This is a genomic window from Bradyrhizobium sp. SRS-191 (assembly GCF_024586915.1).
GTDB lineage: Bacteria > Pseudomonadota > Alphaproteobacteria > Rhizobiales > Xanthobacteraceae > Bradyrhizobium.
Window position 1 is genome coordinate 57,161 of the sequence record NZ_JANBVS010000020.1, and the last position, 57,284, is coordinate 114,444.

The following is a 57,284-nucleotide window of genomic DNA, read 5'->3' on the forward strand; positions in this document are numbered from 1 at the left end:
ACCGGTGGCCCCGGCGCCGCAGACGGCCGCGCTCAACCCCAAGCCTGCCGAGGCAGCCAAGCCGGCCGCGCCCAGGCCCGCTGACGTCAAGCCGGCCGAGGCGAAGCCCGCCGATGTGAAGCCGCAAGAGGCCAAGTCGTCTGACGCCAAGCCATCGGAGCCGAAGGCAACCGAGGCGAAGGCAGCGGATGCCAAGCCGTCGGATGCCAAGCCGTCGGGCGCTCAGGTCTCCGACGTGAAGCCATCGGACGCGAAGCCGGTCCAGTCGGCCGCGGCCGCGCCGCAGACGACCGGCTCCGTGACCCCGCCGGTGGCGAAGCCTGTGCCCCAGATCCTGCCGACGGCAAAGATGCCGCCGGCCCAGGGTCTGGATTGACGATTGCGAGCAGTCGCTGTCGCCCCCACAGCTGTCATCGCCCGGCTTGACCGGGCGATTCAGTAATCACCGGCATCTCGGTTCATCACCACCGTCTCGGCGTACTGGATGCCCGCCTGCGCGGGCATGACAGCGTGCTTGGAGTGGCTGCAATCGCATCAGCACAGCCCAATCCCCGCGCACAAAAAAACGCCCCGGTTGCCCGGGGCGTTCGTATTCCTACAGAGCTGTGCTGGCCGGTTACGCGGCGGCCTTCTCGGCGGTGCCTTCGATCGCCGGCTGCTCGGAGCCTTGCGCCTGGGTCGAAATCGGAATCGACCGCGGCTTCTTGGCCTCGGGGATCTCGCGGACGAGGTCGACGTGGAGCAGGCCGTTCTCGAGGCTGGCGTTCTTCACCACCACGTGGTCGGCGAGCTGGAACGAGCGCTCGAAGGCGCGGGCGGCGATGCCGCGATACAGCACCTCGCTCTTCTTGCCGTTCTCGTTGGCGGCTTTCTCGCCCTTGATCGTCAGCGTGTTTTCCTTCGCGACGAGGGAGAGCTCATCCTTGCCAAAGCCGGAGACGGCGACGGTGATCCGGTAGGCGTTCTCACCGGTGCGCTCGATATTGTAGGGCGGATAGCCGGGGGTCGTCTCGGCGGTCGCCTGGTCGAGCAGCGAAAACAGACGGTCGAAGCCGACGGTGGAACGATAGAAGGGGGTGAGATCGTAGGTACGCATGGTCAAAGTCCTCCATTGAGCGACTGTTGGCAAACCCGCCCGCCATCGGGCCGGGCTGTCGTGCAGCCATAACGGCCTGCACGATCTCGATATGGGTCGGGCGGTTGGACCTTCAAGAGCCCCCAACACCCGCTCTTTTTGCCGCTCCACCTCTTGATTCCCATCAGCATTCACCTATTCGATGGGCGCCTCATGACGCTCGTCTCGATTCCCGCCAATCCCGTCCCCGAGAACGCCACCGCCGGCACCATCAAGACTCCTGATGGCGCCGAGCTGCGCTTCGCGCGCTGGGCGCCGCCGGCCGGGCGCAAGGGCACCGTCTGCGTGTTCACCGGCCGCAGCGAGTCGATCGAGAAGTATTTCGAGACCGTGCGCGATCTACGCGACCGCGGCTTTGCCGTCGCCATCATCGACTGGCGCGGCCAGGGGCACTCGTCGCGTCGCCTGCGCGATTCCCGCAAGGGCTACGTGCGCTCGTTCTCCGACTACGAGCTCGACGTCGAGACCTTCATCACCGAGGTCGTGCTGCCGGACTGTCCGCCGCCTTACTTCGCGCTGGCGCATTCGATGGGCGGCACCGTGCTGCTGCGGCTCTCCCATGCCGGCAAGCGCTGGTTCGACCGCATCGTGCTGTCGGCGCCGATGATCGACCTGCCGGGCAAGCGCACCGCGCTGCCGGCGCGGCTGCTGCTGCGGGCGATGCGGATCGCGGGGCAGGGCGGACGCTACGTGCCCGGCGGCAATGACGAGATCAGCGGCCTGGCGCCGTTCGTCAACAACCCCTTGACCTCCGATCCCGTGCGTTATGCGCGCAACGCCGCGATCCTCGAGGAGGACCCGACACTCGGCATCGCCTCGCCGACGGTGGCCTGGGCCGACGCCGCGTTCTCGGCGATGGCGACCTTCCGCGGCATGACCTACCCCTCACAGATCCGCCAGCCGATCCTGATGCTGGCGGCCTCCAGCGACACGGTGGTGTCGACTGCCGCGATCGAGGAGTTCGCCTATCATTTGCGCGCCGGCTCGCATCTCGTCATCGCCGGCGCCAAGCACGAGATCCTGCAGGAGCAGGACCGCTACCGCTCGCAGTTCTGGGCCGCCTTCGACGCCTTCGTGCCGGGCACGCCGCTGTTCGGGTGAGGCGCCGTTGCTGGACACCCCATCGCCGATCGGGCTAGAGCTAGCGGCGGTTTCCACGCATCGTAACGGCTGATCGTGAGCAAGGCGCCGACCAGATTGCAGGCCCAGGCGCTGCAGGAAGCGATCCACGCGCTGCGTGCGCGACAGTTCGCCCGCGCCGAGCAGATAGCAGCGTCCATCCTGCGCAACGTCAAGACCGATCGCGCCGCATTGCTCGTCCATGCCCATGCGCTGCTCGGCCAGCAGCGCGCCAGCGAGGCGATCGCGCCGTTGGAGAAGGCGGCGCTGCGCGGCCCTGATCCAGAGCTGGAGACGTTGCTGGGGGCCGCGCTGTGTGAGTCCCGGCGCGTCGCCGATGGTCTCGCGCAATTGCGCAGGATCGCGGCGCGGCGTCCGCCCTACCTGCCGGCGTTCCAGGAGCTCGCGGGACGGCTGGCGAAATCCGGCCAGCTCGGTGATGCGATCGGCGTCATCGAGGAAGCGCTGGCGCTGGCGCCCGACAGCGTCGACCTCAAGCTCGATCTCGGGCGGCTCTGCCTGCAGGCCAATCAGCGCGCCCGCGCACGAGACAACTTCGTCGCGGCGCGCGACGCCGCGCCTGGCCGCCCCGACATCCTGATCGAGCTCGCCTGGGTGCTGTTCCTTGACGGCGACTATGCCGAGGCGGCCGGGACCTACAAGCACGCGCTCGGCCTGCGCCCCGAGGACACCCAGACCCGCGCCAATCTTGCGATGTGCCTGATGGAGCTGGGCGACCGCGCCGGCGCTGAGGCCGCCTTGCGCACGGTCATGCGCGGCCGGCCGCATCTGCTCAGCCGCGCGGCCTATACGATGGCCGTGAGCTCGCATGGCCGCTTCTTCTTCCGCCTAAGCGACGCCGCCAGATTCCTCGGTGCCGATGGGGCAGGGACGGTCAAGCCCTGAACTGCTTGCGGTACAGGCCCTGCTCGCGCTTGAGCGCGTCACGCACCGTGTGAATCTCCTGAACCTCCGCATCGGTGAAGGCCGAGGTCTGCATCGTCCACGCCTGCCGCTTGACCGGGATGCATTGCGCGACCGGCGTTCCCTTGGGCAGCACGCCGCGAAACGCCGTGTCGTGCCAATGCGCCGGGAAATGCACGAAGCTGTCGTGGAAGCGGTCACTGTCGACGAGGCCGGTTACGGTCGTGAACGGCAGGTCGAAGCGGTTCAGAGGATGGGTGAACAGCAGCGACCAGCCCTCCGGCGCCTGGATCGTCCAGAGATTGTGAAACTTCAGCAGGAAGCGGTCGGCCTCGAACAGCGGCGATCCCGTGACTTGCGCGACATCATGAAAGCTGACCGGTGAGCGCGGAAAATCGATCGCGCCGCCCGGCGGCAGCTCATGGTCCCAGCTGATGCCGCCATCCTCGACCCGGAGATCGCAGACCAGCGGAATCAAAAAGCCCGCCGTCATCGCATCGATGAAGGGCGGGCAGCGCTTGACCGTCTGCTCCTCCGCCTGGTTGAGCGCGCTGAACGCGGTCGCGGGCATCGCCTTGACCCAGTCGGGAATGCCCATCGGCGCCGGCACCGGCTGCGGGATCAGGCCTTCGAGCTCCCGGGGGCAGCGGAATTTCAGCGTGAGGGCATCAGTCTCGGACATCGCGCCGCGGCTCTCCTGTGGTCGACAGGAGAGGTCTACGCCCTCTGCGCCGAAACTCCAACCGGCCGCTACTTGCCCGTTACTTGGTCGACAGCACCTCGCCGAAGCGCTCCCATTGCTTGCCGGTGAAGCGCATGAACTGCACCTGTTCGACCGGCAGGTGGTCGCCCTCGGACGTGTTGACCTTGATGCCCGGCAGCAGCATCGGCAGCTCCAGATCCTTGATCGACAGCGCCTGCTTGAGGATGTTCTCGCGCGACAGGTCGTTGCCGGCGGCCTTCAGCACGTGCTCCAGCACCATGCCGTTGTTGTAGCCGTTGACGTAGTTGGAATCGCGGATGTCGCCATCGGGCACGTATTTCGCCATGTAGTCGCGCCAGCCCTTGACGCCGGCATCGTCGGCCCATGCCGGATCGAGCGGGTCCTTCACATAGGCCGTCGAGATGATGCCGGTGCCCGCATCGAGCCCGGCCGGCTCCATCACCGAGGATATCCACACCGAGACGTTGGTCAGAAACGTCATCGGCCGCCAGCCGATCTCATGGGTCTTGCGGATCGCCTGCGCGGCGAATTTCGGCGTGGCTGCGATGATCAGCGCGTCGGCGCCGCTCGATTTCAGCTTCACGATCTGCGAGTCGATGGTCGGCTCGGTCGGCTCGTAGCTCGCCACCGTGACCGCCGTATCGAAGCGCTCGCCGAGCACGTCCTTCAGCCCGGCGAGATAGTCGCGGCCGAAATCGTCATTCTGCGCGAGAATGGCGAAGGTCGCGTCCGGCTTCTTCTGCAGCGCGTAGCGCGCATACATCCGCGCCTCGTTGCGGAACGGCGCCATCACGCCCATCAGCGTCAGCGGAAACTGCTGGGCATCGCCGAACTTCGAGGCGCCGGAGGCCACGAACAGCTGCGGCACCTTCTTGCCCTGAAGATATTTGGCAATGGCCGTGTTGTGCGCGGTGCCCATGGTCGAGAAGATGAAGGAGACCTCGTCGCTCTCGACCAGCCGCCGTGTCTGCTCCACCGTCTTCGGCGGCACGTAGCTGTCGTCGAGCGAGAGCAGGTTGACCTTGCGGCCGTTGATGCCGCCGCGATCGTTGACCATCCTGAAGTAGGCGACCTCGCCCTTGCCGAGGATGCCGAACGCCGACACCGGCCCGCTATACGGCATGGTCTGGCCGATGCGGATTTCGCTCGCGGTGATGCCGGGCGGATCCTCCGCCCAGGCGGGCAGCACGGACGCGGACGAGATGACGGCCAGCCCTGCGGCTGCGATGGCACGTCGCATGGATACCTCCCTGGTCACCGCGCTGACGGCGGCATTGGCGGGGAAGCTTAGGGGTGTCCGGGCCCTCCAGCAATGAAAATATATTTTCCTGGAAAAATCTATTTTCTGTTCTGATAACGTGCCCCCCCGAATCCATCGGGATGAGTCCATGTCCGCCAGCGCCACCCAGACCGCCTATGAGCAGCTGCGCGCCAGTCTGCTGGCCGGCCTCTATCAGCCCGAGGAGAAGCTGAAGATCAGCGAGCTCGGCGCTTCCTTCTCGGTCAGCCCCGGCGCGATCCGCGAGGCGCTGGCGCGGCTGACGGCGGAGGGCCTAGTCATCGCGATGCCGCAGCGCGGCTTCCGCGTCGCGCCGGTGTCGGTCGCCGATCTGCGTGATCTCACCGACATGCGCATCGAGATCGAGACCAAGTGCCTGCGCCGCGCGATCGCCAACGGCGACCTCGCCTGGGAGACGGCGGTGGTTGCCGCCCATCACCGTCTCGCGGCGACGCCGATCGCCACCGCCGATGGCCGCTTCTCGCCGGCCTGGATGCTCGCGCATGGCGATTTCCACACAGCCCTCGCCCAGGCCTGTGGCAGCGCCTGGATGATGCGGGTGCGCGATCTCTTGTTCGTCCACAACGAGCGCTATCTCGAGCTCGCCCGCAAGGCCGACCGCGGCAACCGCGACGCCGCGCGCGAGCATCGCGAGCTGATGGAGGCGGCATTGGCACGCGACACCGAGCGCGCGGTGACGATCATGACGGTCCATCTCGGCAACACCCGCGACACGATCGAGGCTGCGCTGCTTGCAACCACGGCGATGAGCGCGGCGAGGTGACGTCCACGAAAGCATGTCCGGACAATGTGCTCTGGCTGCTCTCGCGAAGATCGGCGGGTTGAGTCATCCTGCTCCGGCCACGCTGGATCCAGATGCGTGCAACTGACGTTTCCGACCCGCTTCGACACGGGCCGCAGTGCCCCAATGAATGAGATGCAGATGCGGGATCAGCGCGCGCCTCTGAAGGCCCTCGAGGATTGGTACGCCTCCCAATGCGACGGCCATTGGGAGCATCAGTACGGGATCAAGATCGGAACCCTCGACAACCCGGGATGGGCTCTCAGGATCGATCTCTCCTCCACGGATCTGGCCGAGCGCCCGTTCGCGGAGGTGAGGGTTCAGGGCGACGACGATGATGATTGGTGCCACTGCCGCGTCCGCGGCGCGGTATTCGAAGCCTATTGCGGCCCGCATCATCTGGACGACGTCATCTCGATCTTCCTCGCATGGGCGATTGCGGCCGCGCGGGAGGCAAAGCATTGAGAGTGACGCGGCAGATCTGATGCCGATTTTGAGGTCCGTATTTTGCGACCCCGGCGAACAGATGTGTGAGCGGTATTTTAGTACATCAAGGCGCGGAAGCGTTGTAAGGTCCGGCTTGCTCGTCAGCATCGCCCGCGAGGCCGCGCCGTGGACCAGTCGGAAAAATATCGCACGTTCTACGCCAAGCTGATCTGCACGGCCGCCAAGCTCGACGATCCCAGGATCGAGGAGGCGTTCCGCAGCATCAAGCGCGAGCCCTTCGCTGGACCGGGGCCCTGGTGGATAACCCTCGGCGGCCATTCCTATGTGCAGACGCCCGACGATGATCCGGCGTTTCTCTATCAGAACCTGCTGCTCGCGCTGGACCATGAGCGCGGCATCAATATCGGCCAGCCCAGTGCGCATGCGATGTGGCTGGGAGCCTGCAACGTCAAGCCCGCCGAGACCGTGCTGCAGGTCGGGGTCGGCAGCGGCTACTACACCGCGATCCTCGCGCATCTGGTCGGCGCGCAGGGGCGCGTCCATGCCTATGAGATCGACGAGGCGATGGCGGCGCGGGCGCGCGAGAACCTCGCGGATCTGCCGCAGGTCGAGCTGCGTATGCAATCCGGAGCCGTCTCGGACCTGCCGCAGGCCGACCTGATCTACGTCTGTGCCGGCGCGGCGCAGCCGAGCCGCTCCTGGCTCGATGCCTTGCGGACGGGCGGCCGGCTGCTGTTCCCGCTGGCTCCGCAGGGCGTGTTCGGCGGCATGCTGCTGATGACCCGCCCCGACCAGGGCGCGGTGTGGCCGGCTAGATTTGTCAGTCGCGCCGGCTTCATCGGCTGCGTCGGGCTTCAGGACGATGAGACCGGCCGCCGTTTGAGCGCGGCCTTTGCGACCGATTGGGCCGCGGTGCGCTCGTTGCGCCTCGATGGAGCGCCTGACGAGAGCTGCTGGTTCGCCGGCGACGGCTGGTGGCTGTCGACCGCGGAGGCGCCGGTATCCTCCGATCTGCCCGGAGCATGATCCGCGACGCTGATCTTCCCAGGTGCCGAGGATTTCGTGCCGATGGTTTCGCGCCGCGATCGCTCCATCACCAGAGCACGACGCAGCGCTGGTCTCATCGGGTGAGATGCGCTTCCGAGACCGCGTGATTGAACATCGCATTCAGCGCCGACGTGATGTCGGCCGGCGTGTTCGCCGTGTAGAAGAATCCGGGCGATGCGCAGGCCTGCAGGCTGGGCGGAATGTTGGGGATGTTGTTGTTGGCATAGTCGTCTTCGTCGCCGGCGAAGGACGCATTGACCGGATTGATCGGCTGATAGGGAATATAGAGCACCGAGATGATGATGCCGCGGTTCTTCAACGGCGTGCATGAGGTGGCCGCATTGATCGTGGTGGCATGATTGCTGCCGGACCATGAGCCGTTGGGCACCCCCTTCACCTGCGGATCCTGCGCACCGTCGGTCACGAGGAACACATAGGGCAGGGTGTTGGTGGTGGCACTGCCGTTGCCGACACTGGTGATCAGGTTGTTGACGCTGGAGAGCGCCGTGTCGATGTGCGTGCCGCCCGAGCCGAGCGAGGCGTTGGTGTTCGTGTCGAGCAAGGTCGCGAGGTTCGCCGCAGCGTAGTTGATGGTCGTCGAATCGCTGATCGAGCCGCTGATGTTGGTGGTGAGCGGATAGTAGGAATAGAGATAGCGGATGAACGGGTAGAGCCCGATCCGGAACTGGTTGGTGACCTTCTTGGTGTTGTTCGCCGTCACGAACAGCTGATTGACGGCATAACCTACCGCGTCCAGGCGGAGCTGGATGCAGGCATCCGTCCCGTCGGTCGGGCAGTTCGCAACCGTTGGCAACTTGTTGTAGAGCGAGTTCGGCAGCCCGGACACGATCGTCGAGGGAAGCTGAACGCGCTTGGGATTGTTGTTGTTGGTGGTCAGCAGGCTCTTGTAGCCGCTTTGGCTGACGCGCGAGATCGCATAGCCGAGGCAATAATTGTTGGTCGGGTAACCTTGCGTGCCTGAATCCGTGCAGGCGCTGTTCTGCGGAGAGAAGTGGCAGGCCAGCGTGCAGCCGGTGGGATATTGCCTGTAGTTGTCGGGGCTGATCGCCTGCATGCGCTGCGCTTCCGCCGTCGTCGAGGGCAGGCCCATCGAGCCCGACACGTCCAGGGTCAGATAGAAGTCGAGATACAGCGGCAGCGTGACGGAGGACGACGAGCGTCCGGTGAGCGTCAGATTTGGATACCCGATCACGCCCAGGAACGTCGTCGGCATGGTGGCGGTGAACTGGACCTGCGACGTCAGGGATGCCCCGCTCTTGGTGACGGTGCTGCTTTCAGCCGTCAACGTATAGCCTTGGATCGTGGAGGCGTTGCCCTTGAAGATGCTGTTGGCTTCCGCGACACCAGCGCTCACCGATCCGTCCGCGGTCATCGCCATGGCTGCTGCATAGCCGGCGGAGTTGACTGCGATCGAGGCGATGCTCGCGGCATCCGCTGCGGATTGCAGCTTGACCTTTAGCCGCATCGCCATGGAGTAGTCGGTCGCGCAGCCGATCGCCGCCAGGATCGGTAACAGGGCTATCGAGAACGTGACGGCGATGTTGGCCCTGCGATCCCGGAGGAAGAGCGCCGTGAGGGCCGCGGCCCGGCGCAGTCGTCGGCTGTTACCCACGCTTGTCCTCCAAGATCCCGTCAAGATCCCGTCCCCTGTCCGGTCCGGTGACTTGCTCTTCGTTGACCCATGTCCGCGCTGAGGATGGGCCGGGGCCTCCGGCGCCCCTGGTCGGGTTTGCGCACGGGCAGTCGCAAGTTCGGACGCCGTGCGACAAAATATCGCGCATGGACCTTTCGTTCGAGTTTAAGTCCTTGAGAAGTTTGGAGGTTTTATAGTACTTCTACGCGGCAAAGTTCCCGCCGCGGCCTCAGGTCGCTCAGCCCCGGGTACAGTCATGACGCCCAGTCAGGCGACTGCGGATCTGCAGGGAGCGTGGGACTCAGGCGGTCAACCGGGGGCTCACCGGCGCGCTCCTCCTGCACTCCGAACTGCATCGCGCAGCGCAGGCCGCCCGGATCGAAGTCGAGCGTGACGGACCAGCCGGTCTCGGAGCCGAACATGCGCGTGATCATCTTGGTGCCGAAGCCGCGCCGCGTCGGCTTGCGGACCAGCGGCCCGTCGCGTTCCGTCCAGACCAGCCGGACCATGCCGCTCTCCTGGCCGGTCCAGGCGATGTCGAGCTTGCCCGCGGGCGTGGAGAAGGCGCCGTATTTGGCGGCGTTGGTGCTCAACTCCTGGATCGCGGCCGACAGCGCCAGCGTCAGCTTGGGCGGCAGCAGCAGGCGGGAGCCGTTGATGGTGAGACGGTCGGGGCCGGCATAGGGCGCCAGCGTGCGGTCCACGATCGCCCTGACGTCGGCGCCGACCCAGTTGTTCTCGGTTAACAGATTATAGGCCTCGGACAGCGCAAGGATACGCGCCTCGAACGCAACGACATAGTGCTCGATGTCATCGGCACTCGCGCGCGACAGGCGCGCGATGGATTGTACGGTCCCCAGCGTATTCTTCGCGCGGTGATTGATCTCGTCGAGCAGGTCGCGCTGCTGGCGCAGGGCGCTCGCCAACTCGCCGCCCACCTCGTAGAGCACGTGCTTCATGCGGTTGACTTCGGCGATCCGCCCCATCCGGGGCGCGACGGCGCCGGCCTGCAGCCCCGACACGTAGCGCTCCAGATCAGCGAACTCGGCGACGAAACGATGCGCGAGCAGGCGTGCCAGCACCATGCCGAGCGCAAAGGTGAAGACGGTGAGCGCCACGATCCATTCGATCGTCCTATGCAAGGGCCCGTCAATGGCGTCGCGAGGCAGAGCGAGATTGACGGTCCAGCCGCTCTGCTCGGAGCGCAGCAGCGACGTGTAGGTCGGGACGCCGGCTCGCGAGACCGCCTTGATCCACCATGCCGCGGCCTGTCCGATATGCGCCCGGACCGCCGGGATCGTCGGCTGGCCGATCAGGTCGTCGTCGCCCAGCAACGGCCGCCGCGCGAGCAGCAGCCCTTGCTGATCGATGATGCTGCCGACGAGATCGCCCGACACGTAGTCGTCCATCAAGGTGGACAGATAGCGCGGCGACAGTCCGACGTTCAGGGCATAGCGGATCTCCCCGGCGATCCGCACCGGTACGGCGATCGTGACGATGGCCTGGCCATCGACCACCGCCTTCTGCAGGCCCGAGACTTGCGGACGGCCGGTGTCGATCGCGCGCCGCTCGGCATCGAAGGAGACGCGCTTCGGCAGCGGCGTTCCCGGCTCGAGCCGGGTGTTGACGAGCTGCTGCCCGTCGGGCTGATACAACGCGATCGCCACGCCGCCGATCAGCTTCACCGCGTCGACCGCGTGGTCCCTGAATTCCTCATAGCGGCCTTCCGCGAGCAGCGGCGACAGCGCCAGGATCTGCAGATCCTCGATGATGTTGGCGAGGCGCAGCTCGGTCGCGTTGCGCATCAACCGCAGCCTGTCCTCATATTCGACCTTGCGACATTGCGAGGATTCCGCGACGAAGTGATGGGCGAGAAACGCCGCGCAGGCGGTGATCGGAACGGCGGTCGCGAGCGCGAGAACGAGGAGGTAGGCCGAGATGGGCCAGGTCCCGGACCTCATGGCGATCCGCAATGCCCCACGAGACACGACATCTCCTCCCCCGCTCGCGCGGTTCAACGCTCCTGCCCGGGGCGTCGTCAATCTGCTCTTGCGATGAAAGCTGCCGGCCGCGGCGGAACCCGAACTACCATGTGGAACTTTTGTTCCAGCGATTCTGACGCGCTTCAGCCGCTGACGATTGATCGCGTTGTTGTCCTCGCCTGTCAACCACAACCGCCGCTCCGCTGCGGAGACAGCCTCGAAAGCGAGCATGGCGAAACACCCCGAGGTCTGCGCGGCCGCAAGGTGCGTGGACGGCGAGAGACGGCGCGCCACCCCATGAGCCCGGGATCGTCTGCCGGCGGCGCCGCGCCGGACGACATTGCGCCCGCAGGTGGGAACGATGGGCGCGATCCCACTCTATTAGTTGACGACGGACGTCGCCATCGGCGGCGATCCATGAGTCGCCGGCGACGTGGCTCGCGTCCCAACCGGCCGCCCGATCGGCGTGCGCCGCGTGCTGCACGTCCTGGTGAAGGTTGCCGGACGATTCGCCTTGAAGTCGCTGCTCTCTCTGCGGCAAATCCAGTTTCGCCCAACGAGAAGTTGTCGGGTCGCGCAACTTGTTAGTGCGATGCGCCGGGCTTCCGGCGAAGTAATTAGATGGCGCCGGTCACAGTTAAGCGGTCTTCACGCCCGCCCTGCGGCCCATTCAACGATACGTTCACTACGTGGCGATCCCACTGCCGTTGGAAACTCGCCGGTAACGCGCCGTCGCTCTAGTGATGCTCATTCAAGACATTCAGGAGGAGACATTCATGTTGAAGATGATTGCGCGCAAGCTGCTCGGCCCTCATGCTCTCAATTCCGGCTTCGGCCTGGTGACGATGTTCGCGTTGACGGGCGTCGTCGCCTCGCTGGTGCTGGTTCAGCGCGGTATCGACGTCAGCCCGCCCGGCATGTTCTGACCGGGCCGCTCAAAAGCTGCGGCCAGCTCGCAAGCAGAGCTGCAAGCTGGTCGCATGACGTTTTATCTCTCGGCACGGTCGATGCCGCCGCAAGTCAAATGGCCCGATTTGCCCGACGGGCGCGCGCCGCAAAATCCTGTCCAGCCCTGCCGCCAAAAATATTCTGATTTACAAAAATCCGAATTCGTGTAGTCTGCGCGGCGTCCAGTCTCCGCGAGGAGGGGCGTATCGCGGTCGTCACGAGCGTGGGAGGCTGGATGCGGTGGGCACGGCGGGTCGCAGCGTGATGATTCATGCCGACGAACGATCCGACGGGCACGGTGAAATCGCGTGGTCCTGGCGCCCCGATGCTGGCGTCAAGCTCGTGCGCTCCTGATGAGGCGCGCGGGTGACGGTGGCTACAAGCCCGGACACCGGGGAGAGCGCGTATAAGCCGTAACGCCATCGCGCAGGGAAGGCCGGGTCTGTCCGGCTGAACCTGTGGTTCCTGCCCCGTGCATTCTTTCCGCACGGGGGCCACGGGCCTCAGTCGAGGTCCGGCCTTCCCTGCGCCCTCCTGTTAGAAGCGGAGGGTGATGATGCGCAAAGCTCGGGCGGATGCCGTCGCGAGAGCGCGATCCCGTGTGTTTGTCGCTGTTTGACATCCGTGTAGTATGTCCATGGAGATCTAGTGCGGTGCTGACGAATGTGCCCTCTCCCCTTGCGGGAGAGGGCATGTAGGAAAGCGCGGCAGACTCGCTTGGGTGAGGGGTATTTCTCCACGAGTGCGCTCGCGGAGAGATGCCCCTCACCAACTGAGCGCGTGGAAAAACCTGCGATGCCCTCTCCCGCAAGGGGAGAGGGCGCTGTATCAGGCCGCGTCCACCATCGCGGCTCATAGCTCACCCCGCCTTCTTGCCGCGCGAGCCGATCAGCTCGGCGACCAGCGGGTTCGGGTAGCGGCGCTGCTGGCTCACCGCGAAGAACTGCTCCTTCAGCTCGCTGAGCCGCGCGCGCTCGACCAGCACGCCGGAGCGCAGTTCGTCGATCACGACGATCGACGGCACCAAGGTGACCGTGCCGCTCTCGCGCGCCATCAATCGCAGCATCGCCATGTCGTCGACCTCGGCGGCGATGACCGGACGAATGCCGCTGGAGCCGACCAGCGCATCGAAGGCGGAGCGCAGCGCGCTGCCGCGGCCGGGCAGGATCACCGGCGTCGTCGCCAGATCCTGCGGAAAGCGGAAGCGGGCGGCCTTGGCAGGCTTGCGGCTGACCAGGCTGACGCGCTGCTCGTCGATCAGCGTGTTCTCGAAATTGCTGCGCGTGTCCGGCGCGGCCGGATGGTTAGCGAGCACGAGGTCGAGCTTGTGGGCATCGAGCTGCTCCAGCAGGTCGGCGAACTGGCCGGTGCGGATGATCAGCTCGACATCGCCACGCCCGATCAGCGGCTTGAGGAATGCGATCTGGAAGTTGCGCGACAGATTGGCCGCCGCGCCGACCCTCAGCAGCTGCCGTCCCGGGCGCAGGCCCGACAGCGTCTCGATCAGCTCATGGCCGGACTTGAACACGCTGCCGGCATAGTCGAGCGCGATGCGGCCCGCCTCCGTCAGCTGCAGCGAGCGGCCGGTGCGTTCGAACAGCTTCTGGCCGAGCTGGTCCTCGAGCGCCTTGACCTGCACCGACAGCGAGGAGGGCGAGACGTTGAGGCGCTGCGCGGCGCGGCTCATGCTGCCCTCGCTGGCGATCATCCAGAAATAGCGCAGGTGGTGGTAGTTCAGATGCGGCATGGTGATCGTTCTATATTTTCTAACGATCAGGTTCAATGATTGAAATTTTAAGAAGGCATCGGGGCCGTTAAGACGAAGGGCAATCGTCTCATTTGATCAACCGTCCGAGCCGCCAATGCCGCCAATGACCCAGCTCCTTCCCTGTCTCGCGGCGCTCGCGCCGCTCACACTCGCCCTTGCCGTCCTCCTGGGCACGGAGGCCGGCGCCCGCGCCGTCGCCACCCGTGCCATCGTCGCCGCCGCGATCGCCTTCGGCATCGCCACGGCCGCGAGCCTCGCCGCCGCCGTGCTCGGGGCAGGGCGCACGCCGCTGCTCGGCGCCTACGGGCTCGGCCTGTCGCTGCAGCTCGATGCGCTCGGGGCGATCCTCTCCGTGCTGGTCAGCTTCATCGGCCTGGTCGTCATCCGCTACAGCCGCAACTATCTCGACGGCGATCCCGGCCAGGTCAGGTTCATGCGCTGGCTGCTGCTGACGCTCGCGGCGGTGCTGCTGCTGCCGATCGCGGGCAATGTGGTGCTGCTGTTTGCCGCCTGGGTCGCGACCAGCCTGGCGCTCGGCAAGCTGCTGTTGTTCTACGAGACGCGGCCCGCCGCGATCCGCGCCTCGCGCAAGAAGTTCGTGGCGAGCCGGCTCGGCGACGCCTTCCTCGCGACAGCGGCCGTGCTGCTCTACATCCGGTTCGGCACGCTGGAGATCGCAGGCCTCGCCGCGCACGCCCGGGCGGGCGAAGGCGCCGGCTCGGCGATCGTCACGATCGCAGCGCTCCTGATCGTCGCGACTGCGATGCTGAAATCCGCGCAGCTGCCGCTGCATGGCTGGCTGATCGAGGTGATGGAGACACCGACGCCGGTGTCGGCGCTGCTGCATGCCGGCATCATCAATGCCGGCGGCTTCCTGGTGCTCCGGCTCAGCGACGTGCTGCTGCTGGCGACCCCGGCGCTCGACGTGCTTGCGGTCGTCGGCGGCGCCACCGCGCTGTTCGGCTCGCTGGTGATGCTGACTCAGACCTCGGTGAAGGTGCAGCTCGCCTATTCCACGGTGGCGCAAATGGGCTTCATGCTGCTGCAATGCGGACTCGGCGCCTTCTCCGCGGCGCTGCTGCACATCGTGGCGCACTCGCTCTACAAGGCGCACGCCTTCCTGTCGTCGGGCAGCATCATCGATCTCGCCCGGGCGTCGTGGACGCCGAGCCCCGGCGGCCAGCCGCATGCGGCACGGCTGATCCTGGCGCTGGTCGCGGTGATCGGTCTGGCGCTGCTGACCGGGCTTGCCTTCGGCATGACCCTGCGCAGCAACCCGGCGCAGATCGCGCTCGGCTCGGTGCTGCTGATGGGGCTGGTGCACCTGATGGCCAACGCGATCGACGAGCGGCCGAATGCCTTCGTCGTCGCCCGCGCCGCGGTGACCGCAGCCGGCGTTGCGGTCGTGTACTTCGCGCTGCAGGCGGGCACGGCCTGGCTGGTCGGCGGCAGCATCCCCGCATCGCGGCCGGTCGACGGCGTCGTGCCGATGCTGATCGCATCTGCCGTGGTGGTCTCGTTCGCGGCCGTCACCGTGTTCCAGAACCAGATGATGCGCCGCGCCGACGCACCGTTCTGGATCGCAGCCTACATCCACCTGCGCAACGGCCTCTATCTCAACACCCTCGCCAACCGCCTCGTGCTGACGTGGTGGCCGCGCAGCTCGACCTCGCACCTTCCGTCCAAGCCGTGAGCCGGAGATCAAGATGACCCAGGCTGCCCTCGCCATGTCCATGACCGACCCGATCGACACCACCGCCGAGGCCGGGCTGATGGCCCGCATCGACAGCGCCTGCGGGCGGGTCGCGCCGCTGTGGCCGCTGAAGCACTTCGTCGCCGTCAACCCGTTCCTCGGCTTCACTTCGCAGAGCTTCGCCGCCACGGCTGCGACGTTCGAGCGCGTGGTGCGGACGCGGATGCTGATGCCGCGCGCCTACTATCGGCAGGCGCTCGACGACGGCCGGATCGACGATGCCGCGCTGGCGCAGGCGATCCAGCAGCATCCGACGACGGGGCTCGAGGTCGATCAGCTCAAGCAGAAGGCGCGCGCCGAGGCTGGGCCGTCATCGCCGCCCGCCGTCGTGGCGACCGTCGCCGAGGTGCTCGACCGGCTCGCCGCGGGCGATCGCTACGTCTCGCTGGTCGCCTTCATGATCGACGAGATCTCGGCGTTCTGCGCCACCTATTTCGACGAGGGACAGGCGAGCTGGCCAACTCCGGTGCGCAAGCTCAAGCCGTACGCCGCGTGGCGGACGATCGCGGCCTATGACCGCAATCCGGAAATGATGGGGCTCACCGGCTTCCGCAAGGCGATCGCCGAGTTGCCGGCCGATCCGGTGCAGGCCATCGGCGTGATCGTCGAGCGGCTCGGCATCCCCGAGCGCGCGGTCGAGGACTATCTGGTGCGGGCGCTGTTCGATCTCGGCGGCTGGTCGGCCTATGCGCGCTACATCGGCTGGAATGCAGAGCTCGACGGCCAGCGGGACGATACGCTGCTGGAGCTGCTGGCGATCCGGCTCGCCTGGGGCTACGCGTTGTTCAAGGCGCGCACCGACGCCGCATTCAAGATGGCCTGGGCGCAGGCGATGGAGGAGGCGGCGCGGCTGCCGGCCGATCATCGCCTGGATGAGACGCCCGAGCTCGCCATCGACCTGCTGCTGCACGAGGCCTATGAGATCGCCTTCCGGAACGGGCTGGTCGCCAAGCTCGCCGCTCACGGCTCGCCTGCACCAACCACCAGGCTTCCGGCGCGGCCGCCGGTGCAGGCCGCGTTCTGCATCGACGTGCGCTCGGAGATCTTCCGGCGCGCGCTGGAGACCGCCTATCCGGAAGCCGAGACCATCGGCTTCGCCGGATTCTTCGGCTTCCCGATCGAATACGTCCCGATCGGCCACAGCAAAGGCGGCGCGCAGTGTCCCGTGCTGCTGAAGCCCGCCTTCATCGTCTGCGAGGCCGTCAAGGACGCCGATGATGTCGAGCAGGCCGAGGTGCTCGGCCTGCGGCTGCTGCGGCGGCGCGCGGCCAAGGCGTGGAAGTCGTTCAAGGTCTCGGCCGTGTCGTCGTTCTCCTTCGTCGAGACCGCCGGCCTCGGCTTCGCCGCCAAGATCGCAACTGATAGCGCGGGCGTGACGCGGCCGGTGCCGTCGCCGGTCGTCGATGGTCTGGATCCCGAGATCGCCGCGCGCGTCCAGCCGCGGCTCGTGCCGGGCGAGCTCGCCGGACGGGCGACCGGCTTCACCGATCCGCAGCGGGTCGCGATGGCCGAGGCGGTGCTCAAGGCGATGTCGCTGACCGGGCCGTTCGCGCGGCTCGTGCTGCTCGCCGGTCACGGCAGCACAACGGTCAACAATCCGCATGCGTCGGGACTCGATTGCGGCGCCTGTGGCGGCCACACCGGAGAAGCCAATGCGCGGGTGGCCGCCGGAGTGCTCAACGATTGGCGTGTGCGCGAGGGGCTGCGGGCCCAGGGCATCGACATCCCCGCGGACTGCTGGTTCATCGGCGCGCTGCATGACACCACCACCGACGCGGTGACCTTGTTCGACGAGGACGACGTTCCGTCCGCGCTCGCGCCGGACCTGCAGCGACTGAAGCAGAAGCTGGCGGACGCTGCGCGGCTGGCGCGGCTCGAGCGCAGCGCGCTGCTCGGCATCGCGGATAAGTCCAACGTCGATGACGCCGTGATCGCGCGCAGTCGCGACTGGTCGCAGGTGCGGCCGGAATGGGGGCTCGCCGGCAACACGGCCTTCATCGCTGCGCCGCGGGCCTTCACGCGGGAACTCGACCTCGGCGGCCGCGCCTTCCTGCACTCCTATGATCAGGCGCGCGACGACGGCTATCGCACGCTCGAGCTGATCATGACGGCGCCGATGGTGGTCGCGAGCTGGATCAATCTGCAATACTACGGCTCGACCGTGAACAACGCCGCCTTCGGCAGCGGCAACAAGGTGCTGCACAACATCGTCGGCCAGCTCGGCGTGCTCGAAGGCAATGCCGGCGATCTCCGCGTCGGGCTACCCTGGCAGTCCGTGCATGACGGCAGCCGCTTCATCCACGAGCCGGTGCGCCTGAACGTCTTCATCGCCGCGCCGGAGGCTGCGATGGACGAGGTGATGCAGCGTCACCAGGGCGTGCGCGATCTCGTCGTCAATGGCTGGGTGATGCTGCATTCCCTCGGGGAGCAGGGACCGATCCGGCGCTGCGTCCGTCCCGGCGAATGGAGGGCGGCATGACAGCGACGGCGCGCCTCGCCATCGGCAAGGCGCACCGCGTGATGGCCTCACAGCGTCTTCAGGTACTCGATCAGGTCCCAGCGCTCCTCCTCGGAGAACGCGCCTCCGAGGACGCCGTTCGGATAGTCCTTGGGATTGGGCTTGGTCGGCCCCTCGAAGGAATGGCCGAGCGTGCTGTTGCCCTTGATCGGCTTGCCGCTGCCGTCCTTGCTGGCGAACACGGACTGCCCAACCTTGCATGCCGTCTCGCCGCCCTTGGCCACGTCAAAGCCGACATGCTTGGGATCATAGTCGCGGGCGCCCTGGCAGAACGAGGTCGGCCGCTCAGCCGCCGGCGTCAGCAGCCAATACAGCGACGGCACCGAGCCATTGTGCAGATACGGCGCGGTCGACCAGACGCCGTTGAGCGGACGGGCGCGGTAGGTCTTGCCGGCGGGATTGGGACAGTTCGGGCGATCCCCCCACAGCGCCGCCTGCTCGGCCGGGGAGAGCTTGCGGTCCTCCATCCACTTGTCGCTGGCGCGTTGCACGACGGCCATCAGCGCCAGCGCGTAGGGCATCTCGGTGGTTGAGCCCTGCGGCAGATTGCAGCCCTTCAGGTCCTTGGCCGGATCGACCTGGAGGAAGCCGGGCACCTTGACCTTGCGCGTGGCAAGAATGCTGGCCTGTCCGGGATCGGTCTGCATGACCTCGACGGGCTTCTGCATCAGGTCGAGGATCGGCCCCTTGGCGCTCCAGCCCTTCGTTTCCCAGTCATCGGCAGGCTTGATCTTCCAGAAGCTCTTGTCCGGATAGGTCTTGTCGAACACGGGATCGGCGACGGGGCCGAGGTGACATTCGACGCAGATCGTCGCGTAGATCTTGCGGCCGCGCTCGACGCGGGCCGGATCGATCTTCCAGGCGTCGTCGCCGGCGAACAGCTTCTCCGGCCATTTCGGCGACGTCAGTCCGCCGAAGGCCGGCGTCGTCGTCGCGAACGGATCGGGGCCGCGCAGCATGTCCTCGATATGGGTGAGGTTCTCGACCGCCATGGTCGACCGCCACAGCTTCTCGCTCGCGGTCTCCGGCGAGAAGTTGATCTGCGCCGACACGCCGAGCGCCTCGCCGGCATTGCGGATCAAAGGCTGCGAGATCGAGCCGTCATACTGCGCCCAGGAGAACCAGGGCACGGTCCAGATCGGCGGATAGGACACCGGCGCGTCGATGGCCTCCTGGTTGCCGAGCATGTCCGGCAGGCCGCTCACGGCCATGTCGAGATAGAACACCTGGTTGCCGATGCGGTTGAGCGCATCGAGCCGGCCGAAGCCCTCCTCGGTCTCGGTCTGGCCCTTCGCCTCGATCGCCGTCTGGTAGTTCTTGGCCTGCATGTTGAGCGCAAAGTCGGTCGCCGCCTTCAGCCCCTTCTTGAGGGCATCGCGATCGGCATCCGTGGCGTTCGGCCCGAGCACGCGATCGGCAAAGCGCGCGAAGCGGCCGGGCACGTATTGCGTGAAGATCATCGCAAAGCCCATCGCCTCTTCCAGCTTGCGCAGGTCGACCATTCCCGGGCCGCCGTCGAAGCGCACGCTGACGCCCTTGTAGTGGATGCTGCCGGTGTGACAGGCCGCGCAGGTCAGGCCGATCTTGTCCGACTGTGCGGCGCCCGTGGCCGGATCGGTCGCGCCGGAGAGCCGGGCGAAGCCGACCGGCAGGCCGCCTTCATTGCCGGCCGGCGTCGGCTTCAGGCTGGCGGGCAGCACGGGCGCGATATCGGTCCTGGCAGCCGTCGTGGCCGCGTAGCCGAACGCGCGAAGCGCGCTGGGATCACCGTCGACGCTCTTCGGACTGGGAATGAAGCCGAAGCGCTCGAGATAGGCGCTGTCGGAGATCAGGCCGGGCGTGCCGAACAGCGACAGATAAGGCTGCTCCATCGCCATGAACCAGGTGTAGGGAATCGGGAAGGTCGCCGTGCCCTGCGTGACATGGTGGAACCAGTGCCGGTCCTTGGTGGTCCAGCCCTGGTCGAGCCAATAGGCGGCCTTGGTCGGCTCGGCCTCCGGCAGCGCCGGCGGAATCAGGGCCGCAGCCTTCTTCGGCAGGATAGCGCTCAGCTTGTCGCTGACCGCGTCCGGCGCAGCCACCCAGGCGAGCAAGACCGCGACCGCAGCCAGCACCGCCGTGCCGACGACGGCCTTGCCGATCCGCCAGATGATGTTGGCGGGGGTCGGCTTGGCCATCAGGCGCGAGACGATGCGTTGCGGAAAACGGCGCTCGACGAACAGCGTGCGGACCTCGGCGACCGACAGATAGCGGCCGTCGCCTTCGCCCTTGCCCAGGATGTTGAGCAGCACCGGCCATTCGCCCTGCATCAGGATCGGGAAGTACCAGCGCGCCTGGTCGCCGTCGCGCTGCAGATTGGCCTTCATGAAGGTCTGGATCTGCGCTTTGTTGAGGCCGTGCTCGGTGCCGCCATTGGGATCAGGATAGTCGCTGCCGAAGCTCGCGAACCGATCGATCTCCTCGGGATGGACCTTGGCCTCGGCATCGAGGATGCGCGAGCCGCCGCCATGCTTGTCGAGCGGACCGTTGCGCAATTCGTCGAGATCGGCGCCAGAGACCATGCTCTTCAGCAGCCGCAGCGGCGAAAGGCCGTTGGCAATCAGTGCGACGCCGAAGGTCTCGATGCCGACGATGCGCCTCTTGAAGCCGGTCTCACCACTGGCCGCCTCGACCTGATGACCGATCGTCTTCAGCGGGACGCTGTGTCCCTCGACGAAGCCGCCGGCCACGAGCGCGCGCAGGAACGGACAGGGATTATTGGCGGAAACGGGGACTTGTCCCGGCAGGGCGTCACGGACGCGGGCGCTGTCTTCTTGCATCGTGCGACATCCTTGAAAAGCACCTGAGTGATGAAAACGGGTACGCAAACAAACAAGGTCGGCGCCGAATTGCGCCGCGGAAGGGCGAAGCCCTCAGCGTCTGAACGTTACAATGCAACTATGAATGATGGCGTAACCCGCCGCCGTGTCAACCTCAAGTCGAGATTGCGTTATTCGCCCGCGTATTTCGCCTTGGTGTCGACCAGCGTCAGCTTGGTGAGCGGCACGCCGGCTTTGACCAGACCGTCGCGATAATGGGCGATGTCAGCCGGATTGCGCCAGCGGATGTTGCTCAGAAGCCGGTCGATCGTCATCCACGGATGCTGACCGAGCAGCGCGGCGACGGCCTCGCCGGCTTCGACCGACCGTCCGAGCTGCGCCAGCGCGGCGGCGCGAATGGCGAGGCACTGCAGATGGTTGGGGTTTTGATAGTGCGACTCGCGCGCCCAGGACAGCGACGCGTCATACTGGCCGAGCATGTAGTGGCTGAAGGCGCTGAGCACCGACCACTGATAGCGCGGATCACTGTTGCCGCGCTGCGCCGCCACCGAGAACAGCTCGATCGCCTGGCGGTGTTCGCCGCCGACGAGGTGACACACGCCGAGCACGCCGCGCGCGCCCATGTCATAGGGATTGAGCTGCAGCGCCTTGCGTGCCGCCTCCATGCCCGCTTCCACCCGTCCCTGCATGGCATGGACATAGGCCAGCAGCGAGTAGGAAAAGGACGAGCGGGAATCGAGTCGCACGCCGGCTTCGGCGAGCGCCATCGCCTCGTCCCACAGCTCCCGCGAATTCCGGATCCAGCCGAAATGGATGCCCTGCAGCAGGATCGTGCCGAGATAGGTGTGGGCGATGGCGAGACCCGGGTCGATCTTGATCGCTTCGCGGAACAGGGCGATCGAGCTTTGGTAGTCGGCCTTGGTCGGCTGGTAGTAATGCGACAGCCCGCGCAGAAAACGGTCCCACGCCGTCAGATCGGTGGTCGATCTCACTGGTACGGCGGCTTCGGCGCGGTAGATCTCGGGGATCAGGGCCGTGCAGAGATTGGCGGTGATGTCGTCCTGGACGGCGAACAGGTCGCCGATGTCGCGGTCGTAGCGGCCGGCCCAGATCTGCTCGCCATTCTCGGGGGCGACCAGCTCGGCGGTGACCCTGATCTTGTTGCCGGAGCGCCGCACCGAGCCCTGGATCAGATAGGTCGCATCGATCTCGCGCGCGATCAGGCGCGCGCTCATGCCCGCATGCTTGAAGGCAAAGGTCGAATTGCGGCTGAGCACGCGGAAGAAGGATTGCAGCGAGAGCGCGTGGATCAGGTCTTCCGCCAGGCCGTCCGAGAAGTACTCATCGGTCTCGCTGCTGAGATTGGCAAAGGGCAGCACGCCGACGATGGCGGTCCGGTACTCCGCCGGCAGCGCGGTTGCGGGCGGCGTCTCGCGGCTCTTTTCCGGCGAGGACGGATCCCAGGTCCAGACGTTGATTGCGCCTTCGATGTTCTTGAAGCGGAACGGACCCCGGTCGACAAAGGTCACGGTCAGATGCTTGAAGGCTTCCTGATAGGCCTTGTTGGACAGCGCGATTCCGCCGGGAGGGGCTGCGGCTTCAAGTCGCACTGCGGTGTTGACGCCGTCGCCGAACACCTCGTCCTCATCGAAGATGACATCGCCCATGTTCACGCCGAGGCGGAACTGCATGACGCGGTCGGCCGGCAGATGAGCATTGCGCTCGGCCATCAGCTTCTGGACCTCGACAGCGGCCGCAATGGCGCCGACGATGCTCGGAAACTCCAGGAGAAACCCGTCCCCCGTATACTTTACGATGCGGCCGCCGTGATTGAGGATGATCGGATGGATGGCGCCGCGATGCGCCTTGAACGCGGCATGGGTTCCCGCCTCGTCGGCGCCCATCATCCGCGAGTAACCGACCACATCGGCACAGACAATGGCGGCCAGCCGTCTCTCCATTCGTTTCCTCGCTCCTACACTGGGCGATAACACGGCAGCGCTGCTTGAATCCAATGATTTTGCGGAAGCAATGTGTAGGCCATGTGGCGGTCCGGCGACTGATCCCCGCCTCAGATCAATCCCGCCTTGATCAATCCGTCGCGGTAGTGGTCGATATCGGCCCGGTTCTTCCATCGGATGTTCTTCAAGTGGCGGTCCAGCGTCAGCCAAGGATATTGCTCGCCCAGAGCGGCAATGGCGTCCCGGGCCTGATCGTGGTCGCCGAGCTGACCCAGGGTCGCGGCCCGGATCGTCAGCGCCTGCAGATGGTTGGGATAGAGGAACAGCTCCTCGCGGGCCCAGGACAGCGCCGCCTCATACCGGCCGAGCAGATAGTGGCTGTAGGCATTCAGGGCCGGCCATTGGTACCGTGGATCGCTGTTGCCGCGCTGGGCCGCGATCGAGAACTGATCGATCGCCTGCTGATGCTCGCCGCTGACCATATGGCAGAGGCCAAGCACCCCACGTGCCCCCATGTCGTAAGCGTTGAGCTGGGTCGCCTTGCGCGCCGCCTTCATGCCCTCGTCGTGCGCGCCTTGCATGGCCTGCACGAAGGCGAGGATCGCGTAGGTGTAGGAGAAGCGAGGGTCGAGCCGGACGCTGTCCAATGCGAGGCTCTTGGCCTCGTCCCAGAGCTCACGCGAGCCCTTGATCCAGCCGAAGCTGATGCCCTGCATCAGAATGGTCGCAAGATAGGCATGGGCGATACCGAGCGTTGGGTCGAGCCGGATCGCTTCGCGGAACAGCGCGATCGAGATCTCGTAGTCGGCCTTGGTCGGTCGATAGTAGTGGGACAGGCCGCGCAGGAAGCGGTCCCAGGCCGTCGGGTCGGCCGCCTGCGAACGAACCGGCACCGAGGCTTCGACGCGGTAGATCTCGGGCATCAACGCGGCGTAGAGGCTGGTGGTGATCTCGTCCTGCATGGCAAACAGATCACCGATGTCGCGATCGTAGCGTCCGGCCCACAATTGGGCGCCGGTTTCGGGGGCGATCAATTCGGCCGTCACGCGGATCTTGTGCTGCGAGCGCCGCACCGTTCCCTGGATCAGATAGGTCGCATCGATTTCGCGGGCGACAAGCCGGGGGTCGACGCCGCGATCCCGGAAGCGAAAGGTCGATGTCCGGCTCAGGACGCGAAAGAAGGATTGCAGCGACAGCGCGTGAATCAGATCATCCGCGAGCCCGTCGGCGAGATATTCGTCGCTGCCGTCCGCGAGATTGGCAAACGGCAACACGCCGACCACTGCTGTGCGATAGTGCGGCGGCAGGCTGGCGGCGTTCCTCTGCATCCCCGACGTGGCGTCGCTGTCGGGCTCCCATGTCCAGGCTTGGATCGGTTCCTGGAGATTCCTGAACTGGAAGCTTCCGGCATTGATCAGGCTGACGGGAAGCTGCGGGCTGGCTTCCTCATAGGCGCGTCCCGAGATGGCGACGCCGCCCGGGGTGGCAATCGACTCGAGATTGACGGCGACATTGATGCCGTCGCCGAAGGCCTCGCCGTCGTCGATCGTGACCTCGCCCTTATGGATGCCGAGACGAAAGCGCATGTTGCGGTCGGCCGGCAGATGCGCATTGCGTTCCGCCATGAGGCATTGCATCTCGACCCCGAACTGGATCGCGCTGGCGGCGTTCGCGAATTCCAGCAGGAAACCATCGCCGGTGTGTTTGACGATGCGGCCGGCGTGATTGAGGATGATCGGGTGGATCGCGCCGCGATGAGCCTTGAAGGCGGCGTGCGTGCCGGCCTCATCGACCCCCATCATGCGCGAATAGCCGGCAACGTCGGCGCAAAGGATGGCAGCGAGGCGTCTTTCCATCACGTCGTGCTCCCGCCTCGCGCATACCATGGCCGAGGCGGCCGAATCCAATCCTTTTCCAGAACCAATTGGCTACCTACGGTCATAGGGTCGGCCGCCACTTGTGACGGCAAAACCAGGATGGCTTGAGATTTAGACCGATATCGTTAGGAAACGTTCAATCATGTTCGGCATTCACGACCTGCTGCTATTCCTCGTCTCCGGGCTTCTGCTCAATATCACCCCGGGGCCGGACACGGCCTACATCGTCGGCCGGAGCGTGCAGATGGGCTGGCGGGGCGGCGCCGCGGCGGCCTTGGGCATCAGTGCGGGCTGCCTGGTCCACGTCTTCGGCAGCGCGATCGGGCTATCGGCCCTGCTCACCGCCTCGGCAACGGCCTTTGCGATCGTGAAATGGGCGGGGGCTGCCTACCTCGTCTATCTCGGGGTCACGCAACTCCTGGCCCGGCGCCAGATGGGTAGCGAAGAGAGCGTTGCGGTCGCAGCTCCAGCCGTGGCGCTGCGCCAAGTGTTCTGGCAGGGGGCGCTCACCAACATTCTCAATCCGAAGGTGGCGATGTTCTTCCTCGCCTTCCTGCCTCAATTCGTCGCAGCCGACGCGCCGCACAAGCCGCTCGCTTTCCTGCTGCTCGGCACGATCTTCATCGTCAACGGCACGATCTGGTGTCTCGGTGTCGCCGTCGTGGCGGCCCGCGCCGCACGTCGCGTTCGCGGCTCGTCCGCCGTACTGCTCTGGCTCAATCGCGCCATCGGCGGGCTGTTCGTCTATCTCGGTGTGAGGATCGCAATGTTCGAGGCGCGCTGATCACCACATCAACTCGATGATCGCACTGCCGGCGAGATAGAGCCCGAGCACGATCATGGCGATCAGGAACACGCGGCGGAAGGCCTCGGCCGGCAATCGCGACCGTGCGGCTTGGCCCGCGTACATGCCGGCAAAGGCGCAAGCCATCGCCACCGCGCCGGGCAGGGCGGTCGCGCTGCTGAGCAGGCCGGCGTTCGTCAGGTTGAAGGCGAGCGTAATGGTGGCGACCGTGAAGAACACGCCGAGCGCCTGGACCAGTTCGTCCTTCTCCAGCCCGATCGCCTGCATGTACGGCACCGACGGCACGACCTGCACACCGGTCGCGGCCGAGATCAGCCCCGTGATGAGGCCGACAATGCCGCCGACCCATTTTTCGTGGGGTTGCGCGACCTTGAAGGCGAAGCGGGTGAGACCGAGTGCGGCATAAACCATCAGCAGGGCGCCGAGCGCGATGTTGCCCCAGCGCGTCGAGGCGTGGCGGAGCGCGCCGGCGTTGAGGCAGATGCCGATCGCGGTCCCGGCCATCAGCGGCCATAGACGCTTGGCGATATCGCGCAGATAGGGACCGGCGAAGGTCTGCCAGATGTTGGTGATGACCGCCGGCACGATCACGATGGCCAGCGCCCGGCCAGGCGGCATGGCGATGGCCAGCAGCCCGACCGAGATGGTGGGCAGCCCAAGGCCCAGCGCGCCCTTGACGAAGCCGGCCAGCGTCAGCGCAAAGGCGATGAAGATCAAAAGCGGGTCGCTCATGACGCGACATTGACCAAAGCAGGACCACGGCACAATGTGGAGCTTACGGAGATAGCCTTCGTTCTGGACAGAGGCAGGGCCACATGCGCTTCGATCTGGTCGATCTCAGGCTGTTCATTGCCGTTGCCGAGGTGCGCAGCATCACCGGCGGCGCCGAGCGGGCGCATTTGGCGCTCGCTTCCGCCAGCGCCCGCATCAAGGGTCTGGAGGATGCGTTCGGCGTCGCGCTGTTCAAGCGAGGCCGGCGCGGCGTCGACTTGACGGCCGCCGGAGAGAGCCTGCTCGAACACGCCCGCATCATCATGGCCAATGTCGAGACCATGCAGGGGGAGCTGGCGGGCTTCGCCTCCGGCCAGCGCGCCAATGTGCAACTGCTGGCCAACACGGTCGGGCTCGCCGAGCATCTGCCCAGGGCGCTCGCAACCTTCCTGCGCGAGAACCCGGACATCAATGTCGATGTCGAGGAGCGTGAGAGCACCGAGATCGCCGAGGCGATCGCGTCCGGCCGCGCCGATCTCGGCTTCGCCGCGGAGCATGCACTGCCGGAGACGATCGAGCGCTTTGCCTTCGGTGAGGACCGGCTGATCCTGGTGGCCGGCAAGCCGAGCCCCTTTGCAGGGCGCAGGCAGATCGATTTCAGCGAGACGGCCGGTCAGGACTTCATCGGCCTCACCCAGGGGACTGCGCTGAACGTGCATATCGGCCGCCACGTCGCGCGGCTCGGCATCCGCCAGCATGTGCGGGCGCGGCTGCGCGACTTCGATGCGATCTGCCAGATGGTGGCCGCCGGCATCGGCATCGCCGTGGTGCCGGAAGCGGCCGCGCGGCGCTGCGCGCGGTCGATGCCGATCAGCCTCATCGCGCTGCGCGATGCCTGGGCCGACCGCAGGCTGGTGATCTGCGCCCGCAGCTTCAAGACCTTGCCGCGCCCCGCCAAGCTGCTCGTCGAGCACCTGCGCAGGAGCGCCGCGTGAGCGGTCAGGCGGCGCGGACGGTTTCAAGGAAACGGCCGACTTCGAGCTTCAGCCGGCTGCTCTCTTCCGACAGCGACTGTGCCGCCGAGAGCACCTGCGCAGACGCCGAGCCGGTCTCGGTGGTGCCTTGCTGGACCTCGACGATGTTGTCGGACCCGCGCTGCGTTCCCTGCGCGGTGTGCTGGACGTTGCGCGAGATCTCCTGGGTGGCGGCGCCCTGCTGCTCGATTGCCGCGGCGATGGTCGCCGAGATATGGGACAGCCGCTCGATCGTCCCTGAGACCTCCCGGATGACGTCGACGGACTCGGCGGTGGCGGACTGGATGCTTGCGATCTGTTGTCCGATCTCCCCGGTCGCCCTGGCGGTCTGCTCCGCCAGCGCCTTGACCTCGGATGCGACGACCGCAAAGCCGCGGCCCGACTCGCCCGCGCGCGCCGCCTCGATGGTCGCGTTCAGCGCCAGCAGATTGGTCTGCCCCGCGATGGTGTTGATCAGCTCGACGACGTCGCCGATCCGGGTGGCCGCCTTCGACAGCTCACCGACGCGCTCATTGGTGCGCCGCGCCTGGCCGACCGCTTCGCCGGCGATCCGCGCCGATTCCTGCACCTGTCGGCTGATCTCGTCGACCGACGCCGACAGCTGCTCGGTCGCCGACGCCACGGACTGCACACCGGCTGCGGCTTCCTCGGAAGCCGAAGCGACCGTCGTCGCCAGCGTCTGGCCGTGCCGAGCATTTCGCGTCAAGGTCGTCGCCGACGCTTCGAGTTCGGTGGAGGCGGAGGACACGGTCTCGATGATCTCTCCGACAGCGGTCTCGAAGCTCCGGGCAAGCGCTGCCATGTCGGCCTTGCGCTGCTCGGCCTGACGCTGCTCGACCGCAGCCTGCTCGGCGCGCAGCCGCTCGGTCTCGATCATGTTGGTCTTGAAGATCTCCACGGCGCCGGCCATCTCGCCGATCTCGTCGCGCCGGCCGACACCGGGAATCCGGATTCCGGCATCGCCGCCCGCGAGTCGCGTCATGGCCTGCACCATGTGGCGGATCGCATTGGAGATGCCGCGGCCGATCAGGAACGACACGCAGCTCACCAGGATCAGCGAGATGCCGAGCGTCCACAGCATGCCGCGCTTGACGGCGTCGCCGGTCTGCACCTCGGCCTGCTGCGCCGCTGCGTATTGCTGGACGACAGCCTTGCCGATTTCGGCGACGACGGGCTCTATCTCGGCGAACGCCTTCGACATCGCGGCGCCGTGGCGGGCGGCGTCCTGGGATGCTTCGGCCCAGGCGAGGAAATCCTTCTGGTACTTGTCGAGCTTCTGGCCGATATCTGCCTTCATCGCCGGCGCGAGGTCGGCGCTGGCAACTGCCTTCGCGAACTCGGCGGCGGCGGTCTTCAGCTCGTTCACATATTTCGAGTCGCGACGCAGCATGAAGTCCTTCTCATGCCGGCGCAGCATCAGCATGCCGCTGGTGAGGCGGGGGTCGCCGACCTCCTTCAGCTTGGCTTCGATGTCGTGCACCGCCGAGCGCAGCGAGCCGGACAGGCCGAGCGTCTCGTTGAGGCCGAGGCGGACTTCCGAGGTCTCGGCTGCGGCGAATTCCGAGCTGTAGGAGGCGAATCCGCTCGCGACAGCATCGATCCTGGTTGCGATCGACGCGTCGCCGATCGTCCGGACGGCGCCGCGCAGCTGGTCGAGCTCGCGCTTGATCGCCGTGCTCAGCTCGGCATGGCGCGCGGCGTATTTTGGATCGCGCCGCAGCAGGAAGTCCTTTTCCGCGCGCCGCGCCTCGAGCAGGTCGGTCAGGAGCTTCTGGTTGAGATCGGCAACGTCGCGGGCGCGGTCGGCGAGGCGGCGGGAGGCGTCCTGGGAGACGTTGCCGGCGAAATAAATGGCTCCGAAAGCTGCCAGCGCGCCGAGGCCGATCAGCGCGATGGCCATGATCTTATGAGTGAGCCGTAAGCTGAAACGAGACATCGACGCCGCCTTCCCAGGAAATCTGTAAAATCTGCACAAATCCTAGGAGGGGGAGATCAACGCGTTGTTAACAATGCATGTTGCTGTGCGTGTCCAGTAATTCTACGGGTCGTGATCACCCCTCCGCGAGCCGCTTCAGTGCCGCCTCGTGAACGCGCTTGTCGCCGGCGGCGATGATGCGGCCGCCGTTCTGGGCCGGGCCGCCTTCCCAGTCGGTGACGATGCCGCCGGCGCCGTTGATGATCGGGATCAGCGCCGCGATGTCGTAAGGCTTGAGCTCGGTCTCGATGACGAGATCGAGGTGGCCGGCCGCCAGCATGCAATAGGAGTAGCAGTCGCCGCCATAGCGCGACAGCCGCGTCTCGGCCTCGACCTTGGCGAAGATCGCGCGGTCGCCTTCGTTCATCAGCCGCGGGCTCGTCGTGTAGCACACCGCGTCCTCGAGCCGCTCGCAGCGCCGCACCGACAGCCGGCGCTCGCCGGCCGCGTTCTTGTAGTTGGCCGAGCCATTGTCGCCGGCGAAGCGCTCGGCGATGAAGGGCTGGTGCATCATGCCGAACACCGGCGTGCCCTTGTGCAGCAGCGCGATCAGGGTGCCCCAGGTCGGAAAGCCCGCGATGAACGATTTGGTGCCGTCGATCGGATCGAGCACCCAGACATAGTCGGCGTCCTCGCGCTCATTGCCGAACTCCTCGCCGACGATGCCGTGCTGGGGGAAGTTCGCCTTGATCAGCCGGCGCATCACCGCCTCGGCGGCGCGGTCGGCCTCCGTCACCGGATCGAAATCGTGCCGGTTGCTCTTGTTGTCGACCAGGAGGGAGGTCCGGAAGAACGGCAGGATGGTTTCGCCCGAGGCCGTCGCCAGGCGGCCGATGAAGGCAGAGAAGTCGATGACCGTCACAACACGTCCTTCGGTAAGGGAATCGGATGGCGCGCGAGCCTGATCATGCCTAGCTCAAAGCGGCCGGACGCGCATCCGGAGATGGAACGGCAACTTGGCATCTTGGATACCGTCGGGTGACGACCGGGGTTCGCATCGCGCGCGTTTTCGGCTCCGAACGGCCAATCGAAACCGAAAACGAATTGGACCCGCCCGGTTCCATTGATCAGACTTTTCAATCAACCCATTGATGGACCGTATGAAATGCCGCTCGGGTCGCGCTGCGTGCAAACCCGGCCTGTGTTTTTTGCATGGAGTTCAGCCGAAAAACCCTTGCGTTTTGTGCAGCGCATCTGCATATTGTTGCGGTGCGGTAGCGCTTCGCGTTATCGCTGCCCTCCTTGGGCGTTTCCTCCCTAGACTTGGGCCGCTTGTCATTCAAGCGGCCCTTTTTTTTGCGCTGACATCATCGGGCGCCAAGCATCCTTCCGACGCAGAGAAAAGCGCGCGCCGTCTACTCCGCCGCGGCCTGGAACGGCCCGAGATCGCCGAGCGGCACCGTCGCCAGCACCTCGGCGAGCACGGCGAGATCGGAGGCCACCTGGGCGAAGCGCGGGCCGCGCTCCCGCTTGCGCTCGTCCATGTAGATCGCGCGGTTGAGCTCGATCTGGATCGCGTGCAGGCCCGAGGCCGGGTTGCCGTAATGCTCGGTGATGAAGCCGCCGGCGTAGGGCTTGTTGCGGCCGACCGAATAGCCGAGCCGGCCGAGCACATCCTCGAACAGCTCCGGCAGCAGCGCCGCGCAGCTCGTGCCGTAGCGGTCGCCGATCACCATGTCCGGCCGCCGCGGCTCGTCGCGCGAGACGCCGACCGATGGCATCGAATGGCAGTCGACCAGCACCACCGTGCCGAACTGCTGGTGCACGCGATTGATCAGCCGGCGCAGCGCGCGGTGATAGGGTTTGTACAGCGTCTCGATCCGGTGCAGCGCCTCGTCGACGCTGAGCAGGTCGCGATAGATCTCCTGGCCGTCGCCGACAACGCGCGGGATGGTGCCGAGGCCGCCGGCGACCCGCATCGAGCGGGTGTTGGCGAAGCTCGGCAACCGGCCGGTGAACATCCGGGGATCGAGCTCATAGGGCTCGCGATTGACGTCGACATAGCAGCGCGGAAAGTGCACGCGGACGACCGGAAAGCCGCGCGTCAGGAGGTCGGCGATCAATTCGTCCATGAACGAATCTTCCGAGCGCCGCAGCGACGGCAGGTCGATTCGCGAGGCCAGCAGGAACTCGTCGGGATAGGCGGAGCCGGAGTGCGGCGAATTGAAGATGATGGGCGCGCGCCATTCGGCCGGCTCCATGATCTCGAACGGCGGCAATTCGCCTTCAAAGTCCGTCATTGCTGGGCGCCGTCCCCTTGGCCACGTGCTTCAATGTCACGTGTTTCGATGTCATGTGGGTCGATGTCAGGTCCGTCGAGGTCAGGTCCGTCGAAGTCACGTTCGTCGAGGTCACGTCCGCCGATGCGCCGGTATCCTCCGGCCGTAGAGCGCTGGACGACGCAGGCACTGTTCATGCGCAAGCCGGCATCTTCGATAATCCGGGCCGTTCTGCCAAGCGAAAAGCAATGAAAAAGTTCATCCGCCGTTTGGAACAACTCTGAGCTGGCGCGCGGCCTTGGCGGGAACGGCCAACGTTCAGCCCTCAAATTGCCTTGTCGATGTCGGATCAAAAGGCGCAATCTTTCACCCGAAATTTACCGCCCGTCAGGCTTAGTGGCGGCCACGCTCCGCCTCTCACCGGTTCAGACTCCCAAGCCATGCACAAGATCCTGCTCGCCGAAGACGACAACGACATGCGCCGCTTCCTGGTCAAGGCATTGGAAAATGCCGGGTTCCAGGTCTCGCCCCACGACAACGGCATGTCGGCCTACCAGCGGCTGCGCGAGGAGCCGTTCGAGATGCTCCTCACCGACATCGTGATGCCGGAGATGGACGGCATCGAGCTGGCGCGCCGCGCCTCCGAGCTCGACCCGGACATCAAGATCATGTTCATCACCGGCTTCGCTGCGGTCGCGCTGAACTCCGATTCGGAGGCGCCCAAGAACGCCAAGGTGCTGTCCAAGCCGGTGCACCTCCGCGAGCTCGTCAGCGAAGTCAACAAGATGCTGGCGGCCTGAGCCGCCGGGACCGCGTCTCGCGAATTCGCGGATTATTCCCAATTTCGGCATTTTGCGTCCTTGCCTGCCTGCGTGGGAGCCGATATAGGGACGCCCACCCGAACGGACTTCTTGGACTAGGGCACGTAGCTCAGCGGGAGAGCACTACCTTGACATGGTAGGGGTCACAGGTTCGATCCCTGTCGTGCCCACCATCGGCCGAAGCGGCCGATGACCCAGCCTGGTCCGGTTTTTCGATCATCGCAGATGCGCCGGTGTCGCCGTCCATTGACGAGCCATGGCTCGCCGTGGCCGGGACGATCAGCTCCGCTGCCGCACCTGCGGCCGTGGGGTTGGGCCCGTCCGTCTCCGCGTCGTCATGGCTGAGCCGCTCCCGCCTGCAGACCTTAAGCCGCCTCGGTGCTTCGAGGTCGCGGTCGTTCACGTCTCGAGGCCTCGGGAGACGGTGAGGAGAGGCCCCGGCGTTTGGCTGTGCGGCGCTCGCTCGATCCGCGCTGTCGTGATCGTCGCCCGTGTCTCGGTCGCCCGCGTCCTGGGGGAATGCTGCGTTCATGGCTCCGCTGCCTCGCGGCGCGCTGTCGCGTCCGAGCTTTGCTGGTCGATGTCCCTCTTCCTCAGAAGAGGGCACGGGGAATGCCGGGCGCTGGCCGCACCCATGGCCCGCCTGCAGAAAAAAGCAGGCGGCAGTCACCACAGGTTCAGCCGAGAACACCCGGCATTCCCCGCGCGATGGTTTTGACGGCTGCTTCGCGTTCTCCCCGGTGCACCGGCTTTTGGCCACCGTATCGCGACAACGCGCTTGCGCGCGCCACCGCGGGACACCAGCATCGGGGTGTCAGGACCACGCGACTTGACCGTGCGCATCGCTGCCGTTCGTCGGCGCGGAAATCCACGCTGCGACAGCCACGCGCCCACCGCATCCCGCCTCGACGTTCGTGACGACCGCGAAGCGCCCCTTGTGTGAGACGGGACGGACGGAGTAGAGCATGATTTCTGGAAAAAAGAAAGAAGAAAATTTTGAATGCACACCGAATGGTGGTTCGGCCCCGGCAGGTGGTGGCGTTGCTTCCATGAGACGCCCGGTGGTCTCAAGGCCGAAGTGACGTCGTAGTCGATTTGGAGTCATGGGGCTCGCAAATTGCTCAGATCGAAAGAAGCGAAAGGCAATGTCTGCATTTTGTCCGGCCTGTTCAGGACCCTGGCAGATATGTTAGTTGAAGCGAGCCTGTGCATGGCCGTGAAGACGCCCAGGTCGTCGGAGACTGCGAGTGCGACAATTTCCAACGATCCTCCGTGTGCCAGGTGTGCTCATCGCGACGTCGCTGGCGCTCGGAACATCAGCAGCCCTGATCTTCGGCGAAGCTTCTCCTGCTTGCGCAGATGCGCAGACGAGCGTGAGGCAGACGATCATTGCGCCATTTGGCGAGCTACGTCTCGGAATGACGGAAGATGAGGCTGTGACGCTTTTTGGTCGTCCCGCCGAAGAGTTGCCGGGGCGGGGCGTTACATTGCGCAGCATCACTCGTGCCGCGAATGATCGCGTCTACAGAGTTCTTCTGACAAAGAGGGGAACCGTCTATTCCATTCGATCGACCGAGTGGTCGGCGCAAGATCGTCAAGCGGGCGAACAATCGCTGGATCAACGCTTTCTTATGTACTTGGACGCTTACGGCGGCGTCGGGCAGGACCAAGTCGAGGAAAAAGATGGTCGACTCATATTTCGACGTTGGTCGGAAGACCGTGGATATCTGGTCGAGGTCAGGCTGGGGTGTGCCCTCACGCAGTTAACCGTGGAGCTTACTGACGATCGAATATTGACGAGAGATGGCGGTACTCCAATCGACGATCGAGTCCTTGATCAGAACTTTAGGCACGCAAACGAATGTGTGTTCTAGGAATGTGTGTTCTAGGAATGGCTGTTGTCGCCTGATAGGTCTCGTCTCATCGAGAATCGAAGTCCGGCGGTCCGAAGCGCGGGCAGGAATCAAGTTGTCGTCGTTCCTCCGGATGGGCTTTTACCAAGAGCCGAAATTGGGCCGTAAGGCGGTCGGTCTCGTTGAGACGCCGTTATGGGTTGAGCTCGGGAATTCGGGGCGGGACATGTTCGAGGATGAGGCAGGCCAGCAGATGCATGGCATTCACAGGCTCCCTCGCGTGATTTCTGCCCGTTATCTCACTTGCGTCGTCGTCCTTGCTCTTCTGCCAACCGGGGCTATCGCCTCGTCCGTCTTCAAGAGCGGCATCTGCACCCACTTCGATGGCTTCGAGCGGGCCGAGCAGGTGCGGACGCCAGTCGCGGCCGGTCCCGACGCCGTCCAACGAGCGCGACACGATGACATCGAGCGATTTGGGCGACCGACATTCGAGCTACAGGATGGGCCCGGCAGTTTGACGCTCGTATGGGTCGCCGCCGACCGCTCTTCCGCCGAGAACGTCACGATTGAGATCGTTGACGGCAATCTTCATGTCATCTGCGCGCTTACATTTTAGGTTGGCCGTAAGTGCTGCGGCGATGACAGCCTGTAGGGTGGGCAAAGCGGCGACTTGCTCGGTGTGTCGGCAGGCGATGGCGAAAGCGTGCCCACCGCTTGCGGAGCGACGGCTCTCAGTACCGGCGATCCATTGTACCGATGCGGTCATGGCGCGAGATGGTGGGCACGGCGCACGATGCAGCTGAGCATGTCGCGATTGTGTGCCCTGCGCCTTTGTCCACCCTGCGGTGCTCCGGTGCGAGATCTGGACAGCCGGCATGAGTTGAGGCTGGAGCGGACCCGATCTTTTGACGTACGGAGTTTGGCGACCGAACGCGTTGGTGCGCCAGCTCATGACCGCGAAAGGGCTGGTGAAGAGGCGCCGGGATCCATCCGACAAGGGTGGATTTCAGATCCAGCTGACTGCCAAGGGTAAGCGGGATGCCGACGCGCTTGCTAGAACGCGCCGATCTCATGGCCGGCGAGGATGCCGACCGCGATCTTCAGCCCTTTGCGACTTCATCGCACCGGCTCGTGCCGCGCCGCGTCCGCCGTCCGGAGCTTGTCGAAAATCGCCCCGTTCATCAACAGGGCGATCTCGCTGGCCGGCATCGGCTTCTGGCATTCGGACAGCGGGTTGAACCAGAAGTTCGCGCCAGGCAGCATCTTGAACAGATCGCGGGCCGCAGCCCCGAGGCAGGCTTCCGGCTCCTTCACATAGTCGGAGATGCGTTTTCTGGAGGTGAACGCAGGCAGCCAGGTCAGGCCCTGGAACTCGACGCTCGCGACGTTGATCCGCTCCTGCCGCGTCAGCGAGCGGTGCTGTCCGGGCGCGATCGAGGCCTCCGGCGTCAGCACATAGATCTCGGCGTCGAGCAGCGCGCGGTAGAACCGCGGGACGATCGCGGGATCGCGGCCGGCCGCCTGCATCAGGGCTTCGAGACTGTTCTCCGGTTCAAACATCGTGACCTCCTTTGGGATTGATGAAGTTGTCGTCGTGCCCGGGTCAGTCCGGCTTGCCGCGCAGCGCGCGATAGACGGTGTTGCGCGAGATGCGGAGCCGCCGTGCGGTCTTGCTGATGTTGTTGCCGGTCTCCGCGAAGGTCGTGAGCACAAGGGCGCGCTGGATCTCGTGCAGATCGGCCGGGGCGCTCGCGTCCAGCTTGATCTTCGGCGCCACGGGCGCGGCGACGGCTGGGCCGAGGACGTCGTCGACGGTGGCGGCGTCGATCACGGGGCCGCTCTCGCTGAGCGAGAGCCGTGCGAGCGCGTTGCGGAGCTCGCGGATGTTGCCGTCCCAGCTGCGTTGCGCCAGCCGCTGGACGGCCGCCTCGGACAGCGCCACCGACGGATCGATCTTGTGCATCAGGTGGCGCGCGATATCAGCGAAGTCGGTGCGCTCGCGCAGCGGCAGCAGGGTCACCTCGAGGGTGTTGAGGCGGAACAGCAGGTCGGACCTGAACCGACCGTCGGCGATGGCATCGTCGAGATCGGCATTGGTGGCGGAGACGAGCAGCACGTCGACCTCGCGCTTGCTGCCGCCGACCGGCCGCACGGTCCAGTCGTCGAGGAAACGCAGCAGCACCGCCTGCAACGTCACCGGCATGTCGCCGATCTCGTCGAGGAACAGCGTGCCGCCATCGGCCTCCTTGAACAATCCCTGCGCGCCGCCCTTCCTGGCACCGGTGAACGCGCCCTCGGTATAGCCGAACAGCTCCGCCTCGATCAGGCTGTCGGGCAGGGCCGCGCAATTGACGGCGACGAATGACCCGGTGCGCCGGCTCGCGGCATGTGCGTGCCGCGCCATCTGCTCCTTGCCGGTGCCGGTCTCGCCGCGAATGAGGACCGGCATCTTGCGCGCGGCGGCAACCGCGACGCGCTGCACGATCGCCGCGATCCTGGGATCGGCGGAGACGAACGGCGGCGCGGGGCTTTTCGGCGGCACCGGCCGCGGCGTCAGCACGCGATGGCTCATCGGGAACTGGCGGCTGTTCTCGATGGTCGCGACGAACTGGCTGCCGACCTCATCCTCCAGCCGCTGCCGCTCCTTGCGCCGGCCCTCGTCGACGAAGTCGCTGAAGCGGCCCCGGAACACGTCGCCGAACAGACGGCCGGCGAAGGCCGGCAATCCGTGCAGCAGCACGCGCGCGGCGCGGTTGGCCGCAAGGATCCGGCCGTCATTGTCGACGGCCAGCAGGCCGGCGCTCAGCGTGTGCAGATATTCGCCGCGGTTGTGGAAGGCGATCAGGATGTTGCCGCGATGCTGCTCGCGGAATAGCCCGTTCTCGATCTGGGTCGCGGCCATCGCGACCAGCGCCTGGGTGTGTGCCTGGCGCGACATGCAGTCGGATGACGCATCGAGGATGCCGGCGACCTCGCCGTCGGGCGCGAAGATCGGCGCCGCCACGCAGGTCAGATTGTTGTAGCGGGCAAAAAAGTGCTCGCGGCCGTGGACCACGATCGGCCGCTTCAGATAGGCGGCTGTACCGAGCCCGTTGGTGCCGCAGACGCTCTCGGTCCAGATCGCGCCGGCGCGGATGCAGGCGGCGTCGGAGGCATCGCTGAAGCTGGAATCGGAGATGATGTCGAGCAGCAGCCCTTCCGCGGTCGCAAACGCGATCATGAAATTGGAGCCGGCGATCTGCTGATGCAGCGTGTGCATCTCGGCCAGCGCGAGGCCGCGCACCAGCGAGCAGCGCTGCTGCTCCTGCCGCAGCACGGCGGCATCGACGAATTCGGGCGACGGCGGACGCAGCGCGTCGAGCCCCAATGTGATGCAGCGCATCCAGCTGTCGTAGATGTCGGCCGACATCACGCCGGCTGGCGGCTGGCCCTGCTCGTCGAGCTTCAACCACGCGCCATCGAGGCGCCGGCTGGCAGGCAGCATCGTCATCCTCCCGTGTCGCGGCTTCGCCGTTGTCCCGGCCTCGTCGCTGTTTGATTGTTCGTGATCTGGTGCTGCGTCCCTCATTATTAAGCAATCGCGCGGAAAGTAGAAATTCGCCGCCGCCAGCGCGCGCAGTCCGTGACTTGCGAAAACTGTTCCGTCTCGGAACAGTTTTGCCATCAGCGTTGCTCCGCGACGGACCGAAGATCACGCCAGAGGCGGATGAGAAAACACGGACTATCAGCCTGTTAGCTCGCTGGCATAGCTCTTGCTCAACCTTCCTCAACGACGGCTGCGACACGTTGACGTCGACACAAAAAAATCCGGGGAGAGACCATGAAGGCCGCGGTGCTCCATGCGTTCGATGAAAAGCTGACGGCGAAGGAATTCGTCCGCTACGAAGAGGTCGCCGACCCGAAGATCTCGCGTCCGATGGATGTGATCGTGCGCATCGGCGGCGCCGGCGTCTGCCGCACCGATCTCCACATCGTCGAAGGCATCTGGCGCAGCAAGGTCGACGTCAAGCTTCCCTACATCATGGGTCATGAGAACGCGGGCTGGGTCGAGGCCGTCGGTCCCGGCGTCGAAGGCGTCAAGGTCGGCGACAGCGTCATCTGCCACCCGCTGGTGACCAGCGGCCATTGCCTGGCGTGCCGGCGCGGCAACGACATGCATGCGCAGGACAGCTCGTTTCCGGGCATCAACGCCAATGGCGGCTACGCGCAATATCTGCTGACGGGACAGCGCTCGCTGATCAAGCTGCCGAAGTCCCTGGCGCCCAAGGACGTCGCTCCCTATACGGACGCAGGTCTGACGGCATATCGCGCGGCGAAGAAGGCTTCCCGGCATCTCTTGCCGGGCGAATATGCCGTGGTGATCGGGGCAGGCGGCCTCGGCCATATCGGCATCCAGGTTCTCGCCGCGCTCTGTGCGGCGGAGATCATCGTCGTCGACCGCTCCGAAAAATCGCTGGAGCTCGCCAAGACGTGCGGGGCGCATCATCTGGTGAAGGCCGATGGCGGCGAGGTCGAGGCGGTGCTGGCGCTGACCGGCGGCCGCGGTGCGGAGGCCGTGATCGACTTCGTCGGCGAGGGCGATGCGATCGCCAAGGGCCTCGCGATAACCGCGAATGGCGGCTCCTACTACATCGTCGGCTATGGCGGAAAGATCGACATCCCGACCATCGACATGATCACGACGGAAAAGACCATCGTGGGCAATCTGGTCGGCACCTATGCCGAGCTGGTCGAGCTGATGGCGCTCGCCGATCGCGGCCTCGTGAATCTGCACACCAGGGAATACCGACTCAGCGAGGCGAACGACGCGCTGCATGATCTGCATCACGGGCGCATTCACGGGCGCGCTGTGCTGGTCCCGTGAGCCGTGCGCGTCCAGATGATCTGCGTCGATCCCAATCGCCCAACGAGAGTGATGCTTGTGACGAAGTCCAGCGAAAGCGGGCCACAGATCACGGCCGAGGAAGCCGTCCGGCTGCAGCAAGCCCGCGACCGCATGATCGCGCGGCACAAACTGATCGAGGGCATCATCCGCAACAACGAGATGCAGCTCAGGAACGAGAGCGCGCGCGGCGGCGCCGAGATCGAACTGGAATGTGCACGGCGCGACGTCGCGCGCTCCGAGGGCGGCCACGCGGCCCAGACCGAGCTCGACAGAGTCACGGAGCGCCTGAGCCAGCTGCGCGACGAGCACAGCCGACTCGTCGCCGAGCGCGAATGGCTCAATCACGCGCTGTTGGAATTCGACAGCGCGCCGACCGAGGACGACCACAAACGTACGGGGCATGCATGATGAGCAAGGTCGAAATGAGCAGGCTCAATCTCAAGGCGTCGGGGGCGCCGGTCTCGGCGGTGCCGCCTACGGAGCCGACGGACGAGGATCGTTCGAAGGATGAGTTCTTCGCGCAGGTAGGCCTGCTCGCCGAGGCGATGATCGCGCGGCACGGCAAGGAGTTTGCCATCGGCACGCTGGTGCTGGCGGCGAAGTTCGTCGCGGAGGGCCGGTCTCTGGTCAGCCGCGGCGCAGAAGCAGGCGGGGCGGTAAGCGCTGCCAAGCCGGTTTGAAGTGCCAATTCATTGCGGGAGTCAAAGTCAATTTTCGGACCTCAAAGTTGATGGGCAGACGTGAATTTGCAGGAGACCTCGTGGGAGCCGCTCGTCGCAGCTCCTTCGATCCGACGACCAAGGCCTGAATTCAAGAAGCTGATGCAACGTTCAAAGGAGAAGGAAATGTCTGCAAGTCTGACGCTCAATAAGATTACGGCCCAGAAGGGCATCACGATTGCCGAGGCAGCCAACCGCGTCGCGGACCTGGGCTGGACGCCCAGTTACGTCCAGGAAGCGATGACGTTCCCGACCGACTACAAGATTTCGAAGACTCCCCGCGACCCGATGAAGCAGGTGCTGCGTTCCTACTTCCCGATGCAGGAAGAGAAGGACAACCGCGTCTACGGCGCGCTCGACGCGGCGCTCCGCGGCGACATGTTCCGCAATGTCGAGCCGCGCTGGGTCGAGTGGATGAAGCTGTTCCTGGCCATCATCCCGTTCCCGGAAATCTCGGCGGCGCGCTCGATGGCGATGGTCGGCCGGCTGGCGCCGGGCGAGGAGCTGCGCACCGGCTTCACGATGCAGATGGTCGACGAATTCCGTCACTCGACGATCCAGATGAACCTCAAGAAATGGTACATGGAGAACTACATCGATCCGGCCGGGTTCGACATCACCGAGGCGGCGTTCGGCAAGTGCTACGCCACCACGATCGGCCGCCAGTTCGCCGAGGGCTTCCTGACCGGCGACGCGATCACCGCCGCCAACGTCTACCTGACGGTGGTCGCCGAGACCGCGTTCACCAACACGCTGTTCGTGGCGATGCCGTCGGAGGCCGCCCGCAACGGCGACTATGCGTTGCCGACCGTGTTCCTGTCGGTGCAGTCGGATGAATCCCGCCACATCGGCAACGGCCATTCGATGCTGATGGCGATGATCAACGATCCCTCGAACCACCAGCTGCTCGAGCGCGACCTGAAATACGCATTCTGGCAGAACCACGCCATCGTCGACGCCGCGATCGGCACCTTCATCGAATACGGCACCACCAACCGCGACAAGAACAAGGAATCCTATGCGGAGCTCTGGCACCGCTGGATCTATGAAGACTATTACCGCACCTACATGCTGCCGCTCGAGAAGTACGGCATCAAGATCCACCATGACGACGTCGCCGCTGCCTGGGACCGTATCGTCAAGAAGAACTACGTCCACAAGACCGCGCAGTTCTTCGCGGTCGGCTGGTCGGCGAACTTCTGGCGCATCGAGGCCCAGACCGAGAAGGACTTCGAGTGGTTCGAGCACAAGTACCCCGGCTGGTACGCCGAGTTCGGCGACTTCTGGAAGTGGTATGCGAAGCTGAGCGTGCCGGGCGAGACCAACATCCTGTTCAACAGCGACGTCGGCTACGTCTATCCGCATCGCTGCTGGAGCTGCATGGTGCCTTGCCTGATCCGCGAGGACTTCGTCTGCGACGAGGTCGACGGCAAGATCTACACCTACTGCTCGGAAGGCTGCCGCTGGACCCACAAGGTGGCGTTTGCCGCCGAGTATGAAGGCCGCGCCACGCCGGCGATGGGCCGCTTCAGCGGCCGCCGTGAATGGGAAGACTGTTACCACGGCTGGGACATCGCCGATGCCATCAAGGATCTCGGCTTCGTCCGTCCGGACGGCAAGACCCTGACGGCGCAGCCGCATCTGCGGTTCGACGCCAAGGACATGTGGACGCTCGATCACGTGCGCGGCCACCAGCTCGGCAGCCCGCTGCGCGGCTTCCGTGCGCTGTCGCCGATCGAGCGCGAGGTCGCGGTCGCCGATTATCGCAAGGGCTTCACCATCAATCCTTGCCATTGACGATGCGAGCGCAGGGGGCCGGTTCGCCGGCTCCCTGCGATCATCTGCCGGAGTTCGCTGGGGAGGTTGTCGATGTCGGTTGGGTCCAAGGCTGTCGTGACGGATGTGCAGGTCCACAAGGTGCGCTTCGAGCCCGTGGGGATCGAGATGGAGGTCGAGGAGGGGGAGACCGTGCTCGATGCGGCGTTCCGCCAGGGCATCTCGCTGATGCATGGCTGCAAGGAGGGCCAGTGCGGCAGCTGCAAGTCGAAGCTGGTCGACGGCGACATCGAGCTCATGAAATACTCGACCTTCGCGCTGCCGGATTACGAGAGCGAGAACGGCCATGTTCTGCTGTGCCGGACCCACGCCTATAGCGACGTCAGCTTTGAGCTCCTGAACTACGACGAGGACATGCTGCGGCGATCGATCGCGGTCAAGACGTTTCGCGGCCGCGTCGCGGCGATCACGGCGCTGACCGCCGACATTCGTCTGCTGGAGATCGAGATCGACAAGCCGATGAAGTTCTGGGCCGGTCAATATGTCGATCTGACGATCGACGACGGCCGCATCACCCGCGCGTTCTCGATGGCGAATGCGCCCGGCGAAAGCACGCGACTGAGCTTCATCATCAAGAAATATCCGAACGGCGCGTTCTCCTCGCAGCTCGATGGTGGGCTCGAGGTCGGCAGCGTCGTGATGGCCAAGGGCCCCTATGGCACCTGCTTCCGGCGCGAGGAGCGGTCCGGCCCGATGCTGCTGATCGGCGGCGGCTCCGGGATGTCGCCGCTGTGGTCGATCCTGGCCGATCACATTGCGAGTGGGGAGCAGCGGCCGATCCGCTTCTTCTACGGCGCCCGTACCAGGGCGGACCTGTTCTATCTCGACGAGATCGCGGCGATCGGCCGGCAGCTCCCGGATTTCAAGTTCATCCCGGCGCTGTCCCATGCCACGCCCGATGACCATTGGGAAGGCGAGACCGGCTTCGTGCACGAGGTCGTCGCGCGCCACCTGAAGCAGGAGAGCCTGGCGGGCGCGATCGACGCCTATGCCTGCGGTCCGACGCCGATGATCGACGCGGTGCTGCCGGTGCTGCAGGTCAACGGCGTCGAGCCGGACCACATCTATTTCGACAAGTTTACGCCGGCGGTGCGATGACGGCGCTCGGACATCGTCGCAACACAACCACAAAAGAGGGAGGTCGCCATGAGTGCACAAGCAAGCGCAGCCACTGCAGAGCCGTCAGTCGTCAAATCCGGTGCCGCGGGATCGGCCGTGTTTCCAGGATCCGACAGCCGCAAATATAACTACTTCGAGCCGAAGGGGCGCAAGGCGACCCACTACGAGGACATGACGGTCGACGTCCAGCCGGATCCCGAGCGCTATCTGCTGCAGGACTGGATCATCTCCTTCCCCGACGGCACGCCGACCTACAGCAAGGACTGGACCGCGGCGAAGAGCTCCAACTGGCACAAGTTCCGCGCCGTCGACCAGGAATGGGAGCGGACGCACTATCAGCGGCAGTCGACGATCTGCGGCATGGTGCAGAACACCATCGAGAACGGCCGCAAGTCCGGCGCGCCCGCGCGCTTCGACCCCGCCTGGGTGAAGATCCTGCAGAACCACCTCGGCGCCTACAAGCATGCCGAGTTCGGCCTGGGCACCTCGACGATGCAGGCGCAGCGCTATGGCTACACCCAGATGGTCAACAACGCCATCCTGACCAACTCGTCCTACAAGCTGCGCTTCGCCCAGGACATCACGCTGTATCTCAGCGAGATCGCGCTCGACATCCCCGGCTTCGACGTCAATGCCGGCAAGCAGCATTGGCTGGAGGATCCGATCTGGCAGGGCGTGCGCAAGTCGATCGAGTCGGTGATGGGCTCGAACGACTATCTCGAGCAGTATTTCGCGACCAACGCGGTGTTCGAGCCCCTGGTCGGCGAGCTGTTCCGGTCCGGCTTCCTGATGCAGGCCGCGTCGGCGCAGAACGACTTCATCACGCCGGCCGTCGTCTCCGCGGCGGAGGCCGACTACGAGCGCAACCTGGCCAACACGGTCGAGCTGTTCCACATCCTCGGCACCGATGCTCAGCATGCGGCCCATAACATCGCGCTGTTCAACAAGTGGCTGGCCAAGCATGCCGAGCTCGCGCTCGACGCCGCCAACCACCTGCAGCCGATCTGGTCGCAGCCGCGCGTCAAGGTCGTGAGCTTCAGTGACGCGCTCGCGCAGGCCAAGAACCGGATCAGGGGAATCGCCTCCGAGCTCGGCCTGACGGTGCCGGCCAGCCTGTCCTAGCCGAACTCAGCTTGTTTCACTCAATTTGTCAGGGGAGTCACCACGATGCAGGAAGCCGACACCATCTTCAAATCGATGAAGGACATCAAGTTCGAGGACACCGTGTCCCATCAATGCGGGGTCACGATGAACGACAGCGTCGAGGCGCGCGCCATTGCCGATGTGATGAGCCGCCATGACCATATCACCGTGACCTACATGCCGGCGATGATCCGCATCGACGGCATCGGCAAGATGGAATTCAAGATGGACGAGATCTCCGAGGAGCTCGGCCGCGAGATGACGCCGCATCTGTTCGAGATCGCGACGTCGACTCATTACGGGCGGATGGTCATGATCGACGACAACACCGTGATGCTGTTCGGCGACATGAACGAGATGATGAAATACATCGTCTGAGCAGGATTGCGCAGGACGCCCGGCCGGCCTCGCGCCGACCGGGCCAACCTGGCTCTGCCATCAATGGCGGGCCTCATAACAGTCAATCTGGGAGCGGGAGACACGCCATGTACAGGACGGCCGACGGCAAAGAGATTTTCGTGATCGACGGGCACACCCATTTCTGGGACGGCAGCCCGGCCAACCAGAAGAACATCCACGGCAAGCAGTTCATCGACTGCTTCTACGCCTATCACGCCAACCTCAGCCCGCCGTCGGAGAAGTGGGAGAAGGAGAAGTTCGAGAAATACGACGCCAAGACCATGTTCGACGACCTGTTCGTGTCGGGCTATGACGACATGGCGATCCTGCAGCCGACCTATCTGACCGATTTTTACAAGAACGGCTTCAACACCACCGAACGCAACGCGGCAATGAAGAAGAGCCATCCGGATCGCTTCATCCTCAACGGTGCGTTCGATCCGCGCGACGGAGCCAAGGGCCTGGAGGACCTGCACGCTCTGGCGGAAAAGTACAAGCTGCAGGGCGTGAAGCTCTACACCGCCGAATGGCGCGGCGAGTCCAAGGGCTACAAGCTGTCCGACAAGGACTCCTACAAATATCTTGAGGCGGCGCAGAAGCTCGGCATCAAGAACGTCCACGTCCACAAGGGCCCGACGATCATTCCCCTCAACCGTGATGCGTTCGATGTTGCCGACATCGATGACGTCGCGACCTCGTTCCAGGATCTCAACTTCATCGTCGAGCATTGCGGGCTGCCGCGGCTGGACGATTTCTGCTGGATCGCGACCCAGGAGACCAACGTCTATGCCGGCATCGCCGTGGCGCTGCCGTTCATCCATTCGCGGCCCGGCTATTTCGCCCATGTGATGTCGGAGCTCTTGTTCTGGCTCGGGCCGGACAAGATCCTCTATGGCAGCGATTACGGCATCTGGACGCCGAAATGGCTGATCGACAAGTTCATGGCGTTCGAGATTCCAGAGGACCTGACCAAGGAGACCGGATCGGTGCTGACCCTGGAGAACAAGACCAAGATCCTCGGTCTCAACGCCGCGCGGCTCTACGGCATCGATGTCGAGGCCCAGAAGCAGAAGATCAGGGCCGGCGGCGGCTACGCACATCTCGCCGAACCCGTGCCGGCGTGAACGCCATGAGCGGAGATGTCGCAACGCGCCTGCCGGAACGGGACCGGCAGGCGGAGCATAGGCAGGCCGAGATCTGGGCTCGTCTGCAAAGCGTGATGGATCCGGAGCTCGACGAGTCCGTCGTCGACCTCAACTTCGTCAGCCGCGTTGATGTGGATTCGGCCAACCGCGTCCACATCGCGTTCCGGCTGCCGACCTATTGGTGTGCGGCCAACTTCTCCTTCCTGATGGCGGACGACATGCGCCGCGCGGTGGCGGCGCTCGACTGGGTGACGGGCGTCAGCGTGGTGCTCGGCGAGCACATGTACGCCGACACGATCAATGCCGGGCTGGCGCAGGGCCTGTCGTTCCAGGAGACGTTCGGCGTCGAGGCCGATGGCGACCTGGAGGATCTGCGGCGGACGTTCCTCGTCAAGGCGTTTCAGCGCCGGCAGGTCGCCTTGCTAAGCCACCTCACCGCCACCGGGCATTCGCCCGAGATGCTCACGACGCTCACCGTGTTGGAGCTGCGTGGCCTGCCGGTCGATGACGAGGGCGACCGGCTGAGGCGGCGCTATCTCGAGCGGCGCGACGTCGTGGCGGACGCGGGCGACGAGATGCCGGCCTTCGTCGACGCCGCGGGATTGCCGCTCGGCGCCGAGCGCTTCGCCGGCTACGTCGCGGGACTGCGCCGTGTCGGCATCAACGCGGAGTTCAACAGCGCGCTGTGCCGCGGCCTGCTGTCGGTGCGGTTCGATCTGGAGACGCCGTTCATTCCGAAAGCACGCGCCTCGGCCTGATCGGCCGGGGGACAACGAAAAATCGCGCCGGCCAACCGGTGCACGACCAGGCCAGAGGGAGGTTGAGACCATGCCGAAGATCATGCTGCATGACGAGGCGGCGCGGGCCGCCTTGGGACGAGGCGTTGCCAAGCTCGCCAAGGCGGTGCGCGGCACCCTGGGTCCGAAGGGAATGAACGCCATCATGGACCGCCCGATCGGGACGCCGATCGTGTCGCGCGACGGCGTCAGCATCGCCGCCGAGATCGAGCTGGAATGTCCGTTCGAGAACATCGGCGCGCAGGTGCTGCGCGAGGTCTCCAAGCAGACCAACGACACTGCGGGCGATGGTACAACCACGGCGACGGTGCTCGCCGACGTGCTGGTGCAGGACGGGCTGAAATGCCTCGCGGCCGGCGCCAATCCGGTGGAGCTCGTCGAAGGGCTCGAGCTCGCGGTCGCCGAGACCATCAAGAACCTGAAGCGCTCCGCGATCGCCCTGCAGGGCTCGGCCGGCCTGCGCGCGGTCGCGAGCATCGCCGCCAATGATGTCGCGCTCGGCGACATGGTCGCAGAAGCGTTCGAGCGCGCCGGCACGCACGGCATCGTCGCAGTCGAATATGGCAGCACGGTCCAGACGACGCTCGAGGTCGTCGAAGGCATGGCGTTCGAGCGTGGCTACCTCTCGCATCACATGGTGACGGATGTGGAGCGCATGCAGGTCGTGCTCGACAACCCGTTCATCCTGATGACCGACCACAAGATTCAGAGCGGCGAGCAACTGACCGGCGTGATCTCGCTGGTCGAGAAGAGCGGCCGGCCCTTGCTGATCATCGCCGAGGAGGTCGCGCCGGTCGTGATCATGCAGCTCCTGGCGCGCCGCGAGAAGAGCAACTTCAAGGTCGCCGCGATCCACCCGCCGGAGTTCGGCCATTGGCGCAAGGCCATGCTCGAGGACATCGCGATCACGACGGGCGGCCGCGTGATCTCGGCCGACCTCGGCGGCCGGCTGGAGAAGGCGGAGTTGCAGGATCTCGGTGCCGCCCGCCAGGTGCGGATCTCCGCGTCCAAAACCCTGATCACGGCGGGCGCCGGCGATCCGGACAGGATTGCCGCCCGCCGCGCGCAGGTGATGCGGCAATATGAGGCGGCGCCGGAGAATATCGAGCGCGACAAGTTCCAGGAGCGCATCGCCAAGCTTTCCGGCGGCACGGCGATGATCCTTGCCGGCGGCGCCACGCCGGTCGAGCAGAAGCGCCGCACGCAATTGATCGAGGACGCGATCAATGCGACGCGGGCGGCGATCGAGGAGGGCATCGTTCCCGGCGGCGGCTTCGCGCTGCTGAAGGCGGCGCCGAAGCTCGACGAGCTGATCAACGGGCTGGACGGCAGCACGCGGCAGGGCGCCGAGCTATTGCAGCGTTCGCTGAGCCGGCCGCTGTTCCACATCGCGTCGAACGCAGGCCTCGATGCCGAGGCGGAGGTCAGCAAGGTGGCGAAGGGCGCCAACGGTCATGGCCTCGACGCACGCAACGGCGGATCGGTCGATCTGGTCAAGGCCGGCATCGTCGATCCGGTCAAGGTCTGCTACAGCGCGGTGCGCAACGCTGCCTCCGTGGCCGGGCTGATCCTGACGACGCAGACATTGATCGCGAAGAAGCCGGACGACTACGATCCGACCGCCGGCCCGGCCTTGGGCGGGGGCGCTGAGCTGCTGTAAGTCCGGGCGGCTTGCGTGTGATGGGCCGGGCGCCTCTGCCCGGCTCAGGCGGCGGACGCCGCGGCAGAAGTCTCTGCATCGCCAGGCGCCGATGATTCAAGGCCGCGGCTGTCCGAGCGCGCGATAGATCGTATTCCTGGAGACGCCGAGACGGCGCGCGGTCTCGCTGACGTTTCCATTGGTCTCCGCGTAGACCATCAGGATGCGGGCGCGCTGGACGTCGTGCAGCGATCCAGCGTCCGCCTCCGCCGGCGACGGCCGGGCGACCACCTGGCCGATCATCGCGTCGACACAGGCCTCGTCGATCAGCCCGTTGGAGACGCCGAGCGTCAGCCGCGCCAGCATGTTGCCGAGCTCGCGGATGTTGCCGTGCCAATGGTTCGGCGCCAGCCGCGCCAGCGCTCCGGCCGTGATGGCGCAGCCGGGATCGATCTTGTGCAGCAACTGGCGGGCAATGGCGTCGAAATCGCAGCGCTCGCGCAGCCGCGGCAGCCGCACTTCGAGCGTGTTGAGGCGATACAGCAGGTCGGAGCGGAAGCGCCCGTCGGCGATCGCCTTGTCGAGCGCGGCGTTGGTTGCCGACACCAGGAACACATCGACCTTGTAGGCCGCGCCGCCGACCGGCCGCACCGTCCAGTCGTCGAGCAGGCGCAGCAGCACGCCCTGCAGCGCCACCGGCATGTCGCCGATCTCGTCGAGAAACAGCGTGCCGCCGTCGGCCTCCTTGACCAGACCGGTCGCGCCTCCGGAGCGCGCGCCGGTGAAGGCCCCGTCGGCATAGCCGAACAGCTCGGCCTCGATCAGGCTGTCCGGGAGGGCGGCGCAGTTGACCGCGACGAAGGAGCCGGAGCGGCCGCTGGCGGCGTGGGCATGGCGCGCCAGCTGCTCCTTGCCGGTGCCGGTCTCGCCGCGGATCAGGATCGGCATCTTGCGCGCCGCCGCGGCCTCGACCCGCCGCACGATCGCCTGCACGTTCGGGTCCTCGGCGACGAAACGGGGGCTCTTGTTGTTGGCCGGCTTCGCTTCAGGTTGCGCGGGCCGCGAAGGGGCGGCCGCGTCGCGCCCGCGCATCGCCACGGCGCCGCGCTCTCCGGGAGCGCGGCGCCTTGCATGCATCACGACGATGGCGCCGACGCCCGTGCTGCCGTTCTTGACCAGCTCGAAGCTCGCATGGGGCAGGATCTCCCTGAGCTTCGCCGGCCAGTCCTCGAACGCGACCGTCTTCAGGAAGCGCGTCGGGGCGTCGCCGTCGGTGTTGAGGCCGTTGTCCTTCATGGCTCTCAGCCCGCGCTCGGTCGCATGCAGGATGGCGCCGCGGCGATCGAGCAGGATGCATTCCTCGGTCGCCCAGGTGGCGCGCTTGGCGATGAAATCGCACAGCAGCTGCTCCTTGTCCTGTCGCGCCAGCTGCGCCAGCACGCTCTCGACGTGGTGGCCGACCGCGACCGCCAGCGCCAGGCTCTGCGGATTGAACGTGCTGGCCGGGCCGGAGATGTCGACCACGCCGAGCAGCTCGCCATCGTTCGGATCGTGCACGGGAACGGCGGCGCAGGTCCAGCGCTGGACCTCGGTGCAGAAATGCTCGGCGCCGTGAATCTGCACGGGGCATGAATCGGCCAAAGCCGCGCCGATCGCATTGGTGCCGATATCGGCCTCGCTCCACCGCCCGCCATGCTCGAGATGCACTGCGCGACCGGCATCGATGACCCTGGCATCGCCCTGTGTGTCGATGATCAGGCCGGTCGGATCGGTGAGGATCATGATCGAGCCGGCTTCGCTCAGGAACGTCTTGGAGTTTTGCAGTGCGCAACGCGCGGCTTGGCGAAGCGCGGCATGTTTGGCGCGCTGACGAAACAGTTCAGCCTCGGCGACGAGCGGCGCCTTCTGGCGATCGACCGTGATGCTATGCTGCCGCGACCGCTGCCACGACGCGGCCACCGTTGATCTCACGTCACCAGACAAGGTGCCGCGCTCGACGAATTTCTGCCATGCGGCCCGTACGTCCCGTTGGTCCATTCCGGTTCCTCCAACGTGTCGATGCCCGCTGCCCGCGTCGCCTCGCGATCAAACGCCTGCTGCTGATGTCTCGTCCTGGCTCACCGGCCACGCATCAGCCGCAATCGTCGAATCGCCGGGGCGTTTCGAACCTGATACCTCCAAAATGTCGGAAAACAGCTACGCGTACGATAACGCGGGCGACGAGCTCGGCCCGTCAACCACCTTGCTCGCGTTTCACATCCCCGACGTTCCAGCGCTTCGTGGACGCTGGTAACGCCTGACTTTATACGCGTTGGTGAATGGCGCAAAGCCGAACTCATCGCGTTGTCGATCAATCATGCGACAATTTGAACGCGCATCGCATCTGTTCCGTCCAGATGCGTTGACACGCACGACATTGAATGCCGGCAACCAACGACATCGCCTCGATCATCAAGACGTCTGTTCCGCCCCAGTGTGCGATGCGGGATAAGATCAGATATGTCGTGGGCCCCACGTCATCGCGGGCTACTCGCAAAATTGGAGCCTGGAGAAGGAGCCTGGGACGCTCCGCACGCGCAGGACGAGGAGGCCTGATCCCAATCCGAACGGATCGCCAGATCACCCGCTTTTTCGAAAGCTCGATCCGTCCAGACGCTCTTCAGATTCGACAAGCTTTATGCCGGTCTCTTGTAGGACGGCGTGGCCGTGATCGAAAGAGCCGAGGCGGTTGACGAGAACTGAGATGAACCGTTGGGGCTGTTTCATCTGTGCACGCCAGGGCAGGGTTGTCGCCCTCTGATCCATTGCAGTTTGGCGGGGATCATCTCTCGGATGCTTGTGATATAGGTCGACGATGACGAAGAAATTCGCCGCGGCGGAACATCAGGCATCGCTCGATAGCAATTTCCCTTATCTCGAGCGAGACGCTGAGCCTCCCGGGCGCTGGGTTCCTAACTCACCGAGGGGGAAGCGATGGGAGGGGCAAGCACACTGGAGCACGCGCCACGGCGATGCGGTCGTGCGTTGGGGCCTCGGCGAGCCAGTCAGAATCGACTTCGCACTGTATCCCGACCGAACGCGGGGCGTTGTGGAGCAGAACGGCTATGGCGGATGGCGGCGCCTAGCCAGGAACGCTCGAAACTGGATTCACGGAACCGTTCAGATCAGGGCGGACGACGTGACATTCAGCGACGGAGAACAACCCGTCTACCATCCGCCTCCGCTGACCTCTGTCCCAAGTCTCGAGGCCGATCTCGCTCGCGACACAGCATTTCTCAAAGCGCTGCAGGATGACGGCTTCGCCGGTGCGACGTACGATGTTTTGAAACAGCATCGGTTCTATAAGGACAAAATGTGCGGCTGGCTTGGCGGCGGGGGAGATGCAGCGGGCCTCGTCGCGGACCTCCGAGGGTTGGGCGAGTCCTTCCAGGATTGGCATCCGTGGGGTGGCATTCACAATGAAGCCCGCCTGCGTTCAGTCCATGAGCATTTGGCTCGCATCGGCTGGCGAGTTGAAGGAGAGAACGATCAGGAATGATCGGGAGCAGCCGATGAGACTCGAGGTCGGCTCCTAACCCATCGCGGACCTGACTGACAGCACCTGGACTAGCGTGGCGATCACTTGTTCAGGACCCATCTGCCGTTGAGCAATGTGACCTCAGCGGGGTGTGTCACCATCGCCGAGCCCCCGTTCTCATGAACGGTCACATTCAGCAAGAGGCGTTCGTCGCCATCCCAACGGACGAACTCCCAATTTTCGTACTCCGCCGGCCTGTAATGTATGGACGGTCCACTCGGGTTCATATCCGCAGGGAGAATGTCAAAGCCATTGTTCGCATCGCTCGGGCCGTCGATTGCGTTGACTGAGGCCAACCATCTCTTGCTGGGTGAATAGCCCGGAGGCGCGACAATCCTCCGCTTCCGACCATCGCGCTGGCTGATCAAAAACCAAGCGTCGCTTTCATAGCCCTGGTCGTGAACCAGGAATAATCTGCTCTTCGGAAAATAGTCGTACAGTGAGAAGAGTTCGCACGTATCCGGATGTCGCTCGCAATTGGGCTTGTCTTTGAACGATTTGACCTTGCCATTGTCGAGCTTCAGTTGAAGACCGGCTGCCCGCCGCACGACGGCTCCGGTCGTTTGCATGATGCAGGCGCGTTCGCTGTCTGGTGAGAATTGATCGCCGTCAACCCGTGTGGCCTTCAGCTTGTCATCGAGAATTACGTCGGGATGTTTGCACACTCCATCACGCGGTTCCGCCGAGAAGCAGGTGTAGCCCTCAGGGCAAGGAGTTCCAGGGAGAAATTCTGCGTATGCCTCAGGCGCGCAGCACAGCAGGACCAAAGCAGGAAGAAGTGCAATTCTGAAAGTGCTCGAAGCCATTCGCCGGATACTCCGTGGGAGCCCTTTACCTTAACAGGCCCAAGCCAATCTGCTCCAGCCGTCCGGCCGGTCTCGTTGGGCGTTTTACTGTCCAGATTTGGCGGACCGATCGTATTTTGGCTTGTGGTCGGCTTGCAGTCTTTCCCAGTGGGCGTACTGCTTGCGATCATTTACGCGGCCCATTTTGTCCTGTCGAACCAGATCATGAGCTGAAGAAGGCGAGGGGTAGCCTAGCAAGATGTTCGGTTCTGGCCCAAAGCGCACTTTGACTTCCAGGAATTTTAACGCTTATGAGACATCTCAGTACCCTGGGTGTTGGATTTGAGAGAACTCAGGCGCGCCCATGCTGGGGGGCCTGAGACTCGCTGTTGGGAGACCGTCGATGGCTCAAGAGAATTCGCGGCCGCGGATCGGTGAAGGGCGCATCGGCAGCTCTCTCTGCGCTGCGATCGGCGTGCTCAGCGTCGCTGCGGTGCTCTGCCTGCGCTATCCTGCCTTTCTCACGACGCCTGAGCTGCGCGTCCATTACGACGTCGAGCTGCTCCGCCTCACGCTCGCGATCGCCATGGTCGTCGGCGCCTGGCTCGGCGTCGTCGGGATCGTGCTGGGCGGCCCGCGAGCGCCCGCTGCCATCGGTCTGAGCGGGCTTTTCCTGGCCACGCTGCTCGGCGGGCCTTATGTGCCGACACCGGATTTTCTCCAGCCGCGCTTCTATTTCGGCCTCGACTGGCTGGTGCTCGATCTGTTCTTCACCGGCGCGGCATTCGTGCTGCTCGAGTGGATCTTCCCGCGGGTGCGGCCGGAGCAGGGGCCGCTCAGCCCGGGCTGGAAGCTCGATCTCGCTTATTTCGGCGTCAACCATTTGCTGATCGGCATCTTCCTGGTGGTCTCGACGCATTTCGCGCATGACTATTTCGCCTGGGCGATCAGTCCGTGGCTGCAGGCCCATGTCGTGGCCCTGCCGGCGATCGTCCGCTTCGTGCTGGTGATCCTGGCGGCCGATGCGGTCGAATACGTCTCCCACCGCGCCTATCACGAGGTGCCGTGGCTGTGGCGGATCCATGCGGTGCATCATTCGCCGGAGCACATGGACTGGCTGTCGGGATCGCGGCTGCATTTCTTCGAGCCGTTGGCAACCCGCGCCCTGGTGCTCGTGCCGATCGTCCTGCTCGGCTTCCCGCAGGACACGATCTTCGCCTATCTCATCTTCATCTCCGTGCAATCGGTGCTGATCCATTCGAACATCAAGATGGATGTCGGCTGGCTGCGCTACGTCATCGTCACCCCGCAATTCCATCATTGGCACCACGCGTCGGACGCCGAGGCCCTCGACAAGAACTACGCGGCTCACACGCCGCTGTTCGACATGCTGGGCGGCACCTGGCACCTGCCCAAGGACCGCTGGCCGGTCAAATACGGCACGGTGAAGCCGATCCCCGGCGGCATGCTCGGCCAGTTCGTGCACCCGTTTGTCGGTCCGGTGAAGGAATTTCTCGAACATCGGGACTCGTGACGGGGCGCATGCCGCTGTCGCCGGCATGAGCGTCGCCTCGCGACGAGCGCCGCGGCCATCTTTGGAACGCTAGCAGGAGGCAACGGGATTGGTCTGTGGTCGCCGTTTTCGACCCGGACCAGACTTCGACACCAACTGAGCTCTCGCAGAAGCCGGCCTGGTTCGCCTCGCTACGGGAGGCGGTGAACTTCGAATGACCCCATCACGTCAAGAATACGCTGCTGCATGCCCTGCCAATCGGGTACGTCCTGCGGCCGATGACGGAAATAGAAGTCCCGCCCCTTGTTGATGAAACGGTGCTGACAGGACTTCGGAAAAGCCTCCGACGGCTCGCCGCAGCTAATCACCGTGGTGTTGATGCGGCTTCCTGCCAGCGACTCGTCGGCGTAGAGATGATAGCGAAATCCGACGTACTGTTTGCCGTCCCTGCCATGAGTGACGCTCTTGGTCTTCGCGAGGCCATGTTCCGTTCCCCGCTCGACGATCGTCTCGCCGGGATCCGCTTTCATGATGCTCAACACCCACTCCGGATTCCATTCGACGAAGACCCAGTTGCTGTCACGCTCGCCCGGTGCCAGATCGCTCCAACGGCGCTCGAGCGGACGAAAGTCGGGTGCGGTCGTCGCCAACAATAGGGTCGGGCGCCTCCCGCCACGCCACTGGGGCTGCCACATGCTTGGAATAAGATAAGTCTCGCCGGTGGAATACCTGATGTAGTTGCTGTCGGACGGTGATCCGGGGAAAAGCGCGAGCCGCTTACGACCGAAGTCACGGGCCGGCTCGCAAGTCAATGCCGGCCGACCATGTTCGATTCGCTCGTTGAGCACGCCCGGTACGAACGCATGGCGACGATATGACCAATGGTAGAGGCGTGGATCGGCAGACTCGCCGACGACGAGAATGGCGTGGTGCTGCATGTAAAGTGGACCGTCGCGCTTCGCCCGCGTTGTGAAGATCGACAGGTCGAGCCAGGAGCGGGCGGGCCGATAGTCGTCAGTCCCGTCAGATATCTGGATACAAAAAGGCTCAGATCCTGCGATCTCTTCAGCACCATGAGCGACGAGGAAAGCTGTCACGGCACCTGCAGCGACGAAGAGCGAGATCACAACCAAGATCAGACCGACAAGCTTTCGTGGCGAAATCACTCTCAGTCCTTGGCCCGCGCACAGCTTCGAACTGCGACATCAGAAGTCGCGTGTGAGATCGGCGCAAGCGTTGCTTTTCGGAAAATTCGGCAGCGCTCCGGGCGGTCGCATGCGGATTTTTACTTGTTTGTCCGCCTTTCGGAGCCCGCAAAGAATCGCCTCCGGCCCATCTCCGACCTCTCCGCCTACCCCGGTCGTTCCAGGTGATGGGCTCGTGATGATGGTCACCCAGGGTCTCTCCGGAAGCAATCGGCAGGGGCAGGCGACCCTCGATCTGCTGACCAACTTCGTTCTCCCGCCAGAGGTGCGCGTCGAAGGTCCTCGCTGATGGCTTGCTGCCATCACCCATGTCCGGCTCGCGCTGAAGCTCCGCGCGGCTGCGCGGCACGTCGCCTGGTCAGAACAGGCCGGGACTGAGATCAAGTCCGTAGGTCAGCGTCAGCGCCGCCACCAGCAAGACTGCGGCAGCGGCCAGCAGGAGCTGTTTGAGCAGCGCGTCTGAAATGCCGTTTGATGAATCAGAAAGGGCCTTGGAAATAGCTTTGGCCAGAGTCGTCATTTGCGACCTCGATCTCGCCCAATATGGACTAGGTCGCGCGAGCAGGCCCAAAGGTTCAACGCAGCCGGGGCGCCGTTGGGCGCAGAGTCTGCGCGAGCCCGGTGTCGCCCGCTGCTGCCTTGTTCGCGAACGGCAACGGCGCCGGTCAGTATGCTCGTTGGGGTTGACGTGAATCAATGCCCTGCGGACACAATTCCAATCTGTTCTACGACCGTCTCGACCTGAGACGATGACAGCCGGAAAAAGGCGTGTTCGAGACTGAAGCGGCTCCGCGTCTGCTCGGATCGTTCTCGCAGGCGGGTGGACAACACGCGCGGGCGAACACCGATATTGCTCGACGAAGCGTCGGGTCGGCTAGGCAGTGCCGGCGAACAGCAAGGAGAGTTGAAATGAAAGCATTTGGATCGATCGTCGCGGGATTGCTTGCCTTCATGTCGGCCGCATCGATGGCGCCCGTCGAAGCCGCGAGCGGATGCGTCGAGGTGTGCCAGGCCGAGAACAGGCGCGACGTGAAACTCTGCAATTACCCAAGAAAGGAGATCGAAGAGGTGACGCGATGCCTGGCGACGGCGCGTTCGAATTTCGATGCCTGCAAGCAGGCGTGCGGCAAGTAGCAGGGCGGCGCAGCTTGCGGCTGGCCCCGCGGAGAGGTCCCGCCGGTTGGATCGTTCGGCCGGCGCTCTCGGAACGACGCAAGCAGGGGGCCTGCTTGGGCCCGAAAGTGAGGTGCGTCGCTCAGGTTCCTGTGGAGACCTCGCGAGGAAAACTGATAGAACCGACCGGTCGACGCACTCACGAGGATGGCAAGACCAATGACAACAAAGCGCGTGGTGTTCACTGGGGGAACCGGCAAGGTGGGACGGCATGTGCTGCCGCATCTGCAAGCCAAGGGGTATGAGCTGCTCAATGTCGATCTCAAGCCGTTCGATCATCCCGGCATCAATACGCTGGTCGCCGATCTCGCCGACAGCGGCCAGGCGTTCAACGCGCTGACGACGCATTACGGCTTTGGCGGCTTCAATGCCGGCCGGCCGGCGCAGGCGCCGGATGCCGTGGTGCATTTCGCCGCGATCCCGCGGGTGCTGATCGAGCCCGACAACGAGACCTTCCGGATCAACACCATCTCGACCTACAATGTGATCGAGGCTGCGGCCAAGCTCGGCGTCCGCAAGATCATCATCGCCTCCAGCGAGACCACCTATGGCGTCTGCTTCGCCGAGGGCGACAAGGACTTCCATCGCTTCCCGCTCGAGGAGGACTACGACATCGACCCGATGGATTCCTACGGGCTGTCGAAGGTCGTCAACGAGAAGACCGCGCGGGCGTTTGCGATGCGCTACGGCATCGACATCTATGCCTTGCGCATCGGCAACGTCATCGAGCCGCACGAATACGACATGTTCCCGCGCTTCCTCGCCGACCCGCCGTCGCGCAAGCGCAACGCGTGGTCGTATATCGATGCCCGCGACCTCGGCGAGATCGTGCATCTGGCGATCGAGAAGGACGGTCTCGGCTTCCAGGTGTTCAACGCCGTCAACGACACGGTGACGGCCAATATCCCGACGCGCGAGCTGCTGCGGCGCTATTGCCCCAACGTGCCGGTCACCCGCGAGCTCGGCGAGCAGGAGGCGCCGCTGTCGAACCGCAAGACGCGCGAAGTGCTCGGGTTCAAGGAGGCGCACAACTGGCGGAAGTATGTGAAGGCGGGGTAGGCGACGAGGAGGGCGGATTGGCGCAGCGTAGTCCGCCTTCCGCCGTCTGCGGCTATTGCTGTTCATGGGTCATTCGTGTGCGGAGCGGCGGATTACGCTGCGCTAATCCGCCCTA

At 65.0% G+C, this 57,284-nt stretch carries 48 protein-coding genes and 1 tRNA gene (1 of these 49 cut by a window edge); 30 read left to right on the forward strand and 19 right to left on the reverse strand.

Features of this window, described 5'->3' with window-relative positions; translation table 11 throughout:
• Positions 1 to 376, forward strand: the 3' end of a protein-coding gene (locus NLR35_RS28080) for a hypothetical protein (protein ID WP_257169787.1). 659 nt of this gene lie to the left of the window's left edge; only the last 376 of its 1,035 coding nucleotides appear in the window; the start codon falls outside the window, past its left edge; its stop codon occupies positions 374 to 376.
• A gap of 240 nt (positions 377 to 616) precedes the next feature.
• Here the strand turns inward: NLR35_RS28080 and NLR35_RS28085 are convergent, their stop codons facing one another.
• A complete protein-coding gene (locus NLR35_RS28085) occupies positions 617 to 1,096 on the reverse strand; it encodes an Hsp20 family protein (RefSeq protein ID WP_257169788.1) in 480 nt (159 codons plus the stop codon).
• Positions 1,097 to 1,288: 192 nt separating this feature from the next.
• On the opposite strand from NLR35_RS28085, the gene NLR35_RS28090 reads away from it, so the two are divergent.
• Positions 1,289 to 2,236: an alpha/beta fold hydrolase gene (locus NLR35_RS28090; protein WP_257169789.1), complete on the forward strand. Its 948-nt coding sequence runs from the start codon at positions 1,289 to 1,291 to the stop codon at positions 2,234 to 2,236.
• Between the two features lie 75 nt (positions 2,237 to 2,311).
• Positions 2,312 to 3,160: a tetratricopeptide repeat protein gene (locus NLR35_RS28095; protein WP_257169790.1), complete on the forward strand. Its 849-nt coding sequence runs from the start codon at positions 2,312 to 2,314 to the stop codon at positions 3,158 to 3,160.
• Here NLR35_RS28095 and NLR35_RS28100 read toward each other — a convergent pair.
• Complete coding sequence (locus NLR35_RS28100; protein WP_257169791.1) at positions 3,150 to 3,860, reverse strand: hypothetical protein; 711 nt, start codon at positions 3,858 to 3,860, stop codon at positions 3,150 to 3,152. The two genes, NLR35_RS28095 and NLR35_RS28100, sit on opposite strands and share 11 nt — an antisense overlap.
• Positions 3,861 to 3,939: 79 nt before the next feature.
• Positions 3,940 to 5,142 carry an ABC transporter substrate-binding protein gene (locus NLR35_RS28105; RefSeq protein ID WP_257169792.1) on the reverse strand — a complete coding sequence of 401 codons (1,203 nt, stop codon included), beginning with the start codon at positions 5,140 to 5,142 and terminating at the stop codon, positions 3,940 to 3,942.
• Positions 5,143 to 5,290: 148 nt separating this feature from the next.
• Here NLR35_RS28105 and NLR35_RS28110 point away from each other — a divergent pair, with 148 nt between their 5' ends.
• From NLR35_RS28110 to NLR35_RS28120, 3 genes are all read left to right on the forward strand, one after another.
• Entirely contained in the window at positions 5,291 to 5,965 is a 675-nt protein-coding gene (locus NLR35_RS28110) for a GntR family transcriptional regulator (protein ID WP_257169793.1), read from the forward strand.
• Positions 5,966 to 6,124: 159 nt separating this feature from the next.
• Positions 6,125 to 6,448 carry an immunity 53 family protein gene (locus tag NLR35_RS28115; RefSeq protein WP_257169794.1) on the forward strand — a complete coding sequence of 108 codons (324 nt, stop codon included), beginning with the start codon at positions 6,125 to 6,127 and terminating at the stop codon, positions 6,446 to 6,448.
• Between the two features lie 147 nt (positions 6,449 to 6,595).
• Positions 6,596 to 7,456 (forward strand): methyltransferase domain-containing protein, encoded by an 861-nt coding sequence (locus NLR35_RS28120; RefSeq protein ID WP_257169795.1) that lies wholly within the window; start codon positions 6,596 to 6,598, stop codon positions 7,454 to 7,456.
• Between the two features lie 94 nt (positions 7,457 to 7,550).
• Here NLR35_RS28120 and NLR35_RS28125 read toward each other — a convergent pair whose 3' ends face one another.
• Positions 7,551 to 9,110, reverse strand: coding sequence for a TadE/TadG family type IV pilus assembly protein (locus tag NLR35_RS28125; protein ID WP_257169796.1), 1,560 nt, complete (start codon positions 9,108 to 9,110; stop codon positions 7,551 to 7,553).
• 275 nt (positions 9,111 to 9,385) lie between these two features.
• Entirely contained in the window at positions 9,386 to 11,092 is a 1,707-nt protein-coding gene (locus NLR35_RS28130; RefSeq protein WP_257169797.1) for a sensor histidine kinase, read from the reverse strand.
• Positions 11,093 to 11,889: 797 nt separating this feature from the next.
• Here NLR35_RS28130 and NLR35_RS28135 point away from each other — a divergent pair.
• Positions 11,890 to 12,039, forward strand: a complete 150-nt coding sequence (locus NLR35_RS28135) for a hypothetical protein (protein WP_006610101.1) — start codon at positions 11,890 to 11,892, stop codon at positions 12,037 to 12,039.
• Between the two features lie 881 nt (positions 12,040 to 12,920).
• On the opposite strand, the gene NLR35_RS28140 is transcribed toward NLR35_RS28135, so the two are convergent.
• Complete coding sequence (locus tag NLR35_RS28140; RefSeq protein ID WP_257169798.1) at positions 12,921 to 13,808, reverse strand: LysR family transcriptional regulator; 888 nt, start codon at positions 13,806 to 13,808, stop codon at positions 12,921 to 12,923.
• 124 nt (positions 13,809 to 13,932) lie between these two features.
• Here NLR35_RS28140 and NLR35_RS28145 point away from each other — a divergent pair, with 124 nt between their 5' ends.
• Positions 13,933 to 15,522: an NADH-quinone oxidoreductase subunit L gene (locus NLR35_RS28145; protein WP_257169799.1), complete on the forward strand. Its 1,590-nt coding sequence runs from the start codon at positions 13,933 to 13,935 to the stop codon at positions 15,520 to 15,522.
• Between the two features lie 13 nt (positions 15,523 to 15,535).
• On the forward strand, positions 15,536 to 18,061 hold the full coding sequence (locus tag NLR35_RS28150) for a YbcC family protein (protein ID WP_257169800.1): 2,526 nt from the start codon (positions 15,536 to 15,538) through the stop codon (positions 18,059 to 18,061).
• A gap of 47 nt (positions 18,062 to 18,108) precedes the next feature.
• On the opposite strand, the gene NLR35_RS28155 is transcribed toward NLR35_RS28150, so the two are convergent.
• The 3 genes from NLR35_RS28155 to NLR35_RS28165 all read right to left on the reverse strand — a co-directional run bounded on the left by NLR35_RS28155 (position 18,109) and on the right by NLR35_RS28165 (position 24,736).
• Positions 18,109 to 20,919, reverse strand: coding sequence for a di-heme-cytochrome C peroxidase (locus tag NLR35_RS28155; RefSeq protein ID WP_257169801.1), 2,811 nt, complete (start codon positions 20,917 to 20,919; stop codon positions 18,109 to 18,111).
• Between the two features lie 170 nt (positions 20,920 to 21,089).
• Positions 21,090 to 22,880, reverse strand: a complete 1,791-nt coding sequence (locus tag NLR35_RS28160) for an adenylate/guanylate cyclase domain-containing protein (protein ID WP_257169802.1) — start codon at positions 22,878 to 22,880, stop codon at positions 21,090 to 21,092.
• Between the two features lie 110 nt (positions 22,881 to 22,990).
• Positions 22,991 to 24,736, reverse strand: a complete 1,746-nt coding sequence (locus NLR35_RS28165) for an adenylate/guanylate cyclase domain-containing protein (RefSeq protein WP_257169803.1) — start codon at positions 24,734 to 24,736, stop codon at positions 22,991 to 22,993.
• 163 nt (positions 24,737 to 24,899) lie between these two features.
• On the opposite strand from NLR35_RS28165, the gene NLR35_RS28170 reads away from it, so the two are divergent.
• On the forward strand, positions 24,900 to 25,541 hold the full coding sequence (locus tag NLR35_RS28170; protein WP_257169804.1) for a LysE family translocator: 642 nt from the start codon (positions 24,900 to 24,902) through the stop codon (positions 25,539 to 25,541).
• Here the strand turns inward: NLR35_RS28170 and NLR35_RS28175 are convergent, their stop codons facing one another.
• Complete coding sequence (locus NLR35_RS28175) at positions 25,542 to 26,294, reverse strand: sulfite exporter TauE/SafE family protein (RefSeq protein WP_257169805.1); 753 nt, start codon at positions 26,292 to 26,294, stop codon at positions 25,542 to 25,544. It abuts the gene before it with no gap.
• Between the two features lie 83 nt (positions 26,295 to 26,377).
• On the opposite strand from NLR35_RS28175, the gene NLR35_RS28180 reads away from it, so the two are divergent.
• The gene (locus tag NLR35_RS28180; protein WP_257169806.1) at positions 26,378 to 27,268 is read left to right on the forward strand and encodes a LysR substrate-binding domain-containing protein; all 891 of its coding nucleotides are present in this window, start codon (positions 26,378 to 26,380) and stop codon (positions 27,266 to 27,268) included.
• A gap of 4 nt (positions 27,269 to 27,272) precedes the next feature.
• Here the strand turns inward: NLR35_RS28180 and NLR35_RS28185 are convergent, their stop codons facing one another.
• From NLR35_RS28185 to NLR35_RS28195, 3 genes are all read right to left on the reverse strand, one after another.
• Complete coding sequence (locus NLR35_RS28185) at positions 27,273 to 29,243, reverse strand: methyl-accepting chemotaxis protein (RefSeq protein WP_257169807.1); 1,971 nt, start codon at positions 29,241 to 29,243, stop codon at positions 27,273 to 27,275.
• A gap of 115 nt (positions 29,244 to 29,358) precedes the next feature.
• Positions 29,359 to 30,144 (reverse strand): histidinol-phosphatase, encoded by a 786-nt coding sequence (gene hisN / locus NLR35_RS28190; protein WP_257169808.1) that lies wholly within the window; start codon positions 30,142 to 30,144, stop codon positions 29,359 to 29,361.
• Positions 30,145 to 30,637: 493 nt separating this feature from the next.
• Complete coding sequence (locus tag NLR35_RS28195; RefSeq protein ID WP_257169809.1) at positions 30,638 to 31,522, reverse strand: N-formylglutamate amidohydrolase; 885 nt, start codon at positions 31,520 to 31,522, stop codon at positions 30,638 to 30,640.
• 53 nt (positions 31,523 to 31,575) lie between these two features.
• Between NLR35_RS28195 and NLR35_RS28200 the strand changes: the two genes are divergently transcribed.
• The 5 genes from NLR35_RS28200 to NLR35_RS28220 all read left to right on the forward strand — a co-directional run bounded on the left by NLR35_RS28200 (position 31,576) and on the right by NLR35_RS28220 (position 34,791).
• The gene (locus tag NLR35_RS28200) at positions 31,576 to 31,785 is read left to right on the forward strand and encodes a hypothetical protein (protein WP_257169810.1); all 210 of its coding nucleotides are present in this window, start codon (positions 31,576 to 31,578) and stop codon (positions 31,783 to 31,785) included.
• Positions 31,786 to 31,941: 156 nt separating this feature from the next.
• Positions 31,942 to 32,301, forward strand: coding sequence for a cell cycle two-component system response regulator CpdR (gene cpdR, locus NLR35_RS28205; protein WP_006610087.1), 360 nt, complete (start codon positions 31,942 to 31,944; stop codon positions 32,299 to 32,301).
• Positions 32,302 to 32,420: 119 nt separating this feature from the next.
• Positions 32,421 to 32,495: transfer RNA gene (locus NLR35_RS28210), tRNA-Val, on the forward strand.
• Positions 32,496 to 33,569: 1,074 nt separating this feature from the next.
• Positions 33,570 to 34,196, forward strand: a complete 627-nt coding sequence (locus NLR35_RS28215; RefSeq protein ID WP_257169811.1) for a hypothetical protein — start codon at positions 33,570 to 33,572, stop codon at positions 34,194 to 34,196.
• Between the two features lie 205 nt (positions 34,197 to 34,401).
• Positions 34,402 to 34,791 (forward strand): hypothetical protein, encoded by a 390-nt coding sequence (locus NLR35_RS28220; RefSeq protein ID WP_257169812.1) that lies wholly within the window; start codon positions 34,402 to 34,404, stop codon positions 34,789 to 34,791.
• A 500-nt stretch (positions 34,792 to 35,291) separates the two neighbouring features.
• Here the strand turns inward: NLR35_RS28220 and NLR35_RS28225 are convergent, their stop codons facing one another.
• Both NLR35_RS28225 and NLR35_RS28230 read right to left on the reverse strand, forming a co-directional pair.
• Entirely contained in the window at positions 35,292 to 35,735 is a 444-nt protein-coding gene (locus NLR35_RS28225; RefSeq protein WP_257169813.1) for an SseB family protein, read from the reverse strand.
• Positions 35,736 to 35,778: 43 nt separating this feature from the next.
• Positions 35,779 to 37,659: a sigma-54-dependent Fis family transcriptional regulator gene (locus NLR35_RS28230; RefSeq protein WP_374940869.1), complete on the reverse strand. Its 1,881-nt coding sequence runs from the start codon at positions 37,657 to 37,659 to the stop codon at positions 35,779 to 35,781.
• A 336-nt stretch (positions 37,660 to 37,995) separates the two neighbouring features.
• On the opposite strand from NLR35_RS28230, the gene NLR35_RS28235 reads away from it, so the two are divergent.
• The 10 genes from NLR35_RS28235 (at position 37,996) to NLR35_RS28280 (ending at position 47,878) form a co-directional block, all read left to right on the forward strand.
• A complete protein-coding gene (locus NLR35_RS28235; RefSeq protein ID WP_257169815.1) occupies positions 37,996 to 39,039 on the forward strand; it encodes an NAD(P)-dependent alcohol dehydrogenase in 1,044 nt (347 codons plus the stop codon).
• A gap of 15 nt (positions 39,040 to 39,054) precedes the next feature.
• Positions 39,055 to 39,468 carry a hypothetical protein gene (locus NLR35_RS28240; RefSeq protein WP_257169816.1) on the forward strand — a complete coding sequence of 138 codons (414 nt, stop codon included), beginning with the start codon at positions 39,055 to 39,057 and terminating at the stop codon, positions 39,466 to 39,468.
• Positions 39,465 to 39,740, forward strand: coding sequence for a hypothetical protein (locus NLR35_RS28245; RefSeq protein WP_257169817.1), 276 nt, complete (start codon positions 39,465 to 39,467; stop codon positions 39,738 to 39,740). Before NLR35_RS28240 ends, NLR35_RS28245 begins: the two co-directional genes overlap by 4 nt.
• A gap of 165 nt (positions 39,741 to 39,905) precedes the next feature.
• A complete protein-coding gene (locus tag NLR35_RS28250) occupies positions 39,906 to 41,576 on the forward strand; it encodes an aromatic/alkene/methane monooxygenase hydroxylase/oxygenase subunit alpha (RefSeq protein ID WP_257169818.1) in 1,671 nt (556 codons plus the stop codon).
• A 72-nt stretch (positions 41,577 to 41,648) separates the two neighbouring features.
• Complete coding sequence (locus NLR35_RS28255; RefSeq protein ID WP_257169819.1) at positions 41,649 to 42,713, forward strand: 2Fe-2S iron-sulfur cluster-binding protein; 1,065 nt, start codon at positions 41,649 to 41,651, stop codon at positions 42,711 to 42,713.
• 48 nt (positions 42,714 to 42,761) lie between these two features.
• A complete protein-coding gene (locus NLR35_RS28260) occupies positions 42,762 to 43,856 on the forward strand; it encodes an aromatic/alkene monooxygenase hydroxylase subunit beta (protein WP_257169820.1) in 1,095 nt (364 codons plus the stop codon).
• 45 nt (positions 43,857 to 43,901) lie between these two features.
• A complete protein-coding gene (locus tag NLR35_RS28265; RefSeq protein WP_257169821.1) occupies positions 43,902 to 44,255 on the forward strand; it encodes an MmoB/DmpM family protein in 354 nt (117 codons plus the stop codon).
• A 107-nt stretch (positions 44,256 to 44,362) separates the two neighbouring features.
• Positions 44,363 to 45,400 (forward strand): amidohydrolase family protein, encoded by a 1,038-nt coding sequence (locus NLR35_RS28270; RefSeq protein WP_257169822.1) that lies wholly within the window; start codon positions 44,363 to 44,365, stop codon positions 45,398 to 45,400.
• 5 nt (positions 45,401 to 45,405) lie between these two features.
• Entirely contained in the window at positions 45,406 to 46,179 is a 774-nt protein-coding gene (locus tag NLR35_RS28275; protein WP_257169823.1) for a metal-sulfur cluster assembly factor, read from the forward strand.
• 70 nt (positions 46,180 to 46,249) lie between these two features.
• Positions 46,250 to 47,878: a molecular chaperone GroEL gene (locus NLR35_RS28280; protein ID WP_257169824.1), complete on the forward strand. Its 1,629-nt coding sequence runs from the start codon at positions 46,250 to 46,252 to the stop codon at positions 47,876 to 47,878.
• A 96-nt stretch (positions 47,879 to 47,974) separates the two neighbouring features.
• Here the strand turns inward: NLR35_RS28280 and NLR35_RS28285 are convergent, their stop codons facing one another.
• Positions 47,975 to 49,894, reverse strand: coding sequence for a sigma-54-dependent Fis family transcriptional regulator (locus NLR35_RS28285; protein WP_257169825.1), 1,920 nt, complete (start codon positions 49,892 to 49,894; stop codon positions 47,975 to 47,977).
• 817 nt (positions 49,895 to 50,711) lie between these two features.
• On the opposite strand from NLR35_RS28285, the gene NLR35_RS28290 reads away from it, so the two are divergent.
• Complete coding sequence (locus tag NLR35_RS28290; protein ID WP_257169826.1) at positions 50,712 to 51,395, forward strand: hypothetical protein; 684 nt, start codon at positions 50,712 to 50,714, stop codon at positions 51,393 to 51,395.
• Between the two features lie 80 nt (positions 51,396 to 51,475).
• On the opposite strand, the gene NLR35_RS28295 is transcribed toward NLR35_RS28290, so the two are convergent.
• Positions 51,476 to 52,240, reverse strand: coding sequence for a hypothetical protein (locus NLR35_RS28295; protein ID WP_257169827.1), 765 nt, complete (start codon positions 52,238 to 52,240; stop codon positions 51,476 to 51,478).
• A gap of 382 nt (positions 52,241 to 52,622) precedes the next feature.
• On the opposite strand from NLR35_RS28295, the gene NLR35_RS28300 reads away from it, so the two are divergent.
• Positions 52,623 to 53,753: a sterol desaturase family protein gene (locus NLR35_RS28300; protein ID WP_257169828.1), complete on the forward strand. Its 1,131-nt coding sequence runs from the start codon at positions 52,623 to 52,625 to the stop codon at positions 53,751 to 53,753.
• Between the two features lie 170 nt (positions 53,754 to 53,923).
• Here NLR35_RS28300 and NLR35_RS28305 read toward each other — a convergent pair whose 3' ends face one another.
• Complete coding sequence (locus NLR35_RS28305) at positions 53,924 to 54,898, reverse strand: hypothetical protein (protein WP_257169829.1); 975 nt, start codon at positions 54,896 to 54,898, stop codon at positions 53,924 to 53,926.
• Between the two features lie 397 nt (positions 54,899 to 55,295).
• Positions 55,296 to 55,457: a hypothetical protein gene (locus NLR35_RS28310; RefSeq protein ID WP_257169830.1), complete on the reverse strand. Its 162-nt coding sequence runs from the start codon at positions 55,455 to 55,457 to the stop codon at positions 55,296 to 55,298.
• A 248-nt stretch (positions 55,458 to 55,705) separates the two neighbouring features.
• Here NLR35_RS28310 and NLR35_RS28315 point away from each other — a divergent pair, with 248 nt between their 5' ends.
• Together NLR35_RS28315 and NLR35_RS28320 are read left to right on the forward strand one after the other, a co-directional pair.
• On the forward strand, positions 55,706 to 56,071 hold the full coding sequence (locus NLR35_RS28315; RefSeq protein WP_257169831.1) for a hypothetical protein: 366 nt from the start codon (positions 55,706 to 55,708) through the stop codon (positions 56,069 to 56,071).
• Positions 56,072 to 56,269: 198 nt separating this feature from the next.
• Entirely contained in the window at positions 56,270 to 57,169 is a 900-nt protein-coding gene (locus tag NLR35_RS28320; RefSeq protein ID WP_257169832.1) for an NAD(P)-dependent oxidoreductase, read from the forward strand.
• The last annotated feature ends 115 nt before the right edge of the window (positions 57,170 to 57,284 follow it).

Excerpts from the sequence above, each read along its gene's own strand:
- NLR35_RS28085 (WP_257169788.1), bottom strand. The coding sequence starts at position 1,096 with ATGCGTACCTACGATCTCACCCCCTTCTATCGTTCCACCGTCGGCTTC.
- NLR35_RS28090 (WP_257169789.1), top strand. The coding sequence starts at position 1,289 with ATGACGCTCGTCTCGATTCCCGCCAATCCCGTCCCCGAGAACGCCACC.
- NLR35_RS28100 (WP_257169791.1), bottom strand. The coding sequence starts at position 3,860 with ATGTCCGAGACTGATGCCCTCACGCTGAAATTCCGCTGCCCCCGGGAG.
- NLR35_RS28105 (WP_257169792.1), bottom strand. The coding sequence starts at position 5,142 with ATGCGACGTGCCATCGCAGCCGCAGGGCTGGCCGTCATCTCGTCCGCG.
- NLR35_RS28110 (WP_257169793.1), top strand. The coding sequence starts at position 5,291 with ATGTCCGCCAGCGCCACCCAGACCGCCTATGAGCAGCTGCGCGCCAGT.
- NLR35_RS28115 (WP_257169794.1), top strand. The coding sequence starts at position 6,125 with ATGCGGGATCAGCGCGCGCCTCTGAAGGCCCTCGAGGATTGGTACGCC.
- NLR35_RS28130 (WP_257169797.1), bottom strand. The coding sequence starts at position 11,092 with ATGAGGTCCGGGACCTGGCCCATCTCGGCCTACCTCCTCGTTCTCGCG.
- NLR35_RS28135 (WP_006610101.1), top strand. The coding sequence starts at position 11,890 with ATGTTGAAGATGATTGCGCGCAAGCTGCTCGGCCCTCATGCTCTCAAT.
- NLR35_RS28140 (WP_257169798.1), bottom strand. The coding sequence starts at position 13,808 with ATGCCGCATCTGAACTACCACCACCTGCGCTATTTCTGGATGATCGCC.
- NLR35_RS28145 (WP_257169799.1), top strand. The coding sequence starts at position 13,933 with ATGACCCAGCTCCTTCCCTGTCTCGCGGCGCTCGCGCCGCTCACACTC.
- NLR35_RS28150 (WP_257169800.1), top strand. The coding sequence starts at position 15,536 with ATGACCCAGGCTGCCCTCGCCATGTCCATGACCGACCCGATCGACACC.
- NLR35_RS28155 (WP_257169801.1), bottom strand. The coding sequence starts at position 20,919 with ATGCAAGAAGACAGCGCCCGCGTCCGTGACGCCCTGCCGGGACAAGTC.
- NLR35_RS28160 (WP_257169802.1), bottom strand. The coding sequence starts at position 22,880 with ATGGAGAGACGGCTGGCCGCCATTGTCTGTGCCGATGTGGTCGGTTAC.
- NLR35_RS28165 (WP_257169803.1), bottom strand. The coding sequence starts at position 24,736 with ATGGAAAGACGCCTCGCTGCCATCCTTTGCGCCGACGTTGCCGGCTAT.
- NLR35_RS28170 (WP_257169804.1), top strand. The coding sequence starts at position 24,900 with ATGTTCGGCATTCACGACCTGCTGCTATTCCTCGTCTCCGGGCTTCTG.
- NLR35_RS28175 (WP_257169805.1), bottom strand. The coding sequence starts at position 26,294 with ATGAGCGACCCGCTTTTGATCTTCATCGCCTTTGCGCTGACGCTGGCC.
- NLR35_RS28180 (WP_257169806.1), top strand. The coding sequence starts at position 26,378 with ATGCGCTTCGATCTGGTCGATCTCAGGCTGTTCATTGCCGTTGCCGAG.
- NLR35_RS28185 (WP_257169807.1), bottom strand. The coding sequence starts at position 29,243 with ATGTCTCGTTTCAGCTTACGGCTCACTCATAAGATCATGGCCATCGCG.
- NLR35_RS28195 (WP_257169809.1), bottom strand. The coding sequence starts at position 31,522 with ATGACGGACTTTGAAGGCGAATTGCCGCCGTTCGAGATCATGGAGCCG.
- NLR35_RS28200 (WP_257169810.1), top strand. The coding sequence starts at position 31,576 with ATGTGGGTCGATGTCAGGTCCGTCGAGGTCAGGTCCGTCGAAGTCACG.
- cpdR (WP_006610087.1), top strand. The coding sequence starts at position 31,942 with ATGCACAAGATCCTGCTCGCCGAAGACGACAACGACATGCGCCGCTTC.
- NLR35_RS28220 (WP_257169812.1), top strand. The coding sequence starts at position 34,402 with ATGTTCGAGGATGAGGCAGGCCAGCAGATGCATGGCATTCACAGGCTC.
- NLR35_RS28225 (WP_257169813.1), bottom strand. The coding sequence starts at position 35,735 with ATGTTTGAACCGGAGAACAGTCTCGAAGCCCTGATGCAGGCGGCCGGC.
- NLR35_RS28230 (WP_374940869.1), bottom strand. The coding sequence starts at position 37,659 with ATGCTGCCTGCCAGCCGGCGCCTCGATGGCGCGTGGTTGAAGCTCGAC.
- NLR35_RS28235 (WP_257169815.1), top strand. The coding sequence starts at position 37,996 with ATGAAGGCCGCGGTGCTCCATGCGTTCGATGAAAAGCTGACGGCGAAG.
- NLR35_RS28240 (WP_257169816.1), top strand. The coding sequence starts at position 39,055 with ATGATCTGCGTCGATCCCAATCGCCCAACGAGAGTGATGCTTGTGACG.
- NLR35_RS28245 (WP_257169817.1), top strand. The coding sequence starts at position 39,465 with ATGATGAGCAAGGTCGAAATGAGCAGGCTCAATCTCAAGGCGTCGGGG.
- NLR35_RS28250 (WP_257169818.1), top strand. The coding sequence starts at position 39,906 with ATGTCTGCAAGTCTGACGCTCAATAAGATTACGGCCCAGAAGGGCATC.
- NLR35_RS28255 (WP_257169819.1), top strand. The coding sequence starts at position 41,649 with ATGTCGGTTGGGTCCAAGGCTGTCGTGACGGATGTGCAGGTCCACAAG.
- NLR35_RS28260 (WP_257169820.1), top strand. The coding sequence starts at position 42,762 with ATGAGTGCACAAGCAAGCGCAGCCACTGCAGAGCCGTCAGTCGTCAAA.
- NLR35_RS28265 (WP_257169821.1), top strand. The coding sequence starts at position 43,902 with ATGCAGGAAGCCGACACCATCTTCAAATCGATGAAGGACATCAAGTTC.
- NLR35_RS28270 (WP_257169822.1), top strand. The coding sequence starts at position 44,363 with ATGTACAGGACGGCCGACGGCAAAGAGATTTTCGTGATCGACGGGCAC.
- NLR35_RS28275 (WP_257169823.1), top strand. The coding sequence starts at position 45,406 with ATGAGCGGAGATGTCGCAACGCGCCTGCCGGAACGGGACCGGCAGGCG.
- NLR35_RS28280 (WP_257169824.1), top strand. The coding sequence starts at position 46,250 with ATGCCGAAGATCATGCTGCATGACGAGGCGGCGCGGGCCGCCTTGGGA.
- NLR35_RS28285 (WP_257169825.1), bottom strand. The coding sequence starts at position 49,894 with ATGGACCAACGGGACGTACGGGCCGCATGGCAGAAATTCGTCGAGCGC.
- NLR35_RS28290 (WP_257169826.1), top strand. The coding sequence starts at position 50,712 with ATGACGAAGAAATTCGCCGCGGCGGAACATCAGGCATCGCTCGATAGC.
- NLR35_RS28295 (WP_257169827.1), bottom strand. The coding sequence starts at position 52,240 with ATGGCTTCGAGCACTTTCAGAATTGCACTTCTTCCTGCTTTGGTCCTG.
- NLR35_RS28300 (WP_257169828.1), top strand. The coding sequence starts at position 52,623 with ATGGCTCAAGAGAATTCGCGGCCGCGGATCGGTGAAGGGCGCATCGGC.
- NLR35_RS28310 (WP_257169830.1), bottom strand. The coding sequence starts at position 55,457 with ATGACGACTCTGGCCAAAGCTATTTCCAAGGCCCTTTCTGATTCATCA.
- NLR35_RS28320 (WP_257169832.1), top strand. The coding sequence starts at position 56,270 with ATGACAACAAAGCGCGTGGTGTTCACTGGGGGAACCGGCAAGGTGGGA.